The 57,671-nt window shown below is 42.1% G+C and carries 53 protein-coding genes (2 of these 53 only partly in view); 29 read left to right on the forward strand and 24 right to left on the reverse strand.

What is annotated here, in order from left to right; all coding sequences use genetic code 11:
- Positions 1-27: the beginning of a deoxyribose-phosphate aldolase gene (gene deoC, locus CHJ_RS15720; RefSeq protein ID WP_411861584.1), read on the reverse strand. It extends 633 nt beyond the left edge of the window; only the first 27 of its 660 coding nucleotides appear in the window; it begins with the start codon at positions 25-27; its stop codon lies off the left edge, out of view.
- Positions 28-240: 213 nt separating this feature from the next.
- Here deoC and rbsK point away from each other — a divergent pair, with 213 nt between their 5' ends.
- The 3 genes from rbsK (at position 241) to CHJ_RS15735 (ending at position 3,646) form a co-directional block, all read left to right on the forward strand.
- Complete coding sequence (gene rbsK, locus CHJ_RS15725) at positions 241-1,170, forward strand: ribokinase (RefSeq protein ID WP_317918226.1); 930 nt, start codon at positions 241-243, stop codon at positions 1,168-1,170.
- An 82-nt stretch (positions 1,171-1,252) separates the two neighbouring features.
- Entirely contained in the window at positions 1,253-2,581 is a 1,329-nt protein-coding gene (fucP, locus tag CHJ_RS15730) for an L-fucose:H+ symporter permease (protein ID WP_317918227.1), read from the forward strand.
- A 51-nt stretch (positions 2,582-2,632) separates the two neighbouring features.
- Positions 2,633-3,646: an aldose 1-epimerase family protein gene (locus tag CHJ_RS15735; RefSeq protein WP_317918228.1), complete on the forward strand. Its 1,014-nt coding sequence runs from the start codon at positions 2,633-2,635 to the stop codon at positions 3,644-3,646.
- A 109-nt stretch (positions 3,647-3,755) separates the two neighbouring features.
- On the opposite strand, the gene CHJ_RS15740 is transcribed toward CHJ_RS15735, so the two are convergent.
- A complete protein-coding gene (locus CHJ_RS15740; RefSeq protein WP_317918229.1) occupies positions 3,756-4,403 on the reverse strand; it encodes a class I SAM-dependent methyltransferase in 648 nt (215 codons plus the stop codon).
- A gap of 141 nt (positions 4,404-4,544) precedes the next feature.
- On the opposite strand from CHJ_RS15740, the gene CHJ_RS15745 reads away from it, so the two are divergent.
- Positions 4,545-5,444 (forward strand): LysR family transcriptional regulator, encoded by a 900-nt coding sequence (locus CHJ_RS15745; protein WP_317918230.1) that lies wholly within the window; start codon positions 4,545-4,547, stop codon positions 5,442-5,444.
- Between the two features lie 178 nt (positions 5,445-5,622).
- Positions 5,623-6,384 carry a hypothetical protein gene (locus CHJ_RS15750; RefSeq protein WP_171751558.1) on the forward strand — a complete coding sequence of 254 codons (762 nt, stop codon included), beginning with the start codon at positions 5,623-5,625 and terminating at the stop codon, positions 6,382-6,384.
- A 148-nt stretch (positions 6,385-6,532) separates the two neighbouring features.
- Here the strand turns inward: CHJ_RS15750 and CHJ_RS15755 are convergent, their stop codons facing one another.
- Positions 6,533-7,162, reverse strand: a complete 630-nt coding sequence (locus CHJ_RS15755; protein WP_317918231.1) for a DUF1349 domain-containing protein — start codon at positions 7,160-7,162, stop codon at positions 6,533-6,535.
- Between the two features lie 141 nt (positions 7,163-7,303).
- Between CHJ_RS15755 and CHJ_RS15760 the strand changes: the two genes are divergently transcribed.
- The gene (locus CHJ_RS15760; protein ID WP_317918232.1) at positions 7,304-7,786 is read left to right on the forward strand and encodes a GNAT family N-acetyltransferase; all 483 of its coding nucleotides are present in this window, start codon (positions 7,304-7,306) and stop codon (positions 7,784-7,786) included.
- Between the two features lie 111 nt (positions 7,787-7,897).
- On the opposite strand, the gene CHJ_RS15765 is transcribed toward CHJ_RS15760, so the two are convergent.
- On the reverse strand, positions 7,898-9,157 hold the full coding sequence (locus tag CHJ_RS15765) for an adenylosuccinate synthase (protein WP_317918233.1): 1,260 nt from the start codon (positions 9,155-9,157) through the stop codon (positions 7,898-7,900).
- A gap of 122 nt (positions 9,158-9,279) precedes the next feature.
- Between CHJ_RS15765 and CHJ_RS15770 the strand changes: the two genes are divergently transcribed.
- Entirely contained in the window at positions 9,280-10,209 is a 930-nt protein-coding gene (locus CHJ_RS15770; protein ID WP_317918234.1) for a LysR family transcriptional regulator, read from the forward strand.
- A 139-nt stretch (positions 10,210-10,348) separates the two neighbouring features.
- Positions 10,349-11,548 (forward strand): MFS transporter, encoded by a 1,200-nt coding sequence (locus CHJ_RS15775; protein ID WP_317918235.1) that lies wholly within the window; start codon positions 10,349-10,351, stop codon positions 11,546-11,548.
- Between the two features lie 206 nt (positions 11,549-11,754).
- Here CHJ_RS15775 and CHJ_RS15780 read toward each other — a convergent pair whose 3' ends face one another.
- Positions 11,755-13,356 carry an NAD(P)/FAD-dependent oxidoreductase gene (locus tag CHJ_RS15780; protein WP_171751551.1) on the reverse strand — a complete coding sequence of 534 codons (1,602 nt, stop codon included), beginning with the start codon at positions 13,354-13,356 and terminating at the stop codon, positions 11,755-11,757.
- A 171-nt stretch (positions 13,357-13,527) separates the two neighbouring features.
- Between CHJ_RS15780 and fdxA the strand changes: the two genes are divergently transcribed.
- Positions 13,528-13,851 (forward strand): ferredoxin FdxA, encoded by a 324-nt coding sequence (fdxA, locus tag CHJ_RS15785; RefSeq protein ID WP_171751550.1) that lies wholly within the window; start codon positions 13,528-13,530, stop codon positions 13,849-13,851.
- Positions 13,852-13,946: 95 nt separating this feature from the next.
- On the opposite strand, the gene rlmE is transcribed toward fdxA, so the two are convergent.
- On the reverse strand, positions 13,947-14,567 hold the full coding sequence (rlmE, locus tag CHJ_RS15790) for a 23S rRNA (uridine(2552)-2'-O)-methyltransferase RlmE (protein WP_317918236.1): 621 nt from the start codon (positions 14,565-14,567) through the stop codon (positions 13,947-13,949).
- A 162-nt stretch (positions 14,568-14,729) separates the two neighbouring features.
- Between rlmE and CHJ_RS15795 the strand changes: the two genes are divergently transcribed.
- On the forward strand, positions 14,730-15,470 hold the full coding sequence (locus CHJ_RS15795) for a TrmH family RNA methyltransferase (protein ID WP_317918237.1): 741 nt from the start codon (positions 14,730-14,732) through the stop codon (positions 15,468-15,470).
- A 290-nt stretch (positions 15,471-15,760) separates the two neighbouring features.
- On the forward strand, positions 15,761-16,153 hold the full coding sequence (locus CHJ_RS15800; protein WP_317918238.1) for a hypothetical protein: 393 nt from the start codon (positions 15,761-15,763) through the stop codon (positions 16,151-16,153).
- A gap of 248 nt (positions 16,154-16,401) precedes the next feature.
- Here CHJ_RS15800 and CHJ_RS15805 read toward each other — a convergent pair whose 3' ends face one another.
- Together CHJ_RS15805 and CHJ_RS15810 are read right to left on the reverse strand one after the other, a co-directional pair.
- A complete protein-coding gene (locus tag CHJ_RS15805) occupies positions 16,402-16,917 on the reverse strand; it encodes a hypothetical protein (protein WP_317918239.1) in 516 nt (171 codons plus the stop codon).
- Positions 16,918-17,092: 175 nt separating this feature from the next.
- On the reverse strand, positions 17,093-18,019 hold the full coding sequence (locus CHJ_RS15810; protein ID WP_317918240.1) for a LysR family transcriptional regulator: 927 nt from the start codon (positions 18,017-18,019) through the stop codon (positions 17,093-17,095).
- Between the two features lie 268 nt (positions 18,020-18,287).
- Here CHJ_RS15810 and CHJ_RS15815 point away from each other — a divergent pair, with 268 nt between their 5' ends.
- Positions 18,288-18,845: a hypothetical protein gene (locus tag CHJ_RS15815; protein ID WP_317918241.1), complete on the forward strand. Its 558-nt coding sequence runs from the start codon at positions 18,288-18,290 to the stop codon at positions 18,843-18,845.
- 48 nt (positions 18,846-18,893) lie between these two features.
- On the forward strand, positions 18,894-19,568 hold the full coding sequence (locus CHJ_RS15820; protein ID WP_317918242.1) for a hypothetical protein: 675 nt from the start codon (positions 18,894-18,896) through the stop codon (positions 19,566-19,568).
- 20 nt (positions 19,569-19,588) lie between these two features.
- Here CHJ_RS15820 and CHJ_RS15825 read toward each other — a convergent pair whose 3' ends face one another.
- Positions 19,589-20,626, reverse strand: a complete 1,038-nt coding sequence (locus tag CHJ_RS15825) for a helix-turn-helix domain-containing protein (protein WP_317918243.1) — start codon at positions 20,624-20,626, stop codon at positions 19,589-19,591.
- A gap of 181 nt (positions 20,627-20,807) precedes the next feature.
- Here CHJ_RS15825 and CHJ_RS15830 point away from each other — a divergent pair, with 181 nt between their 5' ends.
- Entirely contained in the window at positions 20,808-21,143 is a 336-nt protein-coding gene (locus CHJ_RS15830) for a DUF805 domain-containing protein (protein ID WP_317918244.1), read from the forward strand.
- A complete protein-coding gene (locus CHJ_RS15835) occupies positions 21,140-21,616 on the forward strand; it encodes a hypothetical protein (RefSeq protein WP_317918245.1) in 477 nt (158 codons plus the stop codon). Before CHJ_RS15830 ends, CHJ_RS15835 begins: the two co-directional genes overlap by 4 nt.
- A gap of 117 nt (positions 21,617-21,733) precedes the next feature.
- Here CHJ_RS15835 and CHJ_RS15840 read toward each other — a convergent pair whose 3' ends face one another.
- A complete protein-coding gene (locus tag CHJ_RS15840; RefSeq protein ID WP_317918246.1) occupies positions 21,734-23,338 on the reverse strand; it encodes a BCCT family transporter in 1,605 nt (534 codons plus the stop codon).
- A gap of 382 nt (positions 23,339-23,720) precedes the next feature.
- On the opposite strand from CHJ_RS15840, the gene CHJ_RS15845 reads away from it, so the two are divergent.
- Positions 23,721-25,274, forward strand: a complete 1,554-nt coding sequence (locus CHJ_RS15845; RefSeq protein ID WP_317918247.1) for a phospholipase D family protein — start codon at positions 23,721-23,723, stop codon at positions 25,272-25,274.
- Positions 25,275-25,409: 135 nt separating this feature from the next.
- On the opposite strand, the gene CHJ_RS15850 is transcribed toward CHJ_RS15845, so the two are convergent.
- The 6 genes from CHJ_RS15850 to hppD all read right to left on the reverse strand — a co-directional run bounded on the left by CHJ_RS15850 (position 25,410) and on the right by hppD (position 30,769).
- A complete protein-coding gene (locus CHJ_RS15850; protein WP_171751544.1) occupies positions 25,410-25,748 on the reverse strand; it encodes a 4a-hydroxytetrahydrobiopterin dehydratase in 339 nt (112 codons plus the stop codon).
- The gene (gene phhA / locus CHJ_RS15855) at positions 25,738-26,532 is read right to left on the reverse strand and encodes a phenylalanine 4-monooxygenase (protein ID WP_317918248.1); all 795 of its coding nucleotides are present in this window, start codon (positions 26,530-26,532) and stop codon (positions 25,738-25,740) included. Before phhA ends, CHJ_RS15850 begins: the two co-directional genes overlap by 11 nt.
- A 179-nt stretch (positions 26,533-26,711) precedes the next feature.
- A complete protein-coding gene (maiA, locus tag CHJ_RS15860) occupies positions 26,712-27,386 on the reverse strand; it encodes a maleylacetoacetate isomerase (RefSeq protein WP_317918249.1) in 675 nt (224 codons plus the stop codon).
- 109 nt (positions 27,387-27,495) lie between these two features.
- Positions 27,496-28,533, reverse strand: a complete 1,038-nt coding sequence (locus CHJ_RS15865) for a fumarylacetoacetate hydrolase family protein (protein ID WP_317918250.1) — start codon at positions 28,531-28,533, stop codon at positions 27,496-27,498.
- Between the two features lie 9 nt (positions 28,534-28,542).
- Positions 28,543-29,703, reverse strand: a complete 1,161-nt coding sequence (locus CHJ_RS15870; RefSeq protein ID WP_317918251.1) for a homogentisate 1,2-dioxygenase — start codon at positions 29,701-29,703, stop codon at positions 28,543-28,545.
- The gene (hppD, locus tag CHJ_RS15875; protein WP_317918252.1) at positions 29,696-30,769 is read right to left on the reverse strand and encodes a 4-hydroxyphenylpyruvate dioxygenase; all 1,074 of its coding nucleotides are present in this window, start codon (positions 30,767-30,769) and stop codon (positions 29,696-29,698) included. Before hppD ends, CHJ_RS15870 begins: the two co-directional genes overlap by 8 nt.
- A 380-nt stretch (positions 30,770-31,149) precedes the next feature.
- Here hppD and CHJ_RS15880 point away from each other — a divergent pair, with 380 nt between their 5' ends.
- On the forward strand, positions 31,150-31,701 hold the full coding sequence (locus tag CHJ_RS15880; protein WP_317918253.1) for an SOS response-associated peptidase: 552 nt from the start codon (positions 31,150-31,152) through the stop codon (positions 31,699-31,701).
- A gap of 1 nt (position 31,702) precedes the next feature.
- Here CHJ_RS15880 and CHJ_RS15885 read toward each other — a convergent pair whose 3' ends face one another.
- Positions 31,703-32,545, reverse strand: a complete 843-nt coding sequence (locus CHJ_RS15885) for an AraC family transcriptional regulator (protein ID WP_171751537.1) — start codon at positions 32,543-32,545, stop codon at positions 31,703-31,705.
- 94 nt (positions 32,546-32,639) lie between these two features.
- On the opposite strand from CHJ_RS15885, the gene CHJ_RS15890 reads away from it, so the two are divergent.
- The 4 genes from CHJ_RS15890 (at position 32,640) to CHJ_RS15905 (ending at position 36,667) form a co-directional block, all read left to right on the forward strand.
- Positions 32,640-34,034, forward strand: a complete 1,395-nt coding sequence (locus CHJ_RS15890) for an SLC13 family permease (protein ID WP_317918254.1) — start codon at positions 32,640-32,642, stop codon at positions 34,032-34,034.
- Positions 34,035-34,524: 490 nt separating this feature from the next.
- Entirely contained in the window at positions 34,525-34,968 is a 444-nt protein-coding gene (locus CHJ_RS15895; RefSeq protein ID WP_317918255.1) for a hypothetical protein, read from the forward strand.
- A 69-nt stretch (positions 34,969-35,037) separates the two neighbouring features.
- Entirely contained in the window at positions 35,038-35,754 is a 717-nt protein-coding gene (locus CHJ_RS15900; protein ID WP_317918256.1) for an oligogalacturonate-specific porin KdgM family protein, read from the forward strand.
- Positions 35,755-36,499: 745 nt separating this feature from the next.
- A complete protein-coding gene (locus tag CHJ_RS15905) occupies positions 36,500-36,667 on the forward strand; it encodes a hypothetical protein (protein WP_171751534.1) in 168 nt (55 codons plus the stop codon).
- 140 nt (positions 36,668-36,807) lie between these two features.
- Here CHJ_RS15905 and punC read toward each other — a convergent pair whose 3' ends face one another.
- Positions 36,808-38,013, reverse strand: coding sequence for a purine nucleoside transporter PunC (gene punC / locus CHJ_RS15910; RefSeq protein ID WP_171751532.1), 1,206 nt, complete (start codon positions 38,011-38,013; stop codon positions 36,808-36,810).
- Between the two features lie 140 nt (positions 38,014-38,153).
- On the opposite strand from punC, the gene punR reads away from it, so the two are divergent.
- Positions 38,154-39,053: a DNA-binding transcriptional activator PunR gene (gene punR, locus CHJ_RS15915; protein WP_317918257.1), complete on the forward strand. Its 900-nt coding sequence runs from the start codon at positions 38,154-38,156 to the stop codon at positions 39,051-39,053.
- A 183-nt stretch (positions 39,054-39,236) separates the two neighbouring features.
- Positions 39,237-39,926, forward strand: coding sequence for a zinc metallopeptidase (locus CHJ_RS15920; protein ID WP_317918258.1), 690 nt, complete (start codon positions 39,237-39,239; stop codon positions 39,924-39,926).
- A gap of 247 nt (positions 39,927-40,173) precedes the next feature.
- Here the strand turns inward: CHJ_RS15920 and CHJ_RS15925 are convergent, their stop codons facing one another.
- Together CHJ_RS15925 and CHJ_RS15930 are read right to left on the reverse strand one after the other, a co-directional pair.
- Positions 40,174-42,378, reverse strand: a complete 2,205-nt coding sequence (locus CHJ_RS15925; protein ID WP_317918259.1) for a hypothetical protein — start codon at positions 42,376-42,378, stop codon at positions 40,174-40,176.
- Entirely contained in the window at positions 42,356-43,558 is a 1,203-nt protein-coding gene (locus tag CHJ_RS15930) for a hypothetical protein (protein ID WP_317918260.1), read from the reverse strand. Before CHJ_RS15930 ends, CHJ_RS15925 begins: the two co-directional genes overlap by 23 nt.
- 753 nt (positions 43,559-44,311) lie before the next feature.
- On the opposite strand from CHJ_RS15930, the gene CHJ_RS15935 reads away from it, so the two are divergent.
- From CHJ_RS15935 to CHJ_RS15950, 4 genes are all read left to right on the forward strand, one after another.
- Positions 44,312-46,570: a restriction endonuclease gene (locus CHJ_RS15935; RefSeq protein ID WP_317918261.1), complete on the forward strand. Its 2,259-nt coding sequence runs from the start codon at positions 44,312-44,314 to the stop codon at positions 46,568-46,570.
- Between the two features lie 729 nt (positions 46,571-47,299).
- Entirely contained in the window at positions 47,300-48,673 is a 1,374-nt protein-coding gene (locus CHJ_RS15940) for a TolC family protein (protein WP_317918262.1), read from the forward strand.
- A gap of 3 nt (positions 48,674-48,676) precedes the next feature.
- Positions 48,677-49,825, forward strand: a complete 1,149-nt coding sequence (locus CHJ_RS15945; protein ID WP_317918263.1) for an efflux RND transporter periplasmic adaptor subunit — start codon at positions 48,677-48,679, stop codon at positions 49,823-49,825.
- The gene (locus CHJ_RS15950) at positions 49,818-52,961 is read left to right on the forward strand and encodes an efflux RND transporter permease subunit (protein WP_317918264.1); all 3,144 of its coding nucleotides are present in this window, start codon (positions 49,818-49,820) and stop codon (positions 52,959-52,961) included. Before CHJ_RS15945 ends, CHJ_RS15950 begins: the two co-directional genes overlap by 8 nt.
- Positions 52,962-53,196: 235 nt before the next feature.
- Here CHJ_RS15950 and CHJ_RS15955 read toward each other — a convergent pair whose 3' ends face one another.
- Positions 53,197-53,841, reverse strand: coding sequence for a DsbA family oxidoreductase (locus tag CHJ_RS15955; RefSeq protein ID WP_317918265.1), 645 nt, complete (start codon positions 53,839-53,841; stop codon positions 53,197-53,199).
- 160 nt (positions 53,842-54,001) lie between these two features.
- On the opposite strand from CHJ_RS15955, the gene CHJ_RS15960 reads away from it, so the two are divergent.
- A complete protein-coding gene (locus tag CHJ_RS15960; RefSeq protein ID WP_317918266.1) occupies positions 54,002-54,676 on the forward strand; it encodes a haloacid dehalogenase type II in 675 nt (224 codons plus the stop codon).
- A 25-nt stretch (positions 54,677-54,701) separates the two neighbouring features.
- On the opposite strand, the gene yghU is transcribed toward CHJ_RS15960, so the two are convergent.
- The 3 genes from yghU to CHJ_RS15975 form a co-directional block, all read right to left on the reverse strand.
- A complete protein-coding gene (gene yghU / locus CHJ_RS15965; protein WP_171751522.1) occupies positions 54,702-55,562 on the reverse strand; it encodes a glutathione-dependent disulfide-bond oxidoreductase in 861 nt (286 codons plus the stop codon).
- A gap of 194 nt (positions 55,563-55,756) precedes the next feature.
- A complete protein-coding gene (locus CHJ_RS15970) occupies positions 55,757-56,446 on the reverse strand; it encodes a glutathione S-transferase family protein (RefSeq protein ID WP_317918267.1) in 690 nt (229 codons plus the stop codon).
- A 272-nt stretch (positions 56,447-56,718) separates the two neighbouring features.
- The gene (locus CHJ_RS15975) at positions 56,719-57,312 is read right to left on the reverse strand and encodes a TetR/AcrR family transcriptional regulator (RefSeq protein ID WP_317918268.1); all 594 of its coding nucleotides are present in this window, start codon (positions 57,310-57,312) and stop codon (positions 56,719-56,721) included.
- A 223-nt stretch (positions 57,313-57,535) separates the two neighbouring features.
- On the opposite strand from CHJ_RS15975, the gene CHJ_RS15980 reads away from it, so the two are divergent.
- Positions 57,536-57,671 carry the 5' end (the start) of an ElyC/SanA/YdcF family protein gene (locus CHJ_RS15980; RefSeq protein WP_317918269.1) on the forward strand. 623 nt of this gene lie beyond the right edge of the window, so only the first 136 of its 759 coding nucleotides appear in the window; the start codon lies at positions 57,536-57,538; its stop codon lies off the right edge, out of view.

Here is a 57,671-nt window from a genome sequence, read left to right on the forward strand (position 1 = left end):
TAGCGTATGGTCGATATAATTGTTCATCATAAACCCTTAATTTAATAGATGTGATTATTAATGTTACCTTTATAACAAATAGAGGCTGTCATTTGTTATCATGATAACGTCAAAGTGTGACTACGGACATATTTTTCTAATTTCCTAGTGTTTCTAACATCATTTGAGTGACGAAGATCTCAGAATTAGAGTTATAAAATCGGCTAATGTTAAATTCATAACACGCATAAGGAAAATAAAATGAAAACAATCGCTGTTATCGGCTCTAACATGGTCGATCTCATTTCATACACAGAACGTATGCCTAAAGAAGGTGAAACCTTGGAAGCGCCATCATTCAAAATGGGATGTGGTGGTAAAGGAGCTAACCAAGCTGTCGCAGCAGCTAAAATGGGGGCTGACGTAGTTATGGTTAGTAAAGTTGGTGATGATATGTTTGCCGATAATACCATTCGCAATTTTCAGTCATACGGAATTAACACCCAATATGTTAGCAAAGTACCACAGACATCCAGTGGCGTTGCTCCTATATTTGTTAACCCATCATCTCAAAACTCGATTCTTATTATTAAGGGTGCCAATGAATTCCTACAACCGGCAGATATAGATAAAGCCGAAAGCACACTAATTGAGTGCAGCTTAATTGTTCTTCAATTAGAAGTGCCATTAAAAACCGTCTACGCTGCGATCGAATTTGGTAACAAGCATAATATCCCAGTGCTATTAAACCCTGCACCAGCAGTAGCGGAACTAGAGATTGAATACGCTTGCCGCTGTGACTTCTTTATTCCAAACGAAACCGAGCTAGAAATACTGGTTAATAAACCCGTAGAAACTGTTGAGCAAATTAAGGAAGCAGCAAAGATTCTATTAAACAAGGGACTTAACAATATCATCGTAACCATGGGTGAAAAAGGGGCCCTTTGGTTAGATAAAAATGGTAAAGAAGCTTATATAGAACCTACCAAAGTAAATGCGATCGATACCAGTGGTGCTGGTGATGCATTTATTGGTTGCTTCTCCCATTACTTTATACAAACAGGCGACGTGCAAGCATCTTTAGAAAAAGCATCTCTTTTTGCGGCTTTCAGTGTCACAGAGAAAGGGACTCAGTTCTCTTACCCAAGCATTGAGCAGTTTGAAGAATTCGAAAAAAAACACACTAAATAACCTAACGCTCTGACTCTACAAATAAAGTTGGCTCATTAACTTAAATGAGCCACAGATAACTAATACTTAAAGGAACCCTACAATGATAAAACATAATGCGACCCAAGGCCCAGATGGCTATTTAGATAAAACACCAATATTCCAGTTTATTTTGCTGTCTTGTCTATTTCCTTTATGGGGCTGCGCAGCTGCGCTGAATGATATACTAATTACTCAATTTAAATCTGTTTTTGAATTATCTAACTTTGCCAGTGCTTTGGTACAAAGTGCTTTCTATGGCGGTTACTTCCTTATTGCAATTCCAGCTTCGATAGTTATAAAAAAGTCATCTTATAAAATGGCAATCATGATTGGATTATCACTTTACATCTTTGGCTGTGCTGCGTTCTTCCCTGCTTCTCATATGGCGACGTACACCATGTTCTTAGCATCAATTTTTGCGATTGCCGTTGGTTTGTCATTCTTAGAAACAGCAGCAAACACCTACTCATCAATGCTCGGTCCAAGATCCCACGCAACATTGCGTCTAAACATCAGTCAAACTTTCTACCCAGTGGGTGCCATCGCTGGTATCTTGCTTGGTAAGTATCTAATTTTCCAAGACGGAGCTAGCTTAGAGTCACAAATGGCAACTATGTCTATTGAGCAAGTTCACGCGTTCCGTTTAGAAATGCTAGAGCACACGCTTAAACCATACAAGTACATCATCTTTATCCTTGTTGGTGTACTCGCTCTATTTATGATGACGCAATATCCTAAGTGTAAAGTTGCTCAGCAAAGTAATAAGCAAGCACCATCTATCGGTAGCACATTGAAATACCTATCAACTAACTCTCGCTTCAAAAAGGGCATCATTGCGCAGTTCTTATATGTTGGTATGCAAGTAGCGGTGTGGTCTTTTACTATTCGACTTGCTTTGGAAATGGCCGATATTAACGAACGTGCAGCATCAAACTATATGGTGTATTCATTTGTTTGTTTCTTCATAGGTAAGTTTATTGCCAATATCTTAATGACGAAATTTTCAGCAGAAAAAGTACTGATCGCCTACTCAATTGTTGGTATGGCCTTCTTAGCTTATGTTTCTTTAGTGCCTGACTTTAGCTCTGTATATGTGGCTGTTGGTGTAAGTGTTCTATTTGGTCCTTGTTGGGCAACAATTTACGCTGGTACGTTAGACACAGTAGATAATGAGTACACGGAAACAGCAGGTGCGGTAATTGTAATGGCGATTGTTGGTGCCGCTGTTGTTCCTGCCATTCAAGGTTTTGTTGCTGACGTAGTTGGTATGCAGCTATCGTTTTTAGTTAACTTTGTCTGCTTTGGCTATGTTGGATACTATTTCTTAGGTGAGATGAAAAACAAAAACCAAATCAGCGACCAACCTGAACTAACCGAACAAACTAATTAATGAATACAAAAGCCACTATATAGTGGCTTTTACTCTATAGGAGTTCATACTATGTATACACTACCGCTAAACAAAGCCCTGTTTAACTCAAATGAAACGGTCTTTATTCAGTCAGAGCACTTCACTGTCTGCGGCTTTAAATATAATTCAGGTATTGAAGCGCTAAAAATTAAGAACTCAAAAGGTCATTTGGTTCTTCTCCCATATATGGGACAAATGATTTGGGATGCGTATTTTCTAGGTGAAGATCTTTGCATGGAAAACATGTTTACAGAGCCAAAGCCAAGTAAGGAAGTCATTAGTACATATGGCTGCTTTGCTTATCATTCCGGGCTTATTCGTAACGGTTGTCCAAGCCCAGAGGATGACCACCCTCTTCATGGTGAAATGCCTTGCGCTACTATGAGTAAGTCGTGGTTAGAAATTACGGAAAACAGCATTACAATTAAAGGTGAGTATGAATACGTCATGGGTTTTGGCGACCATTACCTTGCGACTCCGTCAGTAACGCTAGAGAAAGACGCATCGCTATTTGATATAAAAATGAAGGTGCAAAACTTAGCATCAGTTCCCATGCCACTTCAATATATGTGCCATATGAACACCGCTTATTTCCCAGAAGCAAAGATGACTCAGAACATTCCTGACAGCGTTGTGGAATTGCGTGAAACCATTCCCGGACACGTAAAACCAACTCCGCAATGGCTTGATTTCAATGAAGCATTAAAGTCGCAAGACACGCCAATCCAGACACTTTCAACTCCAGACATGTACGATCCTGAGATTGTCTATTTTATGGATAACTTGTCTCAGTACACTGACAAAGCGCGATTTGAAATGAAAATCAGTAATGGAAAAACACTGATTACTGAGTTTGATACCTCAGCATTAAACTATGCCACTCGCTGGATACTATACAATGGTGATCAGAAAGTTGGAGCTTATGTACTGCCTGCTACATGTCGTCCAGAAGGTTACTTAGCTGCAGAAAGAAATGGCACTTTAATACAGCTACAGCCCAAAGACGTAAGAGAGTTTGTAGTGAAAACTGGTATTAGTGCATAACCATTGCGGTAAAAAATATCCACTGTGCTGACCTCATTTTCAGATTCTTTAAGAGGTTTAGCGCAGTGTTTCATTCACTATTCTATAAACCTTCTCAGCTTCTTTAAGACTAGCTATTAGATGCCTTCTTCACGACAACAAAGTAGCTAGACGCTCCGCTGTATATCTCTTCATCTGTCACTTTATGGAAATCTTCATTTGCTATTAAATCGTCCAGATCAGATCTCTTGTACCTTCTTATTGGTATAGGGATTACGCCAAATTTCGATAACAAACTAACCAAATACATCTGCATGCTTACCATAAAAGATTTTTTTCCGCCCAAGCAAGGCGTAGTCGAAATAAATAGCCCATCAGGTTTTAACAGTTCATGTATTCTTTGAATAGCATCATCAGGGTTGTCAATTGTGTGCAGCATATTAAACGCAAGGATTACATCGAACGATTCAGCCTTGTATTGTTTATCAAAGATAGTTGTGTGAGAAAAATGTATATTTTCAATCATTCTATTCGCTGCTTTATTCTTCGCAAATTCAATCATTTCAGACGAGATATCAATAGCATGAATTTCTTTTACCTGACTTGCGAGCTCACAAGATGTTGTACCTGTTCCACATCCGTAGTCCAAAACAACATGGTTAGCATTAAGATAATTTTTACTATTTTCTCTCGTTTTATTATGAATATATTCAAAACGCTGTTCAGATTTATCATAGTCTTTTGACGTCTTATCCCAAAAACTTTCTGCTTTATTCATAACTTACCTTTATCAACTATTGATCGCTCGTTAGCACCACAGGTATCGATACAATCATATGAAATACAATCACTGAATAATCAACATTGTATCAATGCTATTATGGATAGATACGGACAAAAATGCATAATTGGTATTCATATGAGAATAGATTGGAAAGCGATAGACTTTGACTGGAATCACGCTAGAGCTTTTTTAGTCACTGCTGAATTAGGCTCATTATCCGCAGCGGCTAAAGCTCTAAACAGCTCCCAACCTACGTTAAGCAGACAAGTTCACGCGCTGGAAAAACAACTTAAAGTCGCTCTATTTGAGCGTGTTGGCAAAGGGTTAGAATTAACACCTAGCGGCATTGAGTTGATTGAGTGTGTAAAAAATATGGGGGATGCAGCCTCTCATTTATCTCTAATTGCCTCAGGAAAATCAGAATCGCTAGAAGGGGCGGTCTGTATTAGTGCATCCGAAGTCATGGCAGTCTATGAGTTACCTGCTCTGATTTCAAAATTAAGAATTATCGAACCAAAAATCACCATTGAATTGGTTGCATCCAACTCAAGCAGTGACTTAAAAAGAAGAGAGGCTGATATCGCGCTAAGATCTTACCGGCCGACTCAGCCAGATTTAATTGCTAAAAAAATAAGAAATGATGATTTCTTTCTTTACGCTAGCACTCACTACCTTGAATCGATGGGAAACCCTGGTTCTGTTGCTGATTTTAATCACGTCGATTTTATCGGTGCTCCTGAATCTCACCAAATTATTTCTATGTTAAATCATCGCGGTCTACAACTGACATTAGACAACTTTCCTGTTACCACCGCAAATCATACCGCTTATTGGGAACTAGTTAAGCAAGGAGTAGGCGTTGGATTCATTCAAGACAACTTAGTTAAAGCAGAAGATCAGGTCAAAAAGGTATTACCAGAGTTAGGAGCATTCTCAAGTGAACTTTGGTTGGTGACTCATCGTGAGCTCAGAACAAATAGACGAATCCAATACGTGTTTGATTTTTTGAGTAATGAACTGTCACAACACAAATAACGGCGCTTCGTTATTAAGCAGAATCCACTTTTTCACTTGAAACGATGATGTTGTATAGGCTCCACATCCGCACATTCACATCTTGTAACAATCTTAACGGTTTGCGCAAACTCCTTTGAATGCCCTCTGACATTGCGCAGATACAATGCCGCTATTGATGTTATGAGGAAAACCAAAAATGAAAAAATTTAAACGTATTGCTATTGCTGCTGCTGTCTCTTTGCCAGTATTAGTCGGCTGTGTAAACCCAAATACCAGCGACGATCCAAATGCTGCAACGAAACAGGGAGCCGCGGGTGGAGCCTTACTTGGACTGACTATGGGAGCATTAACTGGTGATGCTGAACTGGCAATGAAAGGGGCGATTGCCGGTGGTGTTGCTGGGGGCGTTGCAGGCGCGGGAGCGGATATCAATAATAACCGAGAAAATATTCGCCATGACAGCCGAAACGTTGCGATTTCTGGTGTAGGAAGCTCTTCTGCCGAAGCTTCTCCCCAAGTATGGGCAGAGATTGACCGATTCATTGGCAACTGGAATGTGAATATTCAAAACGTCGACATTGAGTCCGAGTTTACTGAGCTACAGGCAACAGGCTCTCTTACCTCTATTTCCGATGCCGAAGTGACCATTACCACCGCAGAAAACAAACTATTGGATGCTAAGTTCTCTTATGATGCAAAAGATGGATACGGCTTAAAGGTCACTAACGAAGCGACCGCCACATCTATCTCTTTCTCTGGTGAAAAACAGGGTGACTCTCAACGTTACCACTTCTACCCAAACAGCACAGATAATGAAGTTTATGCTGGTATCCCTGCTTCAGATACACGAATTGAACTTGGACTGATTAGCGCCAACATCTGGGTTATTGATTCTTATGCCTTTATTAATGGCGAAGAAAAGAAGGTGCAAACGTTCCGATTCACCAAACAGTCTTAGCCACACGCCAAGCTAGAACTCATTCAAACATGGTTAATGAAAGTCATACTCTACGCGATGTCTCTTCATTAACCATATTTTCACGTCAGAACACACATAGAGTGGCTAGACACACGTAAGCTGCGAGCGAGTAACTATCACTCTACCTTTACGCTGTATGAGCTAACCATTTGCACGGTTCGAAGCTCATGTTAGAAAACTCTGCCGTGAACGAAGACTTCATTGGGCTACATGCATATAGGCCAAATTTCACGGTGTTTGTCGCTGGCATAGGTGGGTTACACTGGCCCATTTCAGCAGTTGTCTCGCCAAGACTATGTAGATGGAAAATACGCATTTGTTTAAAGGTAACGCCATCCAATGAAGACTCAATCAAGAAATCTGCACCGCGACGACTTAGGCGATACCAGATATGATCCGGCAGAGGAATGTCGGTAGTTGCCCAATCGGAATAACCAAGGTTCGTTACAACACTTCCCAACCTAGAAAACTGTTCGTTTTCATATTCAATAGATGCCTTGAACCAGTTATTGTTATCGAGATAAATGATCAATCCACACTGATCAAACATAGATTGATACTCAAATGTTACCTTTGCGGTAAAAGTAAAGTTCTCACTCGACTCCAGTTGTAGTGCAGGAGCATTGTCATTTCTAAAACCATAATAAGAGCGTTGCCAAAAATCTGTTTCCGGATCAGTTGTAATGGAAACAGTATCAGAGGTGACGCTATAACGCTTAGGAGGGTATAGCCATTCGCCTTGAGAAAAATCGATCATAATTTAATCCTTTAATAACTTGATAGCTATGATGTTTTATAGCATACCTATAAATATCAATGCTATGCGCAACATTGCAAACTAGAGTACTATGCTCAACTCTTTTAGACGCATTTTCACATCGCAGCAAAAGGAAACAATATGCTCGTTCTTCGACAGATGGAACAGGAAGAGTACCCGGCATACTGCCAGTATTTTATTGACGATTATAGCCAAGAGATAGTAAAGAACTATGGCCATTCATTAGATACCGCCATTGAGTTAGCGAAAAAGGATCTGTATCGCTGTTTTCCAGACGGATTAGATAGCAAAGAGCATACATTGCTCTGCATTGAAGCCGACATTAACGGTATGCCAAGAGTCATTGGCTACTTATGGCACGCTATCAATATCAAAGCGCATTCAACATTCATCTATGATTTTTATGTCTCAGATGAATATCGTGGACAAGGTTTTGGTAGACAAGCCATTGCCCTGTTAGAAGAGCAGATTGAAGCGGATGGCATTAACGAAATTAAGCTAAGAGTGGCCTATCATAACAGCCGAGCACTTAAGCTTTATCAAGAGTGTGGATTTGTGATAACGGGTTATAACATGTCAAAGCAACTATCTAAAACACCTTAGCTTTCTGCAATGACATATCATCGCACCATAGCCTTGATACATGGTGCGATATAACAAGGCTATGATCTCTACTCGATTAGATTAACGGCTCGCCAATTAATATTAATTATTTTAGTTACGAATGATCATTTGGTCACGTTCTGGGCCTACCGATACCATGATAACTGGCACACCCATTAGCTCTTCGATACGAGTCACATAGTCTTGAGCTGCTTTAGGCAAGCTTTCAAAAGTCCGGCAGTTGGTGATGTCTTCATCCCACCCTTTCATATTTTCATAGACAGGTTTTAGCCCTTCAGTCTGCGGCCATATTGGATTTTCACTGTGTTCACCAGCATATGAGACACAAATCTTCAGCTCGGACAAACCCGACAGGCAATCAATTTTAGTCAGAGCAATCTCCGTTGCCGCCTGAAGTTCAACACCATTTCGGGTTGCGACCGCATCAAAATATCCCATATCCCGTGGACGCCCCGTCACGGCACCATACTCATTGGCGCTTTCGCGGAAATTGTCTTGTTCTTCCATCGCCGTAACTAAGGTGCCTGTCCCAACAGAAGAGCTAAATGATTTTGCAACTGCAATAATGCGCTCTGGACGAAGAGCCGGTAAACCAGAACCGATTCCCGCATAAGCCGCCGTCACATTAGAGGATGTTGTCCAAGGATACTCACCATATACAAGGTCACGTCCTGCGCCTAATTGAGCTTCAAAGAGCAAGCTTGCATCTTGTGATTGCAGCGCCTTAAGTGGCTGTGTCACGTTACAAATAAATGGACGCCACGCTTTTGTCACCTCTAACAGCCATTCCGTCATTTCTGCGGCATTCTGGTTAAAGTCGCACTCTGGATATAAGGCTTTTAGCTGCGGCATTTTCCAATCTAACAAGAACTGTATACGCTGCTCTAAAATCTCAGGTTGGTTCAACCAACCAACTAGAATGCCTTTTTTCATAACGCGGTCGCCGTAAGCAGGCGCAATACCTTGTCGTGTTGAGCCATAAGCCGCATCACCCAAACGTGTTTCTTCTAAGGTATCTTCAAGAGCATGCAGAGGTAGACATAATGTTGCACGATCAGAAATAGACAGCTTAATATCTACATTGGCCGCTTGTAGTTCCGCTATCTCTTCGGTAAGAGCGGCTGGGCTGATCACCATGCCAGGGCCAAGAACTGCAAGACAATCTGGATTAAAAATGCCACTTGGTAACTGGTGCAGTTTAAAAGTGCCAAAATCATTGACTACTGTGTGACCGGCGTTATTTCCGCCTTGAAAACGAATACTTGCAGATGCATCAGAGGCCAAAAAATCCACGATTCGACCCTTACCTTCATCACCCCAATTAGCTCCCACAACAACAATAGACGACATAATTTTTCTCCTGATTAGTGAAGAACACATGCTATTCTCATCGACCAAATAAGAGAAATTAATTATAATTATTGTTCCGATAAGAAACTCATATCAAACTATCGAACGCTAAGTGAATCCCCATGCTTGATATTCATTGGTTAAAAACCTTCGTAACATTGGCTGAATGTAAACATTTTGGAAAAGCGGCCAACGCGCTGCATATGACTCAACCTAATGTCAGCTTGCACTTAAAACAGTTAGAGCAAGCCACAAAAGCAAAGTTAGTTGAGAGAAGTCCTTTTCGGTTAACTCAAGCGGGTGAACGGTTGTTAGAAAGCAGTAAAACAACTTTGCTAGAGTTACAGATCTGTCAGGCTGACATTAATGCCATCAGTGATCTTAGTCGCGGCACATTAACCATTGCAGTTAGCGACATTATCTCCCGTGTCCTATTAATTCGGCCATTTCAGCTATTCAAGGCGCAATATCCGGGAATCGATTTCACTTTATTAAATACCACCTCTTCTCAGGCTTCAGGTTTAGTGAAAAGCGCTCAGGCGGATCTTGGTTTTGTTATCTCTCAAAAACAGAGTGAACCTCTGCACTTTACAGAACTGCAAAAAATTACTTGGTGTGCACTGGGAGATGACTTTGGCGCGTGGCAGAACGATAGCCAAATAGAAGGAGATACCCCCTTAGATAGAGAAGCTGAACAAGAGCTCACCCTTATCTTACTCGGACACGATACACGAACTCGCGATTTTATTGATGATGCCTTGCCAAGCCTTAACTTACCCAATTATAGAGTGATGGAAGTTGGCAGTGTGGATGCTCAAATTGACTGGGCTGAAGCTGGGTTTGGTGTTGCCATCATTCCTGAATTTGCTATCTCAACCAAGCGACATTTACATTCTAAGGTCACTCCATTAACCGATTTCTCTACCACTAGCCTTGGTTATGTCGTGCGACAAAACCAGATTTTGTCTAAAGCGACAAAGCAGTTGCTACATTGGGTTAACGATGAAATCACTCGGGTTCAGCAAAGAAGTAATGACTCAGGTCAGAGTTGAACGCCGTTTTATTTCTATAACCGGGTAAATGTTCGCCTTCCTATGCTTTAGGGGGAATGAGAGGAAAAGAATAACTCTACGTCGCTAATTCAACTTTATTCGTTATAATCACCAACTAATCAATACACTGGTAACTTCGATGACAGCTTCAAACCGAGGCAAAATACTCGCACTCACAGGGATTTTGTTTTTAGCCCTTAACCTCCGGGGACCTTTTACCAGCCTCGCTCCAGTGTTAGCACAAATTATGGAAAGCCTTTCCCTTTCTGCATCCAATGCGGGCGTGCTCACGGCATTACCTTTGTTGTCATTTGCGCTCTTTTCACCGGTGGCCACGAGCATTTCTCGCAAACTAGGATTGTATCCCTGTTTATTACTGGCTCTTCTGACCATTGGTGGCGGTATTGCACTCCGTTCATATGGTTCAGAGGCACCACTATACCTTGGAACTATTTTAATCGGAGCGGGGATCGCAACAGGCAATGTATTGCTTCCGGTCGTTGTTAAAATAAATTTTCCAGCCAGAATATCCGCCGTTACTTCTCTTTATGTATTTACCATGGGAATAGGTGCAGCATTAAGTTCTAGCCTAATGGTTCCCATATCAGCGATAGATTTGGGCAGCGTGACTGGTTGGCAAGCCGCTTTATTGTTTAACTTAATATTTCCCGCTTTAGCTATGTTCATATGGCTACCTGAAGTATTTAGAAGCAACAAAAGAACACAATCAACCAAGCAAAATCATGACAAAGAGACGACTATTGGCCAGTTACTTAAATGCCCGGTCGCTTGGCATGTCACGTTAGGTGTGGGGCTTAATTCGTTTACCTTTTATTCTCTGGCTGGTTGGTTACCCAAAATGTTGAACGACCATGGATACAGTGAAATTGATGCCGGATATACATACGGTTTACTTCAATTTTCAACTATGATTCCTGGGCTATTGCTTTTGCCCATCCTGTCGAGAACAAACAATCAGAGAACTCTTATCACTGTTTGTGCCACATCTGTTGTTATTGCCGTATTAGGACTTGTCACTTTTTCAGAGTACGCACCATTTTGGGTTGTGTTATTTGGATTAGCAAATTGCGCGACATTTATAATCGGTATTTCTTTTGTTGGCTTAAGAACATCAAGCCCCGGGCAAGCAGCCGCGCTTTCCGGACTATCACAAAGCATCGGTTACGCGTTGGCTGCAACAGGACCTTCATTAATTGGTTATTTGTATTCAATCACAGAAAGTTGGGTGATACCGCTACTACTCATCGCGACAGTTGCCGTATTTTGTGCGCTATTTGCAAACCTTGCTGCACGGGATAAAAATATACTCAGCTCCTAAATGGTTGCAGAGTGGCGAATTCTTATATCAAGACGGATAGCAATCGATAGGGCTTTAATACCAACGAAAGTTAGTACCAACAAAAGTGAGACTTTCGGGAAGAATAATCTAGATTGATAAAAAGCGGCATTGGAACTAAAAAAGGCCTGACACTCCGATGGAATATCGAAGTCAAGCCTTTCGAATGCCGAACTTATTATCTATATCTACTCAGTCATTGCACGTGCGACCGCTTCAGCTGCACGGATGCCATCGATACCCGCGGAAAGAATGCCTCCTGCATAACCGGCTCCCTCGCCTGCTGGGTACAAACCCGGGGTATTGATGCTCTGATAATCTTTACCTCGCTTGATACAGATAGGTGAAGACGTACGGGTTTCAACGCCGGTCAACATACCATCGGGTTTTGCGAACCCTTTGATTTTCTTCTCAAACGCAGGAATCGCTTCACGGATTGCTTCAGTAACATACTCTGGCACCACTTTGCTAAGATCAGCAAGCGTCACGCCCGGAGTATAAGATGGCTGAACATCACCAAGTTCTTTACTTGATTTCCCTGCTAAGAAATCGCCGATTAGCTGAGCGGGCGCATGGTAGTTTTCTCCACCTTCTTTAAACGCCAACGCTTCTAGCTTACGTTGCAAATCAATCCCTGCTAATGGATGCCCCGGGTAATCCTCTTCCGGAGAAATCCCGACCACAATGGCGCTGTTAGCATTGCGTTCATGTCGAGAGTATTGGCTCATCCCGTTCGTCACTACGCGTCCCTCTTCTGAAGTCGCTGCAACCACGGTTCCACCAGGACACATACAGAAACTATAAACACTACGTCCATTTTTACAGTGATGAACTAATTTGTAATCAGCTGCGCCCAGTAAAGGGTGTCCGGCATTATCACCAAAGCGGCAGCGATCGATAGCACTCTGCTCATGCTCAATACGAAAGCCCACGGAAAATGGTTTTGCTTCCATATAGACCCCTTGTTCATACAGAGAGCTAAACGTATCACGGGCACTATGACCCACCGCAAGGATTACGTGCTGACTTTTCAGGTACTCACCATTTGACAGGTGCAGCCCTTTAACTTGCTTATCTACCAGATCCAGTTTTTCCACACGCGTGCTAAAGCGGATTTCACCACCCAGCTCGATGATTTTTGCACGCATCTTCTCAATCATGCCCACCAGCTTGAAGGTACCGATATGTGGTTTACTCACATATTGAATCTCTTCTGGCGCTCCTGCTTCAACAAACTCATTAATCACTTTACGACCATAATGGTTTGGATCTTTAATTTGAGTATAAAGTTTACCGTCTGAGAACGTACCTGCCCCACCTTCACCAAATTGTACATTTGATTCAGGATTCAATGGCTGCTTACGCCAAAAACCAAAGGTATCTTTGGTACGTTCACGCACGGCTTTACCACGTTCTAGTACGATGGGCTTAAAGCCCATCTGCGCTAAAATAAGTGCCGAGAACAGGCCGCACGGGCCAAAACCAATCACAACCGGTCGCTCTTCTAACTGTTCTGGTGCCTGCGCAACAAACTTATAGCTCATGTCTGGAGTTTGTTTAACTCGATGATCGTCAGCAAATTTTTCAAGCAGTTCTTCAGGCTTGTCTACTTCAACATCAAGGGTATAGATCAGCTGAATATTCTTATTATTACGGGCATCATAGCCACGTTTAAACATAGTAAAGGACAACAGTCGCTCTTTTTTAATTTTCAGTTTTTCTAAGATGGCTTGTTCGAGCGCAAGCTCTTCGTGATCGAGGGGCAGTTTGATGTCTGTTAAACGTAGCATAGATAAATGTCTCTTTTATATGCCGGACGGCCTTTCCGTCAGGGCAGGATAAGATCGAAATACGAAATTATGGCAGGGATTTTACACGATATCACTGACAAAGAAACTTGTGTTTTAAGGGTTATTCTTTAAAATCATGCCCCACTCGATAAATGAAGATATAGCGTTTAAATGACTTTTGTAGTGACCGAGAACTGCATCAAATGCAAGTACTCCGACTGTGTGGCAGTTTGCCCAGTCGACGCCTTTTTTGAAGGCCCCAACTTTTTAGTGATCGATCCAGAAATTTGCATCGATTGCTCATTATGTGTACCAGAATGTGCAGCCGATGCCATTTATCAGGATACGGAAGTGCCTTCTGATCAAGTTGAGTTTATTGAGCTCAACGCCGAACTTTGTAAGATATGGCCCAATATTGTTGAAGTTATACCGCCACCCGAAGATGCGGATGAGTGGAATGGCGTAGAGAACAAACGTCCCTTACTTGAAAGATAGAAATAGCTGAAAAGTAAAAAAGCTGGAAAAACAAATAGAATTTCTCCCCTCAGCACATTAATCAAGATGCAAAAAGGGGAGTGAATTGACTTAAACTACCCTTTAAATCCTTTGCCGACCACATATACCTCACGCGAACGTGGGCGTGAAGCTGCTGGCTTACGAATAATGACTTTATTAAAAGAAGTACGAACATCTTTAACATACTCTTCATAGCCAACGCCTTGGAAAACCTTAGCACAAAAGTTGCCGCCCGGTTTTAGAACATTACGGGCCATATCCAGAGCCAATTCAACCAGGTACATTGAACTGTATTGGTCAGTGGTTTTTACGCCACTCAGGTTGGGGGCCATATCTGAGATCACCACATCAACCCCTTTGCCATCTAGATTTTTCAAAATGCGGTCGTAGACAGCTTCATCGGTAAAATCGCCCTGAATAAAAGTGACTCCCATCAGGCCATCCATATGCAAGATATCAGAAGCGATCACTTTGCCATTGTCCCCAACAATTGGAGCGACAATTTGTGACCAACCACCCGGCGCCGAACCAAGATCCATAGCGATATCTCCCGGCTTAATGAGCTGATCTTTGTCATTAATTTCAATCAGCTTATAGCTCGCTCGCGATCGATAACCATCGGCTTGAGCTTTTTTTACATAAGGGTCGTTAACGTGTTCATCGAGCCATTTCTTACTGGTTTTTGAACGTGCCATAGGTTGTTCGCCATGTTGGTAAAATATTGGGAGCGCTATTGTAATCATGTCCTGTTGTTTTGCCAATATATCCTGACTTCCAATGGTGACATTTTACTACACAAAAGAGTACAATCCCCCGCTACGACTCGGTAACGCACAATATATAAAACTGGACAAAGTATGAAACTGGACAATGCAAAAAAGCTGCATCAAAAAAAATATCGTGAGCAGTTTGGTCACTATTTAGTCGAAGGGGAGCACCTGATCCTCGAACTGGATAAAGCAGCACAGTCTCAGCCCTACCTAAAAGAGACCATTTTATATGTAACTGATGAGTATCAAGCGTGGGCAGAGCAGCTTAATCACTCTTATACGATCACCGTTATCAATAAAAAGCAGATGGCCGGACTGAGTGATACCAAAACGCCACAAGGCATTATCGCCTGCGTCCCTTTACCCGCTCAAGCAGAGAAAACACCTCTGCAAGACGGTGAGCGTTGTATCTACTTACATGAAGTACAAGACCCCGGCAACCTTGGTACTATTTTGCGCAGCCTCGCGTGGTTTGGGCAATTTCGCCTGTTATTAAGTAATAACAGCGTCGATCCCTACAATCCAAAAGTCGTACGTTCAAGCATGGGCGCTATTTTCCACCTGCCTGTTGAACAAGCAGTTGAGCTTAGTGAGTTAAATCAGCGTTTTGAACGTTTTGCCTATCTTGATATGCAGGGTGAAAAGGTTAACTCGCCCGAGTTTGCTGATTATGATTGCTACCTGTTTGGCAATGAAGCTCGTGGCGTTCCTAAGCAAGCTTTAGCTGACTGTAATGCACAGCCTTTTACCATCGCAGGTAGTGGTAAGATCGACTCATTGAACCTTGCCAGCGCCGTTAATATTTGCGCTTATCAGTTATCGATATAAAGGTAACATTACAACGGCTGGTAGGTTAATTTTTCCGGCTTCAGATTATAAGCCTCCCAAAAGGAGGCTAAAATAACCGTTCTACCACCCTTCACTATTTGGGATACGAAAAGTGGCGACTAAGCTGCTGGCTAATATTCTCATCTGCTTTTTCTTACCAAAACAAAGATTACACCCCCATTCTATTGACGAAAGATGAGTCATTAATTTACCATAAAACCATGTAATCAATTGAATTAATTACATAAATATTAATAAGATACGTATACTCAAGTTGGAGATAACCGAAGGTGATATTTCGTAATGCCATTTCTGCTAGTGATTTCGACATCACGGATGGAGAGCTAAAGTTCAAGAAAAAGACTTACTCATTGCAGAGAGTAAAGAAAGTCGATCTGAGGTGCCTGAGCGTGAAAGACAATATGGTCAATGTTGTCAGCTTGGCTTTAATCCTATCCGCGGCAACTTGGGCTTTTGTTCCTGCGTTTGGTTTACCTACTCTCGTACTGACCATGTTGATTGGGATAATTTCGTGGAAGAAATACGAGTTGAGAGCCGAGTATTCAGCAACAGATGAAACCGGAGACTATTGGGTAACAATTGCGAATTGTCGCTCTGAACATGAGCTCGGGATCTTAAAGAAAATGGAACAAGATCTTACTCAATATTTGTGCTTGAATTAGTGAGTTTTAGCTGTAAGTGATTTCTATTAAAGCATCAGTTTAAAGCTCTTTAATTTAGAGACAAAACTGGGCAGCCTTAACGCAAGCGCTGCTATCTGGCTCAAACTTCTCTACCGTTGTGACTAAACTACCAGTGGGAATAGGAATGACTTGGTAGCAATAACTCCTGTGATTAAGAGAACGGCTGTAACGATTTAAAAGCATAAAACATCATTTACTCATTAGTACGTTAACTATATTTCTCAATGCTAAAAACTAAAAATAAGCCCTGTAGATAGAGCTGGTGCAAACGAACTCTCCAAGAATGTAGATGAAGAGTCTAAATAATTAATATCTACTCCTACTCTCCACGCCATATAGTCATTCAATTCGATCACCCATGAAGCAGAAGTACTCACTCCTTCTTGATATAAGTAACGCTTATCCGAAATAATATAATCTCGTTCCCCCCTATATTTGGCTAAACCAACCTCAACCTGTAAAGACATTTTAGGAGAATCTAACAGTAGAAATTGGCCTCCTATTCTGTAGGTTGATATTTGATCTTGATCTACATAGAGAAATTCCGCATTAGTATCAGTATAAGAGACATATAAAGACTCTAACCCCCATACATCACGCAATCCAAATTGTAGCCCATAACCGGATAGACCTGCCCCTATATAAGGACCTGTTTTTATCTCAGGTGAAAAATGAATGGTATTTGCAGTTGCCTTAGCAGATAAAAAAATTATTAAACTAACAGTTATTGCTATTTTCATCATTGACTCAGAGTGTAAGTGAGAACATCCTTTTAAATCATTGTCCCGTTTAATATGTACATTCTAAGTAATTGACGTATAGCGATCTAATTACATCTGCTTGTATAATCAATAACTAAAACTTATTAGGCTAGCCGTTTTAGGACGACTGAAATGTATTGTTGTAAAACTTAGCTATCTACTCCTTCGACTCCTGTTCAATAACCCATTTAACCTGCTCAATTAACCATAATATAAGGGCGGAATCTTTATTTTTTGTGTGGTAATAAGCGTAAAGGATACTCTTATGAGGCACACCGTCTATTATCGGTATAGCAGCTTTTAGTGATGGGTAACGTCGAATAGGAAACAGACTAGTATGTGGCATAAAGAAGTCTGTATGCTCAATAACGTCCACCACCGCCATGACAAATTCCGAACGAAAGCCAACGGTTGGTTTAAGCCCTTTCTTTTCCATGATTTGTGCTGCTTCAGTATAATTGTCATTATGGCCGGGAGAGATTACCGAGGCTATCGGATAAGGCTCCATATCTTTAGGAGTAACTGTACTCGTTTGGATGGGATGACTATTTCTTACGATAATTCTCGCTTCTAAATCAATTAAAGGCTCAATATGAACACTTTGAATAGCTTCCTGATTTTGACTTATTCCCAAGGTGATCTCATCACTCTGAATATAATTGATGGAATCACTTTTCCATGCCACCAGCTCCAAAGTGCAATTAGGTGCAACCTTAGAAAAATGACGAAATAGCGAACCAGAAAGACACTCTAATGCGATCGGTGCTACGGCGATTCTTATGGATGATTTGAGTAACGAAGCATCAAACTCTCTGTTTTTGTTTAACGCGCCAGATAAGCCATTTAAGTAAGGGGTTATATCCATTGCTAGCTGTTCTGCATAAGGCGTTGCTTTCAAACCATTTGGAGCTTTAACAAAAAGAGTATCACCAAGCTGAGCCCTTAATTTTTGTAAAGCCTGACTTATTGCAGGCTGTGAAACATATAACCGTTCAGCCGCTTTTCGCGTGTTCAGTTCTTGAGAGAGCACTAGAAATGTTCTCAACAAATTTAAATCAATACTGAAAAATAGATCTTTAGCCATATATCACTCCAAACACAACCTAATAAGCTTAGCTTATTACTGAAACAAGTAATAGTCATTAGACCTCTCTAATTCAACTTCTCATAATAGCGCCAACAAATAATTCGCTAGGATTCGAAAATAGCCGTGGCCTTGATCTTCTATTTTGGTATTAAGTTGTAAATATACCTATTAAGTCTTCGTCATTGCTCCAATGGAGTTGGTAATAAATTCTCCACTGGCCGTTTATTCGGCCAGTGAACTTAAATAAGACTTTAGGTAATGCACTATGAAAAAATCTATTTTAGTAACAATTGTTACTGGTTCTCTATTATTGGCTGGGTGTTCGTCCTCTGGAGGCTCTAGCAGTGGGGGCGGTGTAGCTGATCGTCCTGAACCAGTTGACCCTAATTTTGGTCTCACTGTACCTTCAGTTCCTGATATTGATAACTCTCCTGATTGGGGACTAGATACAGGTAATACTCCCGATCGTCTCCCACCAGTATGGGGTGGACCCGCAATGCCTCCCATTGATAATGGCCCCGAAGCAGGCTACACAATATCTGGAAACACCATCACTGATGCCAATGGTAACAGCTTCTTAATATCTGACGTGGACTGGCGTGATCAATCTATGACGGTTTTAGATAAAGAGGGCAATGAGTACCACGTTAGTATTATTCGCCAGGGTGAGTTTGAAGGTAATTTTGGCGTCATTATTAATGGGGAATCGATCATTATTGGCAATGATACCGTACAAGGTGGTCTCAGACCATTGATGGAAAACAGCGAGAACTCAATTGACCGCAACTCTATTCGCGATGCGATCCGCTCTCGTTTAAACTAATTCAATAACGCTCCTAGTCTCTTACTAGGAGCGATTTCTAGGCAAAAAATGAAAACCATTTCAATTACTTGCAGCACAATGATGTGCTGCATTCCAGCTATTGCTGGAATTGATCTATCCGTTGAAAAGGATGTCGTAGAAATTGGCGTTACCGCAGCAGTCACAAGTAACACATTTTTATTTATTGGTGGAGACAGCGACAGTATCCTTGAAACCGGAATTGGTTATCATAAATTTGTTAACCGAAATTGGAAATTATCTTCATATTATCAATATGGCTTGAAAAACGATTGGTTAATGAATGAAATTGCGGGTGTTGATGGTGTTAAAACAAACACACATCTCATAGACCTCACTGCAACCCGATATTTCGAACACTATTCTGCTAAATTTGGTGTAACAAGCGAGGTTATACGCAACGGTTTTACATGGCTTACTGTTGATGACGCTAACAAATACTCTAGCTATTTCGCCGTTGCTAAGTACTTCCAGCATACTTATCTGACAGGCAAGTATGAGTACCACTATGCGGAAGACAAATCAGATATGGTTGACTTCAACCAAGGAAGAGCGAGCGAGTGGGAGCTGTCTATGGGTACAATGCGCCCATTATGGCACATCTACCCTTATGCAAAAATATCAGCTTTAAGCCCCAATGGCACTTACTACGGAATGGACAAAACCGAATACAATTGGACGATTGGTGGGCGACTATCATTCTAACTTTAAGCGCTATTAGTAAGTTAGTACTCTCCTTTACTTTTCCGATACTCACTTGGGGTCATTCCCGTTATTCTAGAAAACTCGCGATTAAAGTTAGATTTGGTTTGAAAACCAGAACTCATAAATATCTGCGTTATGCTCTCTTTTGAGGTTGCCAAAGCGTGTTTCGCGTGCTCTATACGGTATGTATTAATCAGTTTAGAGATATTCTGTTCATGAACTTGATTAACCGCTATGGAGATCTGTTTTGCGGGGATGCCTAATTTGCGTGTCAACTTGGACAAAGTCAGCTCTGGATCAAGATATAGAGAGTCTTGGCGAACTTTTCTATCCAGTATTGAGGCTATTTCTTCAGCGCGCTCTTTGGTCATGACCGCGATGTTATTTATCTCTTCGTTCTTAATCTGTGTGGTTGATGACTCAGTCTCGTCTGAAACTGGCGTATTGATACCGGCTACAACAACCGCTATAGATAATACAGGCAACAAAATCAAATGAGCTGTGGTAAGAATATAAAGAGCCAGTTCACCTTGATTAAAAGTAAAGTCCAAAGACATAAAGGTATCTACTAATGCTGAAAAAATCAGCATCCATCCGGCGATACTCTCTGCTTTTTTAACCCCCTCCCAGCTTCCTAACGTCACGTTATTCAGCACCGTTTCTTTACTAGAAAAACGAATAAGAGCAACACCATAACCGATATAACTTAGTGTTAGCACCTCATCCAGTGGCAAGGCAAGCCAAGGTTGTGTAGTTGCGCTAATAGCAATAAACAATGGAGCAATAAAGTGTTTAAACGATAAGAAACCTTGATTACGAGTTGCGTGAGCAAAGGTATACCACGCTGCGATTGGAATAGTGGAAGCCAAAATAGGCTGCGCGATGCTAAAAGCACCAAGATCAAATGTCCAACGCAATCCAACCATGGCCGTTGTGGCAGAGCATAACCCTAAAAACAAACTGGCGAATTTGACTTGTTGTGAAAATCGAACATACAGTGTTATCGCCAGCAACCCGAGTAGCATAGAAACAATAAACGGAACGGGAATAGCAAGCATAGTAGGTCCTAGATAAATGAATTCAATCTATATTAGTGCAAATGAATGATAACTAAATAAAATTTAGACATTAAATATAGACTAATGCTGGTTTTGGGACGACCTAAAACCCGTTTTGAGACGTTTTTTGCTTTATTCAATCGCAATATGTCATCACACGTTCACTACGGAGATGACAATTATGCAGTTCTATATTCTGGCTTGGCAACGAAGCCTCGACTTTTCTGGCCGCTCTTCCCGCCAAGAGTTTTGGATGTTTATGCTAGTACATATCATTATAACCATCGGGTGTATTGTATTAGATATCACTCTGAAAATGACAACTTGGTTTGATGCAATTTATAGCCTTATCAGTTTTATTCCCATGCTGTCGGCTATTGCTCGTCGACTGCACGATATCCATAAATCTGGCTACTGGGGGCTGATCTTTTTCGTTCCAATCGTCGGCTCTTTTTGGCTAATCTATTTGTTGGCGAAAACCAGCATTTATCACAATGACAGGGAGGCGATAGCATGAGATCACTCATCATTATAATGTTGTCTGCTACTGCCTCGTGGTGCAGTTATGCATCAGCGAATTATCCTTCGGAGGCTCTAGGAATTCTCTCTGTCGACACTATGACTCAAGGAGCGCTTGTGTGGCTTAAAGGCCGCGTTGGGGATGCAAGCTATACCTTTACAAGTAATGACAACACAACATGCAGAATAAGTGTGCCTATTGCTGTGGGGAGTATTTCAGAGTCAGATCTAGGGGTCGGTGAGACAAAAGGGCTAACAATTATTGTTGTCAGCCAACGGCTCAATGATGCGCTAATACAAGGTGAACGAATAAACAGTGCAGACTGGCATTTCTCTACCCTTCAAGATAACAAAAACTTAGACGGGCTGATTTCCCATGGCATTAGTTCCACCGAAGGCTTCGTTTTAAACTCCAGAAGAAGGTGGATATCTTGGCTTATTGGTGACACGCAGAGTCCAACATGCCACTAGTTAGTTTAAATAGAATTGGCTCATAGCCACAAAAAAGCCTGACAAGTTTCCTTATCAGGCTTTCTAACTTATTTAACTGCGCTTGGGTTAAACGCAAATATTAAACAAGCGCTCGTTTTATTTGCTTAGCTCTGTCGCCACTTCTGGATTATCAACTTCTGTTAACAATCCTTTGATCAAACTGACTGCGCCCAGCAGTAATATAATGGTAAACGGCATGGCGGCAATAATAGTAATGGACTGTAAAGCCTGTATAGACTGAGTACCACCAATCCACAACATGACCATTGCAATGGCACCAGAAATAACAGCCCAAACCACTTTCTGCTTTAACGGCACTTCTAACTTGCCACCCGCTGTCATGCTATCAATCACGATCGAGCCTGAGTCTAATGTGGTAACAAAGAACACGATGATCAGTGCAACCGCAATAACAGAAAGAATATTACCAATTGGGTAGGCATCTAGCATATAGAACAGGCTTAGCGATACATCAGATATGCCTTGTTCTGCACCTAATAGGCCGACTTTATCGATAATTTGTTCAATGGCAATACCGCCGAACACCGACATCCAAGCCGTCGTGACCATAGTAGGAATAATCATTACACAAACAAGAAACTCACGAACGGTACGGCCTTTAGAGATACGCGCCACAAACATTCCAAAGAATGGAGCATACGCTACCCACCATGCCCAATAGAATACCGTCCAACCGTGTAGCCATGTTGTATCTTCACGCCCGGTGGTTTGACTTAGCGGTAGAATATTTTTGACATAGCCAACAACCGAAGTTGCTACCGAATCAAGAACGGTCGTGAAATTCAGCACCGTCATAAAACCAAGGAACACAAAGGCAATAATCATGTTGAGATTACTCAACGCCTTTACTCCACCATCCATACCACGGATGACGGAAATAATAGCCAGCCCCATGATAATTAAGATAATAAACTGCTGAAGATACAAGCTGTTCTCAAAGCCAAACACATGGCTAATGCCACTCGCTGCCTGAGAGCCACCTAACCCTAATGAGGTTGCTAGGCCAAATAACGTTACCAGCACGGTGAGCACATCAATAACGTCGCCGATTCTTCCCCAAACTCGGTCACCCAATAGTGGATAGAATACCGAACGCATCGATAACGGTAGCCCTTTGTTATACACAAAATAGGCCAAACAGAGCGCCGTCATGCCATAAATGGCCCAAGCGTGCAGTCCCCAGTGGAAGACCGTTGCACCCAATGCGACTTCGCGGCCTTCGGCGGTGTAAGCCTCCGCGTTTAATGGCGTGCCATACCAATCGGTAAAGAATGCCGTCGGTTCTGCAACGCCCCAAAAAATAAGCCCTATTCCCATACCTGCGGCAAATAACATGGCAATCCAGGACATGGTTGAATAGTCGGCTGTCGCTTCATCGCCCCCCAATCGGATTTTGCCCAATGGTGAGAATGCGATAGCAATAGCAAGCAATAATAAAATGTTGGCTCCCCACATAAAGAGGAAGTCGAAGTTTGATAAAACTGCGCCTTTAACGGTGTCAATGGCGGCTTTGGCTTCTGAAGGTGAGAGGACGAGCAGTGTTGCGATAAATAGAACAGATAGGCCAACCGAAGCGGTAAAAACTATGTTGTGAACATCCATGCCCCATTTGCTAATATTATCTTGTCCAACTTGATAATCTGTAGATTCAATACTGTATTTTTTTGATCTATAACTCATAAATTATGATGTTAATGTACCCGAATTAACGAATAGAATTAAAACTCCATATTGGAAAAAAGAATGACTAGCCAGCTATTTTCATACACGATGAATTAGTTAAGTTGTTGAATAAACTATTTGCTTTTGGTCTAGCCCCCAGCGCGCTATTGTAGCATCATTTGCTCACCTCTTAGTCGGAAACTCATAACTCACTGATAGTACAAGGGATATCATCATTTAATCACCTCTTAACCCATTGCATTGTTAGATAGATAACCCAAGCCAAACTTGGTTCAATCTATGGCTATAAGCGAAGTTTTATAAGCTAAAATGACAAATGGCTTTCTATTCAGTATATTCCTTAGCCATCCGGCCAAGATAATTGTATTTGTTGAGAACCATGAAAAAAGCGCTCTTAATTCCATTCATCGTTAGTCTACTGTCCATTGCTCTCATCAGTTGTCATTCAGCACCTGACAGCGTTCCGTTATCGGATAAAGATTATTGTGCTGATCTGCCGGTAAAAACACCTTCCCCATTGTCGCACTATCTTGCCCCTTATCAGGCAGTGATGAAAAACAAAACCGGTGTCTATGTACTGGAGCAAGGTGCCGAAGCTATGATGTCTCGCGCTTGGCTAACAGAGCGCGCAGAGAAGTCGATTGATGTTCAGTACTTCATTTTTTCGGTCGACAATATTGGGTTGATTGCTACCGACTACCTCGTTAGAGCAGCGGAACGAGGGGTAAAAGTGCGAGTGATAATAGATGACATCATGCTGGAAGCTCGTGGCAATGAGCTGATCATGCTAGCCGCGCATCAGAACATCGACATTAAGATCTATAATCCCAATGCCAATATCGGCAAAAACATTGTTGAGAAAATGACCTCTCTTGCCACGGATTTCCATGGTTTTAATCAGAGAATGCACAACAAGGTGTTTATTGCTGACGATCAAATCGCCATTACTGGAGGACGAAATATTGCAGATGAATACTTCGGCTTTGACCACACCTATAACTTTAGAGACCGAGACGTTTTTCTTGCCGGAAAAGTGGTTAACAACGTAAAAGCCTCTTTTGAGCAATACTGGCAAAACGAGCTTAGTGTTTCAATTGAGAAACTGGTGGATGACACCTCGCTTCTTGGCCCCCAACATTCAGGCAATCCAGACTTTTCAAGGCTACACTCATACTCCTGTAACCCTGAGAATTTTCATCCCGACATCAAAAAAGAGATCGAACAAGTCCCCCATACCTTTAGCCGTTTAATGGATGAAGGTAAGTTTTTATTTTTGGATCACGTTGAGTATATATACGATATTCCGGGTAAAAATGATCAGGAAACTTTTTTAGGTGGCGGAAGCATTACCAGAAGCAAGCTTATCGAACTGGCAGAAAGCGCTACGAAAAGCATACTCATTCAAACCCCTTACCTGATTACAACCAAAGCTGATCGTCAGTTTCTTAGCCAGTTAGTGGACAAAGGAATAACCATAAAAATACTCACCAACAGCCTCGCCTCAAACGATAACTTAGAAGCATTTAGCGGCTATCAAAGAAACAGAAAAGCCCTACTTAACACCGGTGTAGAAATTTATGAGTTCAAACCCAATGCACAAGTGCGTCAAAGAGTGATGACTGAGCATATGTATAAGCGGTTGCCGACTACTCCTATTTTTGGTCTTCATGCAAAAACAATGACCATTGACGATAATGTCACGGTAATTGGTACCTATAATTTCGACCCTCGCAGCGCCAACCTTAACACTGAGAGCTTCACCATTATTCATTCTGCAAGTATTACAAAAGACGTAAAAACGTCGATACTAACTGAAATGGAGCCCGAAAATGCATGGTTAATTAGCGACGACTTCAACCCTGATAGCGAAGCAAAACTAAGCAAACGAATAGGGGTAAAAATAAGACGAATCGTACCTAAAAATATTCTCTAGTTATGCAGAACTGAGGGAGGCAGATCAATAGCAACAAGACGTATTGTTCTATCTGATCTGTCTCATGTTCGATGTACAAAAACTTGATCTGTAATAACACCGTCTACACCAACTGGATCTACTCAAGCTAAACCATCACTCGCTTACCGCTAATACATCGCAGCGTGAGGCGCAGATAAAGTCATTTTTGTGCAGGCCTTTGATTGAGTGGCTCCACCATGTCACAGTGACTTTGCCCCACTCCAATAAGATAGAAGGATGATGAAACTCATCTTCTGCCAACTCTGCCACTTTATTGCTGAACGCCCACGCCAGCTTAAAGTTCTTAAACGTATACACCTTTTCAAGTTGCGGGATACCGTTTCGTTCTATGATCTGCCAGTCAGACAACTCCAGTAGTAATGATTGTTGGTCATCTTTATTGAGGGCAATGGCGTCGATACTGCAGGCTTGGCATTTTTGTTCATTCAACATGTACGGGTTCCTTGGGTTCAAAAAGTGGTGGTAGTAATCCCGCTTCCATCGCGAGATCAACTTGCTGTAATAGATTTATCTGACTGATTTTAAAGAGTTCGGACAACCCCTCGATCACATAATATTTAGGCTGCATGATATCGATGCGATAAGGCGTTCTTAACACCGTTTGTATATCAAACTCGTCACGAATCGCCACGCTCCCTTCCAGCGCATAAATGGTTTCTGCCGGAGACGAAAGAATGCCACCGCCATAGATTTTCAGCTTCTGCCCCTCTTGGACTAAGCCAAACTCAACCGTAAACCAATACAAACGGGCAAGATAAGCGCGTTGCTTGGCTGTTGCCAGTTGCCCTAGTTTTCCATAATGCTCAGTAAAAGCCGCAAAATCGGTATTGGTCAACATGGCACAATGGCCAAAAATTTCATGAAAGAAATCCGGTTCTTGTAAATAATCAAACTCGTCTCGCGTTCTCAGAAAAGTCGCAACCGGAAATCGCTTGTTGGCGAGCAGATCAAAGAAACGATCGAAATCGATCAATGCCGGAACAGGCTGCACCTGCCAACCTGTTGTCTCCTTTAGCACTTTATTTATCTCAGGGAGTTGCGGAACCCTGTCTAATGGCAAGTCAAGCAGGGTCAAGCCATGCAAATACGCATCGCAAGCGCGATGCTTGATGACGTTCTGTTGCCTTTTCACTAAGTCGTGCCAAATGGCATCTTCTTCGAGGCTCCACTCAACCCATCCCTCTTGACTCACGGGCTTAGAATGATATTGAGTCATTATTCACCTCCTAAAGAATGTTTCTCTTTAAGCCTATCTCCACTCTTTATAAGCGCCAATTTGCGCCATTTTTCGAAGCTGGCCTTCCTGTAACATTTTGTTTACATAATTGTGTTAGACGCGTATTTTTCTAATCTTACTATTCGCTAAATTTACGTCAGTTGTTCGCAACTTTGCATTTACATCGACACGTTTGCATCCGCTTGATTCTCTGGCATCGCATCAATAAAGGCTGGCAACTGATTACACGCTTCTGCAATCGAGTGAATCAACGGATAAGGCGACATATCAACAGCAAAACGCTGTGCGTTATAGACCTGCGGCACCAAGCAGACATCTACAAGGCATGGCGAATCCGTCAGACTATAAAGTGAATCCCCGCAGGTTTTTCGGTGTTTGAGGAGTTTTTCCTCTAACGCACGAAACCCTTGGTGAACCCAATAGTGGATCCAATCTATTTTCGCCTCTTGTCCACACGATAATTCTTTTTCCAAATACTGCAGCACGCGTAGGTTGTTGAGAGGATGAATTTCTATCGCAATATCCTGAGCCATTGCCAAAGCTTGGTAACGCAATGACGTCTGCTCTGGTGTCAGTGAAGCTTTAGGGTAGCTTTCATCTAAATACTGAAGAATCACTAACGACTGATTAAGCCGAACCTCGCCATCCACCAGCACGGGGACTAACTCACTGGCGTTCAGCTCACGAAATGGTGCGTCATGTTGCTCGCCGCCATTTCGCAGTAAATGAACCGATTTAGACTGATAACTAAGCTGCTTGAGATTCAACCCAATACGCACTCGATAGGCCGCAGACGAACGCCAATAACCATAGAGTATTCTATTCTCATTCATACACTGATCTCATTCATGCCATCACTTCGCTTACGCTCTTTATTTAGTGGCGTCACATCACCACTCTGTTGCGTAAGTTATAGTTCTCTGTGCTTATCGTTCTCGGTACTTATCGCTCTCGGTACGGGCTCACTTCTTGCTCAATCGCGCCAAAGATAGAGTCACCCACCGCATCGAACATCTCTAAGCGAATTGAGTCACCGAACGACATAAACTGAGTTGAAGGTTTGCCATCTCGAATGGTCTCAATCATGCGAACCTCAGCAATGCACGAATACCCAACACCACCTTCAGAAATTGAGGTGCCGTAGTCAGTGCCTTGTTTATTCGAAACCGTACCAGAGCCAATGATGCTACCCGCCGACAGTGGACGCGTTTTCGCTGCATGCATAACCAGATCCGTAAAACTGAAGGTCATATCAACTCCTGCATTTGGGCAACCAAAAGGCTTGTTGTTGTAGGTGGATATCAACGGTAGATGCACCTTACTGTCTCGCCACTGTTCACCAAGCTCATCAGGTGTCACCGCTACCGGAGAAAACGCCGAAGAGGGCTTGGACTGGAAAAAACCAAAACCCTTTGCCAGCTCAGCCGGAATCAAGCCTCGCAAGGAGACATCATTGACTAACATTAGCAAGCGAATGGAATCTTGCGCCTGTTTGTCGCTCGCCCCCATCGGCACGTCACCAGTCACAATTGCAACTTCTCCCTCGAAGTCGATGCCCCATTCGTCGTTGGCAAACTCGATATTGTCACGAGGGCCTATAAACGCATCTGAGCCACCTTGATACATTAATGGATCAACCCAGAAGCTCTCTGGTATTTCAGCCCCACGCGCTTTACGCACCAGCTCAACATGGTTTACATACGCACTGCCGTCTGCCCATTGATAAGCGCGTGGCAAAGGCGATTCACAAGACTGAGAATCAAAGACTTCACTGTCTGTTACCTGACCACTATTTAATGAGAGGTATAACGCTTCTAACTGAGAAACCACGTTATCCCAGTTATCCAAAGCCACTTGCAAGGTTGGGGCAAGGTGCATCGCATGAAAAATGTCGGTTGTCGCCACGCACTGTTTTAAATCTTTGCTCACGACCATTAATAAACCATCACGAGTACCGTTTTTCTTGGTTGCTAATTTCATTCTGCTCCCTTATTTCTTATCGCTTTCCGTATCTTGGCGACTGGTGGTTTGCCAGCTATAGACGTATTCTTTGTTCTCAACGCTATCCAGTTCATCAGAGAACTGCAGCGCATGGCGTGTATCAATCATTACCGCCACCTCATCGGTAAACTTCTTCTTGTGCGCCAGACCTGCCTTGAAGGCTTTTGGATGAGGACCATGGGTAAACCCGGCTGGATGAAAAGTCACCATGCCCGCTTCAATGTTGTCCCGGCTGAAGAAATCCCCAGCGTGGTAAAACAGCACTTCATCATAATCATCATTGTTATGATAAAACGGCACTTTTAATGCACCGGGATCGCTCTCAATTGGACGGGGAACAAAGGTGCACACCACAAATCCTGCGCCCACAAACGTTGTGTGTGCTGAAGGTGGCAAATGATAGCGATGAGACATTAGCGGTCGAATGTCCCGCCAGTTCACTTTCACCACCGCTAAGTCACCATGCCAACCAACGGCATCCAGCGGATTGAACGGGTAAGTGATCAGGCTGACTTTGTCATGGCGTTTCACGTGAACCTGAGTCTGACTTTCTGAATACTGAGCGCGAAACTGATCATTGATTGACGGGATATCAAGAACGGCCGGATCAAACACCGCGTGATTACCGACCATACCTTTTTCTGGCAAGGAATAGGCCGCATCGGTATTTTCAATCATCAAGATGAACATTGGCTCACTAGGCTCCAAGCGCCAATTAGTCGAGCGCGGAATCATCACATAATCCCCTTCATTCACCTCTAAATGGCCATAATCACAATAGAAATCGGCACTGCCTTGGTGAATAAACAGCAGCTCATCCCCGTCGGAATTACGCAGCAAGAATTCCATCTTCTCATCCATGCGCCACACACGAATTTTGCAGTCCGCATTGTGCAAAAGGTGAGGCACAGCCCAAGGCGTTATCTGGCTCGCTTTCTCAACCAAGCTAAAATCAAAAGCGCGAGGGCGTAAATCCCCCTCCCACTCAGACCAACCAGTTGGGGCATGTTGGTGATGAAAGTGAGCCGCAGGGCCAAAGAAACCGCTCCGCCCCGCTTCCCTTTCATAAATTGCCTCTTCGGGAAAATCGGCATGCGCCTGTTTAGAGCACACCCCTTCCCGATGAGGAAATGAGATCCATTTATGCATCGTCTAATACTCCTCGACGAATCTGGTCCTCTTCAATCGATTCAAACAACGCCTTGAAATTACCTTCACCAAAACCTTCATTGCCTTTTCGCTGAATAATTTCAAAGAACACCGGCCCGATAACGGTTTGTGTGAAAATCTGTAACAAGATGCCATCTTTGGTCGGGGCACCATCAATAAGAACACGTAAGTCGCGAAGCCGATCAGTGTCTTCATCGTGACCTTTGACACGCTGATCGACTTTTTCGTAGTAAGTATCTGGGGTTGGCATAAAGTCCATGCCGCGATCACGTAGGGTTTTCACCGTTTTGTAGATGTCATCTGTTGTTAATGCAATGTGCTGAATGCCTTCTCCGTTATACTCACGAATAAACTCTTCGATTTGTGATTTATCGTCTGAAGACTCATTGATTGGAATACGGATCTTGCCACAAGGTGACGTCATGGCGCGGCTCACAAGCCCCGTCAATTTGCCTTCAATGTCGAAATAGCGAATCTCACGGAAGTTGCCAAGACGTTCATAAAAGCCAGACCACACATCCATGTTGCCTTGCTTAACGTTGTGCGTAAGGTGGTCTATTTCATAAAGGCCAACATTCGCTTTCGCCATACGTGCTTCAGCATCGTCATAGAATCGAAAATCCACGTCATAGATGCTCTGCTTACCATAACGATCGACAAAATAGAGCAAGCTTTCACCGATACCGTAAATGGCAGGAATGCTCAGTTCCATCGGCCCTATCTCTGTTTTGTACTCTTCACTACCGCTGTTAGATGCTTGCTCCATTGCAGCCGTTGCATCGTTAACACGAAAAGCCATTCCACAAACCGATGGTCCATGAACCTTAGCGAACGCTTCAGCTTGGCTGTGTGGTTGTTCATTGACGATAAAGTTGATGTCACCTTGTCGATACAACCAAGCCTCTTTTGAACGATGCTTAGCAATCTCAGCAAAACCAAGTGACACAAACAGCGCTTTAAGTTGCTCAATTCCTTTGTGGTCGACGGCCGTGTATTCAACAAATTCGAATCCATCCGTGCCAAGCGGGTTGTATGTATCCACCATGAACTTTCTCCTTGTATCTATTGGTTTTGTGTTGTCTGTTTTTTATCCTTAATCAAATTTGGCTCACAAGTCGTGAGAATGGAATGCATGGATGCAAAATGGATAATCACAGTGAGAATCATTCAAATTGTAAAATAATTGTTACAGAAAAATAATTTAAGAAGAAAAGTGAATGCCATCAATAGATTGAAAAAGGAGGAATTAGTTTACAGTTGAGCTAAACATGTTAATGATTTGTTACATGGAAGATTTTTAGAGAAAGGATCACTCAGCGTGTTGATAGCGTGCTTTAAATGAACGGATATGGTCTAAATCTGGATTTATTACCACCTACAAGCTACGTTTTCACAGATAGATAATCTTTTTTAGTCGAGGCCATTATGTGCGGAAGACTCAATATTACTGATGATCCATTTTCTCAAGCTGTCTGCGACGCTATTGGTATCTCGTTTGCCAGCGTGGCCAACAGTGATCTTCGGCCGACAGAAAATGTTTCAGTTATTGGTGCTTCAAATAATGCTATGGTTCAGCGGGAACTTAACTGGGGAATGAAGCCCGACTGGGCAAAACGCATAATTATTAACGCACAAGCAGAAACAGTCGCAGTAAAACCGACATTTAAAGCGGCATATCACACCAACCGAGTGGTTGTTCCTATTGCAGGTTGGTACGAGTGGAGTGGTGATAAAGCAAACAAACAGAAGTTCTTATTTGCCGATGCAGATCAAAAACCACTGTTTATGGCCGGAATCGCCCTTGGTGACAAGTTAGTGACCCTAACCACCAAACCCAATGAACAGTGCGCAAAATATCATCATCGTATGCCATTATTGTTAGCAAATGATGTTATAGAGCCGTGGATATTTGGTCATGTTGCTCTCTCAAATACACTACTCTGTACAAAAATCGCCATGAATTTTGCCATAACATAAGCTAAATACTTTTCTCCCGAGTATCTGGAGAAGTATTTAGCGTTACATTGCTTCCAATAAAACTCTTTGGTGTTCTTCCAAACTCTTGGCGGAACGCTTTTACAAAACTACTCACGCTTTTGTAACCCAGTGAATAAGCTACAAAAGTGCTGCTCTCTCCTTTATTGAGTAACTCTAACGAGTTCATTAACCTAAAGCGGCTTCGCCATTGACGAAACGTCATGCCTGTTTCCGCTTTAAACAACCTTTCTACTGTTCGGACACTGGCTCCCGCCATGTTTGACAGCGTTTTAAGGGAAGGCGTTTCATTTGGATGCTGAACCATATAACTGATCAGCTTAACTAATCGTGGATCATTTCCTGAAGGGAGCTTAGCCTCGACTGCTTGTAAATTATCGAGCTCATCAATCGCCACTAAACCTAAACGTTGCAAACTTGCTTGCTGCATAAGCGGCGGCGATTGAGTTAAACGCAATACGATTTCTCGCATTAAAGGAGTCATGCTAAGCATGGCCCCTTGTTTTTCATTTTGACGGATCGGAAACGAAGGGTCGATATATAGGTTGCAGGTTCGGGCCGCTATTTCACAGCTAACTTGATGGGAAACACCTCCCGGAATCCAGACAGAATGCGTCGATGGTACTACCCAAACATTCTGTTCACTAGTAACACGCAATACCCCTTCCACCGCCCACAATAGCTGCCCACGAGGGTGGGAGTGAGGCACCATACCAGATTCAGCGATCATACTTCTGGCATTACTCAATACAGGCTTACTAGAGTCAAGAACAAACGCGATGTCACTAGGCAACAACATTGTCGCCTTAGGAATATACTTTGTCATATTGCCCTCTTAAAGCGACAGGAAAGTTTCGCTATCTTAGAAACAGCAACATATGAATTCAAGTTTTATTTATTACTCTTTATTGGATACCAACATGGAAAGTAGATTTGGCATTAAACAAGGGGCACTACTTGTGGCTCTCGTTACTGCGTTGGGAATAACGCTATTCCCGCTGGCTAGCCACCCCGACATATTTTCGTACAGCGCCGCAGTTGTCATTATCACCCTTACTCTATGGAGTACTAGTGCCGCGCCTCCTTTCTTAACTGGACTGCTGTTTTTTGCGCTCGTCGCCATTTTCAAACTGATCCCAACTGATGTTTTATTTTCAGGTTTCGGATCAACGGCGGTTTGGTTAATTATCTCAGGCTTTGTGATCGGTGCAGCCATCTCCGTCTCTGGCTTAGGCAAAAAGCTCGCTTTAGCTATCTCTCCCTATTTAACATCAAGCTATGCACGCTTGATCACTGGCTTAGTTTTTAGCGCAATGTTATTAGGTTTTGTCATGCCCTCTTCCGTTGGTCGAGCCGTGGTGCTTATCCCCATCGGAATGGCTCTTGCCGAACAAGTTGGCTTTGCTCCGGGCAGCAAAGGTCGAATCGGGATTGCTACCGCTCTAGCTTTATCTTGCAATATGCCAAGCTTTGCGGTGCTTCCCGCAAATATCCCAAACATGATTTTGGCTGGGTCAAGTGAAACGCTGTACGACATTAGCTTTAACTATACCGAGTATCTGTTATTGCACTTCCCTATTCTGGGTATTGTTAAGTCAATGCTGATCGTATTATTGGTGCTACGGATATTCCCGGCCAGCATTTCTACAACAAACGCATTTTCGCCACTGGAGCAAGATGAACAATTTGATAGCAAGATACAAAAACGTGTCGCTGTTTTATTGTCCATTACCCTGCTCTTTTGGATAACAGATTCCATTCATGGTATTAGCCCAGCTTGGATTGGCCTAGCCACCGCGGTAATACTGCTAACGCCTAAATGGGGAGTCGTGACACCTAAGTCATTTAACAGCTCGGTGGATTTTGGCACGATTATTTTTGTCGCGGCAGCGCTAGGGCTTGGGGCATTAGTCAATGCCTCCGGCTTGGGTGAGTACCTTGGTGACAACTTTAGCCACTTAATGCCGGCTTCAGATAGTCATTCATTGCTGCATTTTATGGCATTGTCGTTAATCTCAACATTTACCGGTCTGGTCACCACTATTCCCGGCGTACCCACGGTATTAACGCCCATGGCAGCTAATTTTGCCGAAGTCAGCAATTTTAGTTTAGAGGCGGTCTTAATGACTCAGGTAATCGGTTTTTTTACGGTGATATTCCCTTACCAAGTAGCGCCATTAATCATCGCTATGCATCTGGCTAATGAACGTCTTACCGATCTCGTTAAAATCACCCTACCTCTGACTGGCATCACCATCGTCATGCTAATGCCATTAGACTACCTGTGGTGGTTGTTCTTAGGCTGGATAAACTGACGGCTGATGACTTTGTATCGCTTTATAAGGCAGTAATTTTCTCTTATGGGTACCATCTGAACCAAAACCAAAGGCTCTGTTGGTTACCCATATTTTCACTTTTACATGAGCGGTATCTGTTTTTATACCAAAGCTGCTTAACCTTCTGATTTAGTCCCTATCAACAAAAATACTTCTATATCGTGTGGTAATAATAACGTGATGCAATGTATTTCGAAAAGAAAATAGAAACATATAATATTACAAATTAATTACTAGTTTATTGTAAAAATATGCAGGACAGCACAATTTTTGATTAAACCTTCTTATCGGACAGCATATAGAAAACCCTTACAAACAACATAATATCAACATCTTACATTAAACTCTCGATAATTAACACCAAGATAAGATCCGATCATAGATCATACAGTTAGATCTAATTCACAGATTGACCAATCTCGATTGAGTAATATATTTGTATTATTTAATACACGAGAAATCGACAGCAATGAAAGACCTACGGCATCTTCGTTTAACTACTTTCCTCAGCACTATTCATTTTAGTGCTAACTCTCTCGCCGTGGATTTCGTGTTTCTTAATGAAGCCACGCTTAAGAAGAACCGTGCAGTTTTACAGTCAGATAACGCGAGTAATTCTATGAAAGGTGCATGCAGTCGTCTTATTAAAGAAGCAGACCTTGCTGGTCCATTTACGGTTACCGTTAAAGGTATGACACCGCCAAATGGCAATAAAAATGATTGCATGAGCATTAGCCCATATTGGTGGCCCAATAAGTCAAAGTCACACGGTCTACCTTGGGTACGCCACGGTGGCAAAACAAACCTCGCATCCAAAACGACAGAAACGGATGTTGGTCACTTTGCCGTCAAGAAGAATTTAGCTGAAGTATGGACTCAGCGTGACATCGAATTGCTTTACCCCAAACAATAAAACCCTAAAAAGGCGGCGTACACGTACGTTGCAACTTTGTACAACAGTTTATCTACATTGGAAAATTCTATGAACTCAAGAAAACAAGTTACTTTAGCCGTCGCTACAACCCTTTTTGCAGGCTCTATTTCCGCCGCATCGTTAGATTTTCGCCAAGAATACAAGCATGATTCTGAAGATTGGGCTGGCCGTATTAAAATCGGTGGCAATACAGGAAACCATTACTACGGAGTGGAAATGAAGCACAGTGGTAATTTAAGTGAACTTCAACGTAGTGACAGCGAGTTCGAGTACGGTTACCACTTTGACCTTGATGACCAATGGCGCGTCTCCACTTCGATGCCTATCACGTTTGGTGACAAGGCCGTGACATACAAACCTCAGGTTCGTGTTCAATACAAGTTCGACTCTGGCATTACTACTAAACTTCGCTATCGTCATGAATTTCGCAATTATGCATCAGGCACCACTTCAACAGGTCTAGATGGTGAAGAACACGATTTTCTAGATGCAGGTAAAATCACAGGTAACATCGAATACAATTGGAATTCATGGCAATTTGGTTTTGAAGCCAATTACAAGGAAGACTTTTTCAATGATACTTGGAACTTAGGTAATCGCGATGGTAAGTACGAGTGGGATTATAATTTTAAGTTAGGCTACAAAAATGGCGATTCAAATTGGCGTCCATACGTTGAGTTTGGCAACGTTCAATGCAATAGCACTTGCACCGACAGCGCATCGCGTCAGTTGCGTAGTCGTGTCGGCATTACCTACAGCTTCTAATAATCTCAAAAGTCCTTTCAATAGCCAGCCTCGATGCTGCCTATTAGCGCCAGTGTACTTGCTGGCGCTTTACTTCCACACTATTCACAAAAATTAAACGCTTCTAAATTAGAAAAGAATGCAGGCAAAAGCCGATACTAGACTCTGTCTTACTCGCAGGGTGACGCTCTTCGCGCTTTCAGCAATTAAACCCTAAAGGTAACTCGGATAGTCGTGTGCAACCAGTACAATTAGCATTCTAAATACAGGGCTGAACATGTTAATTTGAAACACTCAGATTATTACAATACGAATATTAATTCGTTGCCATATATAACCAACATATATGTAATTACAAAAGTCATTACAAAAGTCATTACAAGGAAGAGTGTCAATTTCAATTAGTTCATCCTCAGAACAAACTGATCAAACTCCTTATTAACACATTGACACTTCAAGCAAATAAATCATATGCTTACCCCGCACTAGCAAAATCCAGTGTCGGGATTGAGACCTCGAATTTATAACCATCGGCGTGTAATAGCTAGCTAAATGCTAGTTTTGTTATATGCGGCTTTAGCTCATCTGTACATAGTGAAATTGTCTAAATAGACGGCAATAAACTAAATTATGGTGGGCTGGGCGGGGCAACCTTCGGGTTGGCCGTGTCGATGGTGCGGTAGTCTCAACCCCGTTCAGTTCACCACCCAAAGATTGAGACCTTTGCGTGGTGTTAATAGCATGAATACAACCATCGGAAGTCTCTATGACCCAATCAACGAAATCCCAATCAGAACCTGATTTTTACCTTCAAGCCGAAGATTTTATCTTAAACGCCAGTACCAACAGCAACCTAGATAATGGCACAGAGAACGAGATCCGCTTGTTTTTGTTGACCTTATTGAATCACTACAAGCAGCAAGATTTAGAGTAGCTTTGAATGAGCAAAGCACCGAAGAGGCAATTCTCGGTGCTTATTAGGATAGAGCTAAGCTAAAAACTATCCCAGCCTGTGTTTAGTGTTATTGATTTTAAGTGGAAATAAGTGGGCGTCTTAGTCGCCCACTTTTATATTTACTCGTCGCTAACAACTCGTGAGTTGTCAGGAACAGTCAGCTCTTTTGTTAGTGCGGGTGTCGCAATGAGATAACTCATCCACATTAACGCTAAACAACCTAGAACAACGTAACCAACAGCAGATTGAGCAACAGCCGCAAATGTGGCGACTAATGCACTCGCCAAGCTACTAATTCCAATCTGTAAGCTGTTTTGTAACCCAGCAGCGGTTGCTGAACAGTGCGATGCACTTGATAAAGCCCGGTTCACTACAATAGGATATAAAGCGCCGTTAGCAGAGGCGAGTAAGCAGAACGGAGCTAAGATTGGCCATACACTGGTTAGTTCCCACTGACATGCTGTAAAAACAAGCAGTATTGCGACCGTTTCCAATCCTAGTAGCTGCTTTAATACTGCTTCATCACCTAGTTTAGCGACCAATTTCTTACCTATATAGCCACCCAACATAAATGCGATAGTTTGTGGAATAAAGCTTAATCCGATGCTCTTTGCTGAGTATCCTAGTTGGTTCATAATCTCCGGCATACCAGTTAGGTAAGCGAAGAAAGCGGCAGAAGTCACTGAGAATAACAGCACATTACCGACATATTTTCTTGAGCTAATAAGGCTTTTTAGATCGGCACCAATAGACGGTGGCGTTACGTCTGTTTTCTTATGTTCTTTCATAGACAGAGTAACGATCGCTAATAGAACACTAGTAATGGCTAGTACCACAAAGATACTGTGCCATCCCCATAATTCAGTCAATAGCACACCTAATTGAGGAGCTAGTGCTGGAGATAGAGCAACCAGTGGCATGATGGTAGCAAAAATCTGCTGACGGGCTTTTTTATCGAATTTGTCAATCACCATAGATTGCCAAATAACAGCGGCAGCACTGACACCTATAGCTTGCAACGTACGTAATGTCAGTAATTGCCATACCTCTTGGCTCCACGCGAGCCCTATTGAAGCAATAGTAAAAATAGTCAATCCAGCAAACAGCGTTTTACGGTGTCCGAAACGGTCACTAGCTAACCCCCATAAGAATTGGCCTAGCCCCATACCAACTAAAAAGACCGTTAATGATAACGCAACTTGTTCCGGCCCAGTGGCAAAGTCTTGTTCAATCAATTTAAACGCAGGCAAATACATGTCGGTAGCTATAAAACCTAACATGGATAACGCAGCAAGATAGATAAGTTGTAGTTTAGATATTTTCATTAATATTCCTTGAATATTTTTCACAGGAATGAGTTGGCGCCAGCCCATATTTTTTGGTGGACTGCATTCTATTGTTGGATTTTAAAAAAATAAAACGTTATATTTTGTAGTTATCTATCAAAAAATTTGAAAGCTATAATATGTATTCTCGTTCATCGTTAGAAATGCTTGATGTGGTGGCTCGATTAGGAAGTTTTAGTGCCGCGGCAGAGACTTTGCATAAAGTCCCTTCTGCGATTAGTTATAGCGTGAGGCATATAGAACAAGAGCTTGGCGTTAAGCTGTTTAACAGATTACCGAGAAAGGTTGAATTAACCCCCGCGGGCGAAGTCTTTATGGTCGAAGCAAGACAAATGCTGCGTAAAATGGATGAGCTTACGCACCAGACGCGCCGTACAGCTCTTGGGTGGCAAAGTAGTTTAAAGTTAACATTAGACGATGTGGTTCGAGTTGATAAACTACCGAAACTCATTGAAGACTTTTATCAAGAATTTGAATTTGCCGAGCTGCAAATCAATATGGAAGTCTATAACGGTTCTTGGGAAGCGATTTCCCAGCAACGTGCGGATATTGTTATAGGAGCGACAACCGCTATTCCGGTAAGCGGTGATTATGGCGTCAAGAAAATAGGCCGGTTGGATTGGGCCCTAGTTATGTCACCTTCCCATCCATGTGCTCATCCTGCGCATTTAGATGAAGCTTTCGTTAGCCAGTTTACCGCTATCTGTCTTGATGACACATCAAGGATGTTGCCTAAACGTCACAATGAGCATTACCCAAAACAGAGACGATTATTGCTGCCCAACTGGTTTACCGTAATCGAATGTTTAAAAAAGAATGTTGGGATTGGGTATATGCCGAGACATATAGCGCAACCACTTGTTGATTCTGGCATGTTAGTGGAGCGTACTTTGAATGGCGCTCAACTGCCAAGTGAGTGTTGCTTAGTGTGGAGAAAGCACGACAATCATAACTTATTGGATTGGATGGTAAATTATTTAGGTGATGAAACGAAATTGTATCGGGACTGGTTAAAATAATAAAATGAATTGAAGTCACCATACCATCCGACACTTCTATGATCGGAGATTCTTTTTCCTTTGCAATCTGTTCATCGCGGCTTAAGGTGCCTGTTCTTGCAAGAACTTCGTTTTTTGTGTGATGGCAAAAAGAGAAATGTGATATATGCTGTATGTTTTAGTTGCTTATGATACGTTGATTAAATGATCTGGATAGCCTTAATAATCATAATCGCGATATGCGTATTCGTGCCAAACCTGTGGGTCAAGCATGTGATGGAAAAGTACAAACAGCCCGCTGATCGCTACCGCGAGCAAGGAAGTGGTGCTGAACTTGCACGTCATCTGCTGGACAGCAACGGTCTGGGCGACGTCGAAGTAGAAGAGACCTCTGCCGGTGATCACTATGATCCCGCCGCAAAGGCTGTGCGTCTGACGCCAGACAATTATTCAGGGTACTCCCTAACTGCGGTGACTGTGGCCGCACATGAAGTAGGACATGCCATTCAGGATTCACGTAACGAGGCATTGTTCCTGACCCGACAGAAACTCGTGAAGGCTGCCGTTGTCGGCGAGCGTATTGCTGGCATGATGTTAGTGGCAGCTCCCATTGTCCTAATGCTAACTCGCCTGCCACAGGCGGGAGCTCTAATGATAGCGATCGGCGTTGTTTCAATAGCACTAGGTACCTTAGTGCACCTAGTGACCCTTCCAGTTGAGTTCGATGCCAGTTATGGCAAGGCGTTACCGCTCCTGAAGGAAGGTGACTATCTGCACGATGGTGACCTGAAGCATGCGGAGAAAATTCTCAAGGCGGCGGCGCTGACCTATGTCGCTGCATCGTTGACCAGCCTATTAAACTTAGGGCGATGGATCGCGGTGCTCCGTCGGTAGTGGTTGCTTGATCCCATAGGCTAGCGAGTGAGGTGCCATAGAGCGGGTTTTCATCCGCACGTTTGTGCCCCATTATGAGTTTCGCTTAGTTGCAGTCGCTGGAACTACAGCCCAAGTTTGCACTAGCTGTTCTAATCTGAAAGTTGCTACGATTCTTACCAATCAGTTATGTATTCTCAATAAACATGGTTAGGTAATTCGGGCAAAACGCAAGTCTCGCCCCCACTACTTATTTAATGTCGTTGAATCAGCTTTTAGGCATTGCCATCAGCAAGAAACCTGTTAGAACGCGACTTTCCGAACCAATGGATTTGACCGATTTTTCCACTAACTCCCTACAGTGTTCCTTTTTCAGTTTTAGCTTGCCAACTGCAAGTGCGCCCGCGAACTCAAGGGCTGCATAACCAAACGGATACTTATGTCTAATAAAAACCTTGTAGAGAAACTCTTTCATCAGTTCACTTAAGTGATGATCGGACGAATAATCCAATTCTGATGGTAGGCTTGCACGAAGAATGCAGGCTTGCAAAATATCATCGTTAAACCTCAAGAAGTTCTCTGGGGAAATGATTACAGATTGATAGTTTGTTGGCCTTAAACATTTTTCAGGATCTGCGTGTTCTCGCGCTGTTTGTAGCACTGCGGCTATGGTTAGAAGCGTAGCGCTTTGCGTAATACTGTCAATTTTCTTATCAAACTTGTCATCAAAAAATACGAAACCTTCGGTAAGTTTTAATGAATCACCATTAGCATTGGGCAGCAAGCTGGAGCTAGATTTCTCAATACAATCAGATAGTGCTTCGTAACATGTTTCTACTTCATCGGACTCAATTGTATTTAATGGTGATGTGCTTTCAGTTTGAGCTTTTGCTGCCAATTGTACCAAGTCACCCCATGATTTTTGGATGTTATCTGGTCCCAATGGCAATACTTTCCATACTGAAAAATTGTAAAATCTCGGTGTTGCATTGCGAACGAGGAATTGCTTAAGCTTTTTCCAAGACTCCATGCTTTGGGGTAGCCCAATGCCTATTAAAAAGTGTCTGGGAATGGTTTTGCTTTCATATTCCCGAAGGTCTCGACTAATTTGTCTCAGCTTTCCTCCGTCACCTGCAAATGCCGTGACGACAATAACTCCGGTTGCATCTTGTAAATCTTCTTTTTTTATATCCGGCCATTTCAATACCGATGGAGATTCTCCATTACCACTGGCGTTTTTAATAAACTCCGAGGTTTTTTGAGCTAAAAATTCAGACGCGCCGTCATCACTGAATATTACGGTATCAATAGACGAGGATAAAGACCACTTTAACTCTTTGTCCAACCAGTCATTAAACTTGTCACTGGTGTGAAGATGTTCTGGCTTGAGGCTTAGCAATGGACTCTTTCCAATTTTATCAACATGTTGATTAATTGGGTTGATGCCTGATATGCAGAAGTCTTCGAGGATATCCCGAAGGTGTTTAGGCTTGTGGGGGATGCCCACGGTCACTTGTTTAGGGGGTTTAGCCTTATATGAGAAATGTTCACCCACTAACTCTATATCAGTTTCATTACCATCAACATTACTTACTCCTTGTAACAAGCATGTTGAAGACAAGTTGATAAGCACATGTGATATGGAGGATCTTACTTCTACATCAATCAGGGTAACGATTTTGTCTTTACAGAAACCTCTGCTCACTAGATCTGTGGCCATTCCGCCTGAAGTCGATGCAGAAATCACAACAAGGTAGTCGTCACTGGGTAAATTAAGCTCTTTTAAAAAATCGTAGGAATGGTAGCTTTCAATATTAGCACTACACTCAGCGGTTAAAGCAGCTTCTTTTACAATAGAGTAAATACCCATGGTATCTATATAGATTGTTTTAATTTTGAGCCAATCTGCATTTTCAACTAAGGTTCGTAATCCGTTAGCGACGAACTGTAGTTCAGTTTCAGTGGCAGCAATATCTCTCGACTGTATAAACATTTTACTGATGCGGCCAGATGGGTGTTTGAATGTGTGTCCTGCAGGCGCAATATGCAGAACATTATTGCGCTCAGCAAGCTTACGCAGACCTATTGAGTAAAAATCAGCTACATCCTTTGTCTGAAGTGACAAGGAGTGGGGCGAGCTAGTATAACCTTCATGTATTTTAAAAGTGCCATCAGTAAGTTCAATAAAGTATAGGGCTTTGGTGAAGCACACGTTGTTTTTCGACAAACGATCCAAAAAACTGTCTTGTAAATCTATATTTTCCCAATGTTGAAGGCAGTCATTGATTTTACCGGAAGGTACGTAAATAACGATGCCGTCGGGAAGGGTATCACTATTTTTTAACGCTTTTTCCAAAGCTGGATAAAAGCTAGATGGATCTTGCCAAGCTCCGTCTCCAAGATAAGCACATAGAATGTCAAATTTTTGATCATCAAGACCTTTTTCTGCGTTAAAGTAAAGTACGTTGTCCACTATCTTTCCTTAAGGGAACCAAAATCGATACCACTGTTCCTGAAGTGGACCCAAGACTTTTGTTCGTCCAGTTGTCAAAATTCATCAAATATTGGGTTTGCTGCTGTTTCGCGGCTTCTAGAGATTGCTCTTGCGTCCAAAATCCATGCTTGTCTCTGTCAAAGCAGTTGAATAAACACTGGTTCCCAGACCGAATTCTTATCAATCCCCCTACTTTACTTAGCTGATTTAAAATCGTGGGGTAGCCGTTGCCTGCGCCACTTTCAGATTTAGTAGAGAAATTTTTTCCAATACACTTTATCAGAGCATCTTTCTCGGAGGCTGCGTCAATGCTTGTTCCAAAGGCCCTTCCTACCAACCCCGGACCGGTATCAAAAAAGCTCACCTCCATACAACGCAGCGTTTTCTTGGTTCCGTCTACGCTCGTTACAACATTGTCGTTCCAATACTTACTTAGTCTTGGATGCCCTATAAAGTCTTTTTCATATGTCTCGCTTGATTGGTCTTTCCATGAAGCAATCATCCCCTCTACATGTTCAATGTAAGGTCTACCGTGCTGGTCTCTAAGGGCATGTTCTTGCGTATTTTTGAAGAGCTCGCAACCAAAAATACCAAAGGCTTCAATTAGGTCTCCCTCTAAATGGTTGAACTCTCGCTGATTAATTTGTTTAAAAATAGCCACCATAGTTTTTGTCATTAATGAACTATCTCTTACCGCTTGGCTATTTTTGTTTGAAAACAGAGGAGACAAATACTGTCTTTCCGCACCGCTGATACAACATAAGTCGATCGAACGTCCACGGACTATTTCTGCATAGTGCTGATTATCGGAGGCAATCATTTTGTCTTTTGCTGGCAAAAGAGCTTTTCGCCTAGAGATAATTTCATTGTTTATGTTAATTGATTTATTTAGTCGCACCGACGTCAAGCCCGGAGCATAACTACACAGCTCTTGCAAAACAATTTCAGTATTAGATGAATTCTGCAACACCAAGACTTTTTCAGCAGAATTACGAGCAATAGAGACGAGAGCCTGTAATCTAGCTGCATCTTTTAAGGCTCCGTGCCTTTTCGATATAGCCTCTGAAGAAAGTTTTACCGTCTCACGACGCTCTACTTTCTTAATGACGTTCTCCATGTCATCTATTGACTCTAAAGGAGACTCTTTCAGTCGTTCCATTTAATTGTTCCAAACAATTTATCTATCCCCATTGTCACAGTATTCCACTTCCCTTTCAGTGAGATAATTCAAAACTCCAGATTTCAAATAATAATTGTCCAGAACCTTCACAGTGGGCACTGTCTGAAAAGAAAGTGCCCCAAAACTTTTTAGATCAAATACTCATTCACATACTATTAATGAGCATTAGCCTGACAAAAAATCATCCATTTTAATGCTGTTCACAGTGAATCCCCGTAATGTATTACGGGGGTAAATTCCACCTAACTTCAACTGTTCCACAGTATTTTATTCAGATAAAAAATGATCGAACTGAATTTCTCGGAAGCGATTAAGTATGTTTTTAAACTTGAGCTTAAGTATTTGAGGTTTTATGTCTGCACAGTTATTAGTAATTTTATCATTAAGGATTCGGACTAAACTCGTATGTTCATTCTGAATAGTTAATTCGAACCGACAGGAGTAACTCTTTATCAAGTTGTTTTTTACTCCATACTATAGTGTTTGCAACACTTTGAGGTCAGCGATTTCATTAGGTATAGATTCAGGTATTACTTCAGAGGCGAACTTTTCTGAAGAGTAAGAAAGACTTGCCTCAACTCCGAGATGCATAAAGGAAACGAAAAAACTAAGACTCGTAATAAATCGCGCATTTTATTTCCATATGTTTCATATAACATTCATCTTATGTAGTATGTTGTATGTTGTATGTTGTATGTTGTTTAACTGTCAAAATCTACCTGAATTTTAGCTATGTCAAACTATGATTTTTCTTCTCTAAATGATAAAGAGTTCGAAGTACTTGCAGCGGATCTGCTTTCAACTGTATTGAATGTAAGAGTCGAAAGATTTAAACCCGGTATAGATCAGGGTGTTGATGGTAGATTTTTTGTCTCCGATGAGCAATCAGTCATACAGTGTAAACACTGGATGAAATCCGGTTTAAAACAACTTAAGAATCACCTTAAAAGAGTAGAATTTGATAAAGTCGATAAGCTTAAACCTGCTAGATATATACTTGTTACATCTTTAGAACTGTCAAGAACGGACAAAAATGAGATACAAAACATCTTTTTTCCGTATATTAAATGTCCTAATGATGTTTGGGGAAAAGAAGATTTAAATGATCACATTTCGAAGCATCCGATATTAGAAAGAAGACACCATAATTTATGGATGACTAGCAGTTCTGTATTAAGCACGCTACTTAACAATGCAGTTTATGGTCGTAGTAATTTTATACTCAATGAAATTGTGGACAAGTCAAACTTATATATAGAAACTAGTTCGTTTAGAGAGTCAAAGAGAAAGCTAATTGATAATAATAGCCTTATTATAAAAGGGGCTCCCGGCATTGGTAAGTCCACTCTGGCAGAGCAATTGTCTAAATACTTTGCCGCTATCGGCTATGAATTCGTATACATAGAAAATAGTATAAAAGAAGCTGAAGATATTTTTAACCCCAATGAACCTCAGGTTTTTTATTATGATGACTTTCTAGGTAGAAACTTTCTTATGCAAATAGACGATAATAAAGATTCTCATATAGTGAATTTTATTAAAAGGGTAGAAAGAGCTAATAACAAAAAGTTTATTTTGACTACCAGAACCAACATCTTAAACAGAGGTAAGCAGTTAAGTGAACTTTTTGAGAGAGAAGGGTTAGATCAAAAAGAATATGAAATATCAATACAAAATATTTCTTCAATGGACAAGGGTAAAATACTATACAACCATATATGGCACGGAGAGCTAAACGAGCAAAAAATAGAGCAGATATACAAAGATGACCGATATTTGCAAGTTATTAATCATAAAAATTTCAATCCACGATTGATCTCTTTTACTACAGAGTTTAGTAGGGTTGAGCATATCCCTGATGGTTCGTATTGGGAATATATTAGCAATACACTTAAGAATCCTAAGGATGTATGGAGTTATGCGTTTAGAAATCAGCTTAGCGATATTGGTAGATACCTTGTGATGACTGTGGCTCTTAACGGAAAAAAAGTAACCGAAAATGAACTTATTCAAATTTTTAATCAAATAGTTGGAAGTGATCTCTATCCTAACTGTGATGTATCATTTACTGAAACGATTAGACATTTAATAGGTTCTTTCTTAAATCGAAATGCACATTCTGAATCTTATGTTAGTTATGACTTATTTAATCCATCAATAGCTGATTTTATTTATAGCGAATATACTTCAAACTATAAGCTAATTTATAAAATACTTAGAAACTTAAAGAACAAAGAATCAATAGGCAATATAAGTAGTATGGTTTATCAATCCTTAATTAAAAAAGAAGACTATAATCAAATTATGCTTCTGTTAATTCAGGATATCTGTCAAAGCAAAGATGCGTTAGATCTGTATGAATCTGAAGTTTTCTATAACTTTATATTAATTAATGATTTTGATTCATTACCAAAGATGTTTATTGATAGGCAACTTGTTAAATTCACCAGTGAGTTCAGTTTTAATAGAGAGTTTTCATCAAAAAGGCATGTCGAAGTTATGAGATTAATGGCTAAATACGGTTATTTCTCTGGGTATGCTAATGAGGTTATGAGTACTTTGCAGTCCTTATTTCAATCGGGACACCTTTTCACAGAGTGCTACTTGGAAGTTTATAAAATGTTGTCATCTATTGAAGATATTACTGAAGAGCACATTTCTAATTTCCAAGAAAATGTATTAACTCAAGTTTCAAACTATATAACTGAAATGGTTATCGACAATGGTGTATGTGGAGATTGCTATAATCATTCTGAATTTGACTTTTCTGATGTATATTCTTATTTAGAAAGTTTTCTTCCAAGGATTGGAATTTTCTTAACTAGTGATGAAATTAATGACTTGGCTTTTTGTTGTGATGAAAATGAAGTCATAGACCATAATCGAAGTTCAGAAGGTGATTATGAAATAGTATATGGCCGCGATGGAATAGAAGATAGTGATTTTCTTACGCATATAAAAGATATAAACGATTATTTTGAAAGAGCATAAGACTTGATTTTGTGCTATATGTTTTAAGGCATTTTAGCAATACACCTAGCTGTTCTTAGTAGATAACTAAGTGTTTTTACATCTGTCGGTGCACTTATTTCGAGTAAACCAATTCCAATTAGGATTTTGTTAGGTGTTAAGTAATTGCCTGTTGGTGTTCTTAGCCTTTTACCAATCATTTCTAAGCTCTCCCACTTTTCAGCACGGTGTATTCTTGCTCCCTGACCTTAACCATCCTCATCAACCGTTTACACTCTGGAGGAACTGGTATTCCGTTATCCCAACCTTGACGGTCTTCACTACTTTAAAGCGAAGCTCTGCGGTCTCTTCGACGATCAAACGGCACTCATAAAATCGAAAAATGAAATTTTGGTCATTACATTGTATTTCATCTATAAATCCTTCATATATGAAAGATTTATAAGATACAAGTTTCTCAGCGACGTTTGATATAAATGAACAAAGTGTGAACTGTAAGAAGGCGTATCAACCTGCAATATTTACCTTACAAAAAATAGTTCAGTAACTGCTAATTCAGAGAGGTCGCTGACACGCTTTTGTCCAGTTGCAAGTTACAACACTTGAGATAATGGAAAATGGGGAGAGTTGACGCAAGCTATTCGCTTTCTTGTTGAGGAAGGCTAAACGACTCATGGAGCTTGTCATCACTTTTCACCCCTGATTCACCTAGCGTGAGCTATAAATTTGCCCAAATGATTAGGGTGAATTATGTTTTACAACAAAAGCAGTATAAAGATCGTATTTGCGGCTGGGCTCGTTGCCTTGCTCGCAGGGTGCAGTTCTTCGGGCTCTCAGCAAGAGTATGCCAACAAAAAAAATGAAGTCACTGTCCCTAAAAAATGGCAATCAACCAAGGCGTTTGCCAATGGTGACTTTACTGACCAACTATTACAATTGGTCAATCATGAGTCCGTGACTAAGTTGGTTCATGAAGCTTTAGCCGCAAACTACGACCTACGGTCTACCGCCACTCGGCTCAAACAATCTCGTCTGTTGGAGCATCAAGCAGAGATAAAGAGTGAGCCCTCTTTAACCACCAGCTATCAAGCCTCTAGAGCAAAGCAGGGCCGCATAACCAACTCGCAAACCTTGTCGGTCAATATGAGTTGGGAATTAGATGTATGGGGCCGACTGGCTGACGCTTCAGACGCGGCATCAGCAACCTCCAAAGCAAGTGAACTTGATTATCTTTACGCTCGAAACTCTTTAACCGCAAGGGTTATTCAAGCTTGGCTCGATATCAACTACCGCGCACAAATCATTGCCGTTGAGGAGCAATGGGTGACCAGTTTAGTACACACCGAAGAAATCATCCTTGAACAGGTGCTTGATGGTGAAAAAGAGCAAGCTGATCTCGATGCGGCCAAAGCCTCTACCGAGAAAGTAAGAGCAACATTAATCTCAAGAAAACAGAGTCAAGCAATCGCGATTCGAAACCTGAATGTTCTGAGAGGCCAGTCTGAAGATGAGCACTCTGAAATCACCTTCGAACCCATCTCTGTCTCAACGCCACCGATCGCCGTTTTAGGGGACGTTATTGGCTCAAGGCCAGATCTCATCGCCGCTTATCAAAGAATCATCGCAGCAGATAAAAACACCTCGGTCGCTTATAAGGAACTGCTTCCTAAGTTCACGCTTACCGCCTCAGCCAGCCGAACAGGAAAAACCATGAATCAACTGTTAGACAGTTCCTCGGCATGGAACTTAATTGGAGGAATCACTGCACCGATATTCAATCGAGACACACTTAAAAACAGTGCCAAGATTTCAGAATTGGATGCCAAATTAGCTTATCTCAATTATCAGAAACGACTGCTCAACGCGCTTACAGAAGTTGAAAACGCCTTTGATAAAGAGGTGTCACTGAAATCTCAAGAGTACCACCTAAGCAAAGCTTACCAACACTCCTTCGCCAGTATGCGCAATTATCAGTACCTCTATCAGGATGGGGCTAGCGGAGTACTGACACTGTTGGTTGCTAAACAGTCCACCTTTCAAACAAAAATACAGTTATTAGAAACCGAACAAGCCCGTTTCTCCAACCGAATTACCCTTGGACTTGCTCTAGGAATGGGAGTGTAGATTATGAAGAAGCCAATGATGAAAAAACTCAGCGCCAGCTTTCTGGCAATCCTATCTATACCCACCGCGGTCATATACACAAACTACGCCATCAGTAATCAGCCTGAAACCGTATCGGTTAAAAACGAAATCACGCTGCCGGGTGTCACGATTGAGCACCTGACATCGGGTGTTAACAACAGCATTATTGAAGGATATGGTGAAGTGGTCTCTTCTGAGACCTTATCCATTCAAGGACAAGTTTCAGGCCGGGTGGTTTGGAAATCTCAGCAGTTCAAAGTGGGTAAGCGGGTTAAAAAGGGAACCCTGTTACTGCGTATTGAAGACTCGGACTATCAGGCGACCTTAGCTAATGCGAACAAAACCTTAGCCGATGCTCACTTAGCTCTGTTACTCGAACAGAGAAAACATAAGCGAGCTAAGGATAACTGGAAGAAATCGGAAATATCAGGTAAGCCAACCAAGCTGGCATTAAGAGAGCCCCAGCTTGAAATCGCCAAATCTCAATACCTTGCCGCGAGTAAAGCGGTAAAAAATGCCGAGACAAATCTCGCCAATACCAAAGTGTATGCACCATTTGATGCGGTTGTCACGGCTCGTAATGTCACCAATGGAAGCTATGTTTCCCAAGCAAGTGCTATTGGTGAACTGAAAGCGTCGAAAACCGCGGAGATCAAGATCGCCTTATCAGAAAGAGAGTGGCAGCAACTTCCTAACTCACTTGATTCATTGCACGTCACTATCTCCTCCCCTAACAACAGTCAATACCAATGGAGGGGTCGCGTGTCTGATCTTGCATTGGTCATTGATCAGAGTACACGAACAAGAACCCTGACGGTCGTAATCGATTCACCACTAGCGCAAGAAACACCTCTTCTATTTGGTAGTTTTGTTAACGTTCGTCTGAAAGGAAAAGCCATTCCCGACAGTTATGTTATCTCATCATCGTCACTTACTGCAGATGGGTATATCTGGTTCGAAAAGGAGAATCAGCTGTTTAAATATAAAGCCAATACCCTGTTCAAAAATGCCAATCAAGTTGGTATTGCCCGAGGTCAACTCGACCCACAAATCAGTTTAGTTAAGAAGCCGTTATCTCATTATGTTGACGGTATGAAAGTGATTGCAACTGAGGAAAAAACCGATGGATAACATAAACCCTAATCAGGGTATTATCGCGTGGTTTACCCGTAACTCCGTGGCTGCCAATCTGTTGATGGTCTTAATTCTGGTCTCAGGATTGATTGCGATGTCCAAGCTTCGCACTGAAAGCTTTCCGGCCATTCCGCCCAATAGTGTTTCCATCGAGGTCAGTTTTGACAGTGGTTCAGCTCAATCGGCCGAAGAAGGTATCGCGCTAAAACTGGAAGAGGCGCTACAAGGTATCGACGGCATAAAGAGCATTCAAAGTAGCTCAACGGGTCAGGCTGTTTCGATGACCGTGACAAAAACCAGCAATTATAATTTGGATACTCTTTACCAAGATATTAAAAACAAAGTAGATGCTATCAGTACTCTGCCACAACGGGCAGAAAAACCGGTTATAAATCGGGCAGTAGAAACCAATGGCGTGATATCCATAAGCTTATATGGTGACGTAAGCAACAAGGTCCTTCAGCAATATGCTGAACGCCTTCGTTCTCGACTCCTTGCCAATAGTGCTATCCCAAAAATCGATTATATTGGCAGGAAAAACGAGGAGATCACCATCCAAGTTGACGAGAGCAAACTTCAAGCCCTCGGCCTATCGCTGTCAGAAGTTGCACGCAAAGTGAGCGCGGCTTCCATTACCGATACGGGCGGTGAACTCAAGGGGAAAGGAGGTACATTAGTACTAAAAACCGAACAACAGAAACGCAGTGCAAAAGAATTTGCGACCATTCCAATAAAACAACTTCCGAGTGGAAAGAACCTCCGCTTATCGGATATTGCGGAGGTTAAAGATGACTTCTCCAGCAAAAATGCCTTAACACGTTATAAGGGCAATCCTTCTGTCGGGCTTAACGTTAATATGTATGGCTCTTCCAACATAACGGTTGTCGCCAAAGAGACCAAAAAAGTGGTCGATGAATTCAAGAGTACGCTGCCATCCAATATTCATATTGAGTTATGGAATGATCGCAGTGAACCCATTAAAAATCGCCTGTCGCTATTATTAAACAATAGCTTTATGGGGATGATTCTGGTGATTGCGCTGTTGGCGACATTTCTAAATATTCGAGTTGCCTTATGGGTGGGACTTGGCCTACCGGTTATTTTTTCCGGTGCCATGATCCTTATGAGCGACTCTCTCTTCGGAATGACGTTAAACGAAATGACCACATTTGGTTTTATCATGGCGTTGGGGATTGTGGTCGACGATGCGGTTGTTATCGGAGAAAGTGTCTATGAAGAGCGGGAAAAGAAAGGGCCGAGTATAGAGTCCACCATTTCAGGAGCCAAAAAGGTCGCCACACCAACCACCTTTGGCGTCCTGACGACAATGGTGGCGTTTCTATCCATGAGTCTGGTAGAGGGAGAACTTGGCAAAATATTCGCACAATTCGCCTATGCGGCAACGTTTTGTTTATTCTTCTCTCTCGTCGAGTCGAAACTCATTCTACCGTCTCATCTCGCTCACCTGCGTATGCATTCAAACTCTAACAAGAGAAGTTTGGGCGGTTACTGGAACCGATTTCAACAAAAGGTGCTGGCTGGATTAAGCTATGTGACTCATCACTACTACAAACCGTTTCTTATCATCACCTTGCGCTATCGTTACGCGGCACTGGCGCTTTTTGTTTCGCTATTTGTGTTGGTTTTTGGCTCGGTACTATCTGGAAAAATCAAAATGGTTTTCTTCCCAGAGATATCAATGGACTTTATTGAGGTAACCGTTTTATTCAAAGACGATGCTGGCTACGGTTTAGTACAAAGAGAAGCGCTTAAAATTGAACGTATAGCAGAGCAACTTAATGGCGACCTTATCAAAGAGTTTGCTTTGGATATCGACCCCATTCAAAGCTTGTTAACCGAAACCTCAGATAACAGCATAACGTTAACCGCGGGACTGTCCGCTAACAACCAAAGACCCTTTGCTGCCACTGAAATTGCTAAGCGCTGGCAATCTATGGTGCCTGCACTAGAAGGGGTGGACAGCAGTAGTTTTAATGCTGATATGATTGCGGAAAAAGACATAAGCATTGAACTCAATAGTAATAACAGTCAAACATTGGAGCTTGCAGGAAACATTCTGACGAATGAGCTGGAAAAAATTAATGGTGTCTTTGGCGTTAAAAACGGATTGGCTGCCGCTCAAACTCAGGTTGACATAAATGTGAATTCCGAAGGTCAGGCGATGGGGCTGACAAATACGGAACTGCTTCAGCAACTTAAATTCGCCTACCAAGGACACGTTATTCAGCGGCTGCAAAAAGGACAAAATGAAGTAAAAGTGAAGATTCAATATCCAGATAATCGCCGAGAGACGCTCGATGATCTTCAATACGCGGATATCCACCTCGCCACGGGAAAAATTGTACCTCTAACATCGGTTGTCACGATTTCCACCCGATATGTCTCCAAAAGTATTGAACGAATTGATGGTAAGCGTGTAAACCAAATCACCGCAGATGTGGATAAAGCGACGACCTCACTGGATGATGTAATGGAAAGCCTCAACGGCGGCATTTTACGTCAACTTCAGCAGAGCTATCCTGACCTAACTGTCTCAATTTCAGGCCAAGACAAAGAGAAAAGAGAGATAACGCAGTCGCTAGAAAGTGTCTTTATGATTGCTTTAATTGCCATTTATGCCCTGCTTGCGATACCACTTAAATCGTATCTTCAGCCCATTATCATCATGTTTGCCATTCCATTCGGCATTATTGGCGCTCTACTCGGCCATATGCTGCACGGTATTCCTATTAGTTTACTGTCGTTATTTGGCATTCTTGCTCTCGCTGGGGTAGTGGTCAATGACAGTCTGCTCCTTATCTCTCGATACAATAGTGGCCGAGAAGCAGGGCTCACCGTTGTGGACGCTTTAGTCGATTCGGGAACTGGGCGTCTTAGGGCAATCCTACTCACGTCCACCACCACCTATTTTGGTCTAATGCCATTATTGGTTGAAACGTCACCGCAGGCACAATTTTTAATCCCTGCGGCAACCTCAATGGGCTATGGCATACTGTTTGCCACGATCATTACTTTGCTACTGATCCCGGCTCTCGTTATGGTGAATGAAGATTTAAATACATTGTTTAGTCGTAAAGAAAACCGAGATGACGTAGCGGAATTAGGCCATTAATATACTCAAGTGACCTCAAGGTGCTTGTTCAGCGAGAATTTATTGGCTGCTGATCAAGGAACTGATTTGAAGGCATAGTCATTCTACTGCAAGAATCAATAACAAAAACACCCCGTGAATTTCAATTTTTCACGGGGTGTTTTTAAATCACTTACATGGATAATGTCAACGGTCAAAAGTAGCGTTCGAAACTCTGTTGGTAAATGCCTCTTCCCTAGATTTTATGTGAAATGAGTTACTCTTCTAACAGTTCGGTAAGTACTTGCTTAAATGTCTCTTGCGGTTGAGCACCTGTTAATGCACTAGTGCGGTTAAACACGACAGTAGGTACACCAGACACACCCATTTGTTGCCACTGCGCCTCCAACCCTTTTACTCGCTCTCTAATTTGCTCATCCGCCAGTGCGGCCAACGCATGTTCAGCAGCGATCCCTACCGACTCCGCTTCTTTAATCAGTACTTCGCGATCAGAAACATCTTTGTGCTCGGTAAAATAAGCTGAAAACAGACGTAATTTCAGCTCTGTCTGTTTACCTACCTGATGAGCAAAGTCCAGTAACACATGAGCATCCAGCGTATTAACCATGTTCATCTCTTCAAAGAAATCAAACTGAAAACCGTACTGGGAGCCGTGCTGAGTAATGTTCGCTCTTGCTTGATCACTCTCTTCACGAGATGAGCCATATTTGCGGGCAATATGTTCCCGCAACCCTTCTCCTTCTGCAGGCATATCAGGGTTTAATTCAAACGGTTGCCACTCGATCTCAACCTTGTCTTGTATCGCCAACTCTTCAATCGCCGCTTCAAGATGCTTATAGCCGATTACGCACCAAGGACAGACAACGTCTGAAATGATATCGAGTTTAATTGTTTTGCTCATCCGAAGCCCTCTTCGCTTTAGACATTAGTAAAAAACCACCAGCCAATCACATTGGTTAAGCCTGGAGCTGCTTGAATTACTTTTTGTATATAAAAATAACCACTACTATTGAACCATCGTTCTCATCGATATTGCCAATAAGTGACAAGGAGTTGTAGACATGCAGAAAGTGATTCTTTTTGATATTAATGAAACCGTGTTGGATCTCAGCCCACTGCGCCCCAAGTTCAAGCTTTACTTAAATAATGAGAGCCATATGGACACTTGGTTCGCAATGCTACTTCACTCGTCAACGGTCTCCCTCATTACTGGGGTAAAAACCAATTTTAAACGGCTTGCTCACACTGCTTTAGTCACTTTGGCGGCGCGTCTTAAGACCGCGCTATCTGACAACGAACTTGACGATATTGTCAGCACATTCGCCAATTTACCGCCTCACGACGATATATCACCGTCATTAACCATGCTACGACACGCCGGATTCAAGTTGGTCGCTTTTTCAAACTCATCCCTCACGCTGCTCGATGCGCAGCTAACTAACGCTAACATCATTCAGCAATTTGATGACGTCATATCGGTTGAAAGCGCTGGAACCTTTAAACCATCAAAGGATGCTTACCAATACGCACTTCAAGCAATCGGTGTATCGGCTAAAGATGCATGCTTGGTTGCCACTCATGACTGGGACACACACGGTGCGCTCTGTGCAGGGCTTAATGCCGCGTTTATCAATCGATTTAACACCCCTTACAATGCGATCTACAAAAAGCCAACCATTATTGGCGACACCATGACCAGCATCGCACAACAAATCATTGATGATAGAGTTAAGTAACCAAATAGAAGTAATAGCAGTGCCGTTAAGAGCGCAAGTTTAGAACCTTATCTATATCTTGCGCAGAATGACGTTCAGGTACTTGCTCTGACGGTTCGCCAAATGAACGATTCACAATACGACCTCGCTGCACCGCTTCACGCGCTTCGAGCTGTTTGGCCCAACGCACAACATTGGTATAAGACTCTACCTGCAAAAACTCCGCTGCATTGTATAGTTTGCCTAATACTAAGTTGCCATACCAAGGCCAAATAGCCATGTCGGCAATGGTATATTCTTCTCCAGATACATAGGTATTTTGCGCCAGTTGTTTGTCCAGAACATCCAATTGGCGTTTAGCTTCCATCGCAAAACGATTAATTGGGTATTCCAGTTTTTCATCAGCATAGGCGTAAAAGTGACCAAACCCTCCCCCTAAAAATGGAGCAGAACCCTGTGCCCAAAATAGCCAGTTGAACGTTTGAGTTCTTGCCGGGCCGCTTTTTGGTAAAAACTGATCAAACTTCTCCGCCAAGTGAACAAGAATAGAAGCAGATTCAAACACGTTTACCGCATCATCACCGGTTTTATCAACTAAAGCAGGGATTTTAGAGTTAGGGTTCACACCGACAAAACCGGAAGAGAACTGATCTGACTCTCCAATATTAATTAAAAATGCATCATATTCTGCTTCTTTAATCCCGAGAGCTAATAGCTCTTCCAGCAAAATCGTTACTTTTTGACCGTTAGGCGTTCCAAGGGAATATAGCTGTAGTGAGTGCTCACCCACTGGCAATTCACGCTCAAACCTTGCACCTGATTCAGGTCGGTTTATGTTCGCCCATTGGTTACCACTACTCGGTTCGTTTTGCCAAACTTTTGGCGGTTGATACTGCTTATCACTCATAATTTATTCCTTTGTTCAAATTGATGTGATGAGTCTACAGACTGAGCTGATTACTTCACAACACATCACTGATGTAATCCGTATAATGGCGATTGCTCTTTAAATAAAAGTAGCAAACCAACAGATAAAATATCGGCTAATTGTTCTCTTTACGCTACATGCAAAAATGAAAACTGCTGGCTGACCACCCTAGCCTACTGTCCACGCTTCTGTTTCGGGAAGTTCGATGGAAATAGTGCACGCTTACTCTCATCATCGACCGAAGATTTAAAGTCAACGCCGTTGGCAATATTTCGTGCCACTGCCACTGCAGGACGGCTGTTAATTCGGTCAAACCAACGTTGCAAGTTTGGATATGATTGTAAATCATCATCACCTAACACGGGCTTCACTTTATCTATCCATCCCCACGCTGCAATGTCAGCAATAGTCAGTTGTTCACCAACAATATAATCACGCCCTTCTAGATGTAAGTCTAATACTTCGTAGTGACGTTGTGCCTCACGCAAATAACGATTTTTTGCATAGGAAATCGACTCCGGAGCAGCATGATGAAAGTGCACTGACTGTCCCGAAAAAGGCCCAAGCCCTGACGCTATAAACATCATCCACGACAACAGCTCAGCACGCTCTTCCGCTTTTCCCGTCAGCTGACCTGTCTTCTCAGATAGATAGAGCAAGATCGCATTGGAATCAAACACTCGAACACCATTATCTAGGATAGCAGGTAGTTTTCCATTTGGATTGATAGCACGGTATTCCGCTGAATGTTGCTCACCCTTTAGAGTATCCACAGCAACAAGCTCAAACGGTAAATCTGTTTCCGCTAGAAACAGCGCTACCTTCATTGGGTTTGGGGTTTGATGAAAAAAGAACTTAAGCATGAATAACTCCCTTTAATGATTTAAATGACACCGTGAACTCGTTGATTCGAGGCACTTTAATAGTGGTAAAAACGGTGACTCAGTGTTGGCTTTAAATCACTATAGAACAATTTGAACGATCGCTCAATATCAATTTTGATCAATCGTTCAATTATTATATTATTAGTTATTCGATTGTGAATTAAGCGATAGGGTTGAAACGATAATCGACAGCCAGAGTTGATACCTCATGGCTGATTTTAGTCGATTAGAGATTGGTAGAAAAACATGGTTTAAAAAGGAGACTGGACAAAAATGCCTTTTACTAAATCCGACAGTTCATCTTGATTTATGTTTCCTCGATTCACTCTGGCGTAATTTCTAAGTCCTAAAATCTGAATTTGTAGATGACGTGCTAGTCTGGCAGGATCTTTATCACTGGCGAGTTCCCCATTATCAATCGCCTGTTTTAGTAGAGCGGCAAACTTTCGCTCCATCTTTTGCATTAACTGCTGTGCAAACGCTAAAAGTTCAGCTTGATCATCGGTTAGTTCAGCAACGGTTTTTTGCAGCATACACATGCCATTAGGGCTCTCTTTCTGAGAGTTAACAACCAGCCTTTGAGTAAACAACATCAAGCCTTCAATAATAGAATCTGTGTCTTGTAGACAGAGTGATAACTGACGTTGGCCGAGCTCTGCATAGTGGGACAGCGACTGTTTAAACAACTCTTCTTTGCTACCAAAAGCAGAGTAGATGCTACCAGGGCGAAGATCTATCGTATCTTGTAGGTTTCGCATAGAAGTACCATTAAAGCCCTTTTCCCAATATAGGTTTGTGGCTTTCGCTATCACATCATCTCGGTTGAACTTTATCTTATTTACCATGAATAACTCTGTTTCCAATGATTCAATTACGCATCTCATCAAAGTGTAATTGAACTTTCGTTCAAAAACAATTTCACGTCCAACACTAAGCCTTAGCGAAAGACAAGACTCAAAGCCATCATTCAAAAAGTAAGTTTTACCAGATTGTAGTAGAATAAACATTCACCTAGCTTATTGATGTAAATCATCAAGCCTATTTTTACTTATAGTGTAGTTATTACCCATGGATCTATTTCTTCTTAAAAAGGTCATTACTGTTTTAGTCATGCCTGTAACCATAATATCTCTGCTTCTTTTGACCGCTATTTTACTTCATCGGTTTAAACCTAAACTGAGCCTCTTTAGCTTAGTCATGGCAA

The organism is Vibrio sp. MACH09 (genome assembly GCF_033238805.1).
In the GTDB taxonomy this organism is placed as follows: Bacteria; Pseudomonadota; Gammaproteobacteria; order Enterobacterales; family Vibrionaceae; genus Vibrio.

What these genes read in the sequence shown, in the direction of transcription:
- CHJ_RS15880 (WP_317918253.1), top strand. Translation starts at nt 31,150, where the DNA reads ATGTGCGGAAGACTCAATATTACTGATGATCCATTTTCTCAAGCTGTC.
- CHJ_RS15845 (WP_317918247.1), top strand. Translation starts at nt 23,721, where the DNA reads ATGAAAAAAGCGCTCTTAATTCCATTCATCGTTAGTCTACTGTCCATT.
- CHJ_RS15740 (WP_317918229.1), bottom strand. Translation starts at nt 4,403, where the DNA reads ATGAATAAAGCAGAAAGTTTTTGGGATAAGACGTCAAAAGACTATGAT.
- CHJ_RS15935 (WP_317918261.1), top strand. Translation starts at nt 44,312, where the DNA reads ATGTCAAACTATGATTTTTCTTCTCTAAATGATAAAGAGTTCGAAGTA.
- CHJ_RS15900 (WP_317918256.1), top strand. Translation starts at nt 35,038, where the DNA reads ATGAACTCAAGAAAACAAGTTACTTTAGCCGTCGCTACAACCCTTTTT.
- CHJ_RS15760 (WP_317918232.1), top strand. Translation starts at nt 7,304, where the DNA reads ATGCTCGTTCTTCGACAGATGGAACAGGAAGAGTACCCGGCATACTGC.
- CHJ_RS15735 (WP_317918228.1), top strand. Translation starts at nt 2,633, where the DNA reads ATGTATACACTACCGCTAAACAAAGCCCTGTTTAACTCAAATGAAACG.
- punR (WP_317918257.1), top strand. Translation starts at nt 38,154, where the DNA reads ATGTATTCTCGTTCATCGTTAGAAATGCTTGATGTGGTGGCTCGATTA.
- CHJ_RS15960 (WP_317918266.1), top strand. Translation starts at nt 54,002, where the DNA reads ATGCAGAAAGTGATTCTTTTTGATATTAATGAAACCGTGTTGGATCTC.
- fdxA (WP_171751550.1), top strand. Translation starts at nt 13,528, where the DNA reads ATGACTTTTGTAGTGACCGAGAACTGCATCAAATGCAAGTACTCCGAC.
- CHJ_RS15950 (WP_317918264.1), top strand. Translation starts at nt 49,818, where the DNA reads ATGGATAACATAAACCCTAATCAGGGTATTATCGCGTGGTTTACCCGT.
- fucP (WP_317918227.1), top strand. Translation starts at nt 1,253, where the DNA reads ATGATAAAACATAATGCGACCCAAGGCCCAGATGGCTATTTAGATAAA.
- CHJ_RS15850 (WP_171751544.1), bottom strand. Translation starts at nt 25,748, where the DNA reads ATGTTGAATGAACAAAAATGCCAAGCCTGCAGTATCGACGCCATTGCC.
- CHJ_RS15940 (WP_317918262.1), top strand. Translation starts at nt 47,300, where the DNA reads ATGTTTTACAACAAAAGCAGTATAAAGATCGTATTTGCGGCTGGGCTC.
- CHJ_RS15895 (WP_317918255.1), top strand. Translation starts at nt 34,525, where the DNA reads ATGAAAGACCTACGGCATCTTCGTTTAACTACTTTCCTCAGCACTATT.
- CHJ_RS15890 (WP_317918254.1), top strand. Translation starts at nt 32,640, where the DNA reads ATGGAAAGTAGATTTGGCATTAAACAAGGGGCACTACTTGTGGCTCTC.
- CHJ_RS15945 (WP_317918263.1), top strand. Translation starts at nt 48,677, where the DNA reads ATGAAGAAGCCAATGATGAAAAAACTCAGCGCCAGCTTTCTGGCAATC.
- CHJ_RS15775 (WP_317918235.1), top strand. Translation starts at nt 10,349, where the DNA reads ATGACAGCTTCAAACCGAGGCAAAATACTCGCACTCACAGGGATTTTG.
- CHJ_RS15970 (WP_317918267.1), bottom strand. Translation starts at nt 56,446, where the DNA reads ATGCTTAAGTTCTTTTTTCATCAAACCCCAAACCCAATGAAGGTAGCG.
- CHJ_RS15930 (WP_317918260.1), bottom strand. Translation starts at nt 43,558, where the DNA reads ATGGAACGACTGAAAGAGTCTCCTTTAGAGTCAATAGATGACATGGAG.
- hppD (WP_317918252.1), bottom strand. Translation starts at nt 30,769, where the DNA reads ATGGTGGATACATACAACCCGCTTGGCACGGATGGATTCGAATTTGTT.
- CHJ_RS15770 (WP_317918234.1), top strand. Translation starts at nt 9,280, where the DNA reads ATGCTTGATATTCATTGGTTAAAAACCTTCGTAACATTGGCTGAATGT.
- CHJ_RS15865 (WP_317918250.1), bottom strand. Translation starts at nt 28,533, where the DNA reads ATGAAATTAGCAACCAAGAAAAACGGTACTCGTGATGGTTTATTAATG.
- CHJ_RS15840 (WP_317918246.1), bottom strand. Translation starts at nt 23,338, where the DNA reads ATGAGTTATAGATCAAAAAAATACAGTATTGAATCTACAGATTATCAA.
- yghU (WP_171751522.1), bottom strand. Translation starts at nt 55,562, where the DNA reads ATGAGTGATAAGCAGTATCAACCGCCAAAAGTTTGGCAAAACGAACCG.
- CHJ_RS15755 (WP_317918231.1), bottom strand. Translation starts at nt 7,162, where the DNA reads ATGATCGATTTTTCTCAAGGCGAATGGCTATACCCTCCTAAGCGTTAT.
- rbsK (WP_317918226.1), top strand. Translation starts at nt 241, where the DNA reads ATGAAAACAATCGCTGTTATCGGCTCTAACATGGTCGATCTCATTTCA.
- CHJ_RS15920 (WP_317918258.1), top strand. Translation starts at nt 39,237, where the DNA reads ATGATCTGGATAGCCTTAATAATCATAATCGCGATATGCGTATTCGTG.
- CHJ_RS15750 (WP_171751558.1), top strand. Translation starts at nt 5,623, where the DNA reads ATGAAAAAATTTAAACGTATTGCTATTGCTGCTGCTGTCTCTTTGCCA.
- CHJ_RS15810 (WP_317918240.1), bottom strand. Translation starts at nt 18,019, where the DNA reads ATGGCTAAAGATCTATTTTTCAGTATTGATTTAAATTTGTTGAGAACA.
- CHJ_RS15975 (WP_317918268.1), bottom strand. Translation starts at nt 57,312, where the DNA reads ATGGTAAATAAGATAAAGTTCAACCGAGATGATGTGATAGCGAAAGCC.
- CHJ_RS15830 (WP_317918244.1), top strand. Translation starts at nt 20,808, where the DNA reads ATGCAGTTCTATATTCTGGCTTGGCAACGAAGCCTCGACTTTTCTGGC.
- punC (WP_171751532.1), bottom strand. Translation starts at nt 38,013, where the DNA reads ATGAAAATATCTAAACTACAACTTATCTATCTTGCTGCGTTATCCATG.
- phhA (WP_317918248.1), bottom strand. Translation starts at nt 26,532, where the DNA reads ATGACTCAATATCATTCTAAGCCCGTGAGTCAAGAGGGATGGGTTGAG.
- CHJ_RS15795 (WP_317918237.1), top strand. Translation starts at nt 14,730, where the DNA reads ATGAAACTGGACAATGCAAAAAAGCTGCATCAAAAAAAATATCGTGAG.
- maiA (WP_317918249.1), bottom strand. Translation starts at nt 27,386, where the DNA reads ATGAATGAGAATAGAATACTCTATGGTTATTGGCGTTCGTCTGCGGCC.
- CHJ_RS15815 (WP_317918241.1), top strand. Translation starts at nt 18,288, where the DNA reads ATGAAAAAATCTATTTTAGTAACAATTGTTACTGGTTCTCTATTATTG.
- CHJ_RS15885 (WP_171751537.1), bottom strand. Translation starts at nt 32,545, where the DNA reads ATGACAAAGTATATTCCTAAGGCGACAATGTTGTTGCCTAGTGACATC.
- CHJ_RS15870 (WP_317918251.1), bottom strand. Translation starts at nt 29,703, where the DNA reads ATGCATAAATGGATCTCATTTCCTCATCGGGAAGGGGTGTGCTCTAAA.
- CHJ_RS15820 (WP_317918242.1), top strand. Translation starts at nt 18,894, where the DNA reads ATGAAAACCATTTCAATTACTTGCAGCACAATGATGTGCTGCATTCCA.
- CHJ_RS15745 (WP_317918230.1), top strand. Translation starts at nt 4,545, where the DNA reads ATGAGAATAGATTGGAAAGCGATAGACTTTGACTGGAATCACGCTAGA.
- CHJ_RS15835 (WP_317918245.1), top strand. Translation starts at nt 21,140, where the DNA reads ATGAGATCACTCATCATTATAATGTTGTCTGCTACTGCCTCGTGGTGC.
- CHJ_RS15765 (WP_317918233.1), bottom strand. Translation starts at nt 9,157, where the DNA reads ATGTCGTCTATTGTTGTTGTGGGAGCTAATTGGGGTGATGAAGGTAAG.
- CHJ_RS15905 (WP_171751534.1), top strand. Translation starts at nt 36,500, where the DNA reads ATGACCCAATCAACGAAATCCCAATCAGAACCTGATTTTTACCTTCAA.
- CHJ_RS15780 (WP_171751551.1), bottom strand. Translation starts at nt 13,356, where the DNA reads ATGCTACGTTTAACAGACATCAAACTGCCCCTCGATCACGAAGAGCTT.
- rlmE (WP_317918236.1), bottom strand. Translation starts at nt 14,567, where the DNA reads ATGGCACGTTCAAAAACCAGTAAGAAATGGCTCGATGAACACGTTAAC.
- CHJ_RS15825 (WP_317918243.1), bottom strand. Translation starts at nt 20,626, where the DNA reads ATGCTTGCTATTCCCGTTCCGTTTATTGTTTCTATGCTACTCGGGTTG.
- CHJ_RS15955 (WP_317918265.1), bottom strand. Translation starts at nt 53,841, where the DNA reads ATGAGCAAAACAATTAAACTCGATATCATTTCAGACGTTGTCTGTCCT.
- CHJ_RS15805 (WP_317918239.1), bottom strand. Translation starts at nt 16,917, where the DNA reads ATGATGAAAATAGCAATAACTGTTAGTTTAATAATTTTTTTATCTGCT.